This is a genomic window from Phycicoccus elongatus Lp2 (assembly GCF_000367525.1).
Classification (GTDB): domain Bacteria; phylum Actinomycetota; class Actinomycetes; order Actinomycetales; family Dermatophilaceae; genus Phycicoccus_A; species Phycicoccus_A elongatus.
On sequence record NZ_HF570956.1, the window covers coordinates 1,191,684 to 1,248,361 of the forward strand.

At 67.8% G+C, this 56,678-nt stretch carries 42 protein-coding genes and 1 pseudogene; 20 read left to right on the forward strand and 23 right to left on the reverse strand.

Features of this window, described 5'->3' with window-relative positions:
- Positions 1-53 precede the first annotated feature (53 nt).
- The 5 genes and pseudogenes from BN10_RS05720 to treS all read right to left on the reverse strand — a co-directional run bounded on the left by BN10_RS05720 (position 54) and on the right by treS (position 8,495).
- Positions 54-983, reverse strand: coding sequence for a hypothetical protein (locus BN10_RS05720; RefSeq protein WP_010850243.1), 930 nt, complete (start codon positions 981-983; stop codon positions 54-56).
- A gap of 170 nt (positions 984-1,153) precedes the next feature.
- Positions 1,154-2,818: a phosphoglucomutase (alpha-D-glucose-1,6-bisphosphate-dependent) gene (gene pgm, locus BN10_RS05725; RefSeq protein ID WP_010850244.1), complete on the reverse strand. Its 1,665-nt coding sequence runs from the start codon at positions 2,816-2,818 to the stop codon at positions 1,154-1,156.
- A gap of 148 nt (positions 2,819-2,966) precedes the next feature.
- Complete coding sequence (gene glgB, locus BN10_RS05730; protein ID WP_198014015.1) at positions 2,967-5,312, reverse strand: 1,4-alpha-glucan branching protein GlgB; 2,346 nt, start codon at positions 5,310-5,312, stop codon at positions 2,967-2,969.
- Positions 5,313-6,776 carry a maltokinase N-terminal cap-like domain-containing protein gene (locus tag BN10_RS05735; protein WP_051369630.1) on the reverse strand — a complete coding sequence of 488 codons (1,464 nt, stop codon included), beginning with the start codon at positions 6,774-6,776 and terminating at the stop codon, positions 5,313-5,315.
- Positions 6,769-8,495 (reverse strand): annotated as a pseudogene (gene treS, locus BN10_RS05740) (maltose alpha-D-glucosyltransferase). The gene BN10_RS05735 and the pseudogene treS overlap by 8 nt, the downstream one beginning before the upstream one ends.
- A gap of 173 nt (positions 8,496-8,668) precedes the next feature.
- Between treS and BN10_RS05745 the strand changes: the two are divergent.
- Positions 8,669-11,302 (forward strand): glycogen/starch/alpha-glucan phosphorylase, encoded by a 2,634-nt coding sequence (locus tag BN10_RS05745; RefSeq protein ID WP_010850247.1) that lies wholly within the window; start codon positions 8,669-8,671, stop codon positions 11,300-11,302.
- 59 nt (positions 11,303-11,361) lie between these two features.
- On the opposite strand, the gene BN10_RS15610 is transcribed toward BN10_RS05745, so the two are convergent.
- The 3 genes from BN10_RS15610 to glgX form a co-directional block, all read right to left on the reverse strand.
- On the reverse strand, positions 11,362-12,405 hold the full coding sequence (locus BN10_RS15610) for a hypothetical protein (RefSeq protein WP_010850248.1): 1,044 nt from the start codon (positions 12,403-12,405) through the stop codon (positions 11,362-11,364).
- A 149-nt stretch (positions 12,406-12,554) separates the two neighbouring features.
- Positions 12,555-14,591 carry an alpha-1,4-glucan--maltose-1-phosphate maltosyltransferase gene (locus tag BN10_RS05755; protein ID WP_010850249.1) on the reverse strand — a complete coding sequence of 679 codons (2,037 nt, stop codon included), beginning with the start codon at positions 14,589-14,591 and terminating at the stop codon, positions 12,555-12,557.
- A gap of 36 nt (positions 14,592-14,627) precedes the next feature.
- Positions 14,628-16,814, reverse strand: a complete 2,187-nt coding sequence (glgX, locus tag BN10_RS05760; protein WP_010850250.1) for a glycogen debranching protein GlgX — start codon at positions 16,812-16,814, stop codon at positions 14,628-14,630.
- Between the two features lie 35 nt (positions 16,815-16,849).
- Here glgX and BN10_RS05765 point away from each other — a divergent pair, with 35 nt between their 5' ends.
- The 12 genes from BN10_RS05765 to BN10_RS05815 all read left to right on the forward strand — a co-directional run bounded on the left by BN10_RS05765 (position 16,850) and on the right by BN10_RS05815 (position 27,832).
- Positions 16,850-17,323 (forward strand): YbjN domain-containing protein, encoded by a 474-nt coding sequence (locus tag BN10_RS05765; RefSeq protein ID WP_010850251.1) that lies wholly within the window; start codon positions 16,850-16,852, stop codon positions 17,321-17,323.
- Positions 17,320-18,096: an enoyl-CoA hydratase/isomerase family protein gene (locus BN10_RS05770; protein WP_010850252.1), complete on the forward strand. Its 777-nt coding sequence runs from the start codon at positions 17,320-17,322 to the stop codon at positions 18,094-18,096. Before BN10_RS05765 ends, BN10_RS05770 begins: the two co-directional genes overlap by 4 nt.
- Before the next feature lie 161 nt (positions 18,097-18,257).
- Positions 18,258-19,046: an electron transfer flavoprotein subunit beta/FixA family protein gene (locus tag BN10_RS05775; RefSeq protein ID WP_010850253.1), complete on the forward strand. Its 789-nt coding sequence runs from the start codon at positions 18,258-18,260 to the stop codon at positions 19,044-19,046.
- A gap of 35 nt (positions 19,047-19,081) precedes the next feature.
- Positions 19,082-20,038, forward strand: a complete 957-nt coding sequence (locus tag BN10_RS05780; protein WP_010850254.1) for an electron transfer flavoprotein subunit alpha/FixB family protein — start codon at positions 19,082-19,084, stop codon at positions 20,036-20,038.
- A 158-nt stretch (positions 20,039-20,196) separates the two neighbouring features.
- A complete protein-coding gene (locus tag BN10_RS17265; RefSeq protein ID WP_010850255.1) occupies positions 20,197-20,343 on the forward strand; it encodes a hypothetical protein in 147 nt (48 codons plus the stop codon).
- A gap of 94 nt (positions 20,344-20,437) precedes the next feature.
- Positions 20,438-21,742 (forward strand): MFS transporter, encoded by a 1,305-nt coding sequence (locus BN10_RS05785; protein WP_010850256.1) that lies wholly within the window; start codon positions 20,438-20,440, stop codon positions 21,740-21,742.
- Positions 21,739-22,926: a cysteine desulfurase family protein gene (locus tag BN10_RS05790; RefSeq protein WP_010850257.1), complete on the forward strand. Its 1,188-nt coding sequence runs from the start codon at positions 21,739-21,741 to the stop codon at positions 22,924-22,926. The genes BN10_RS05785 and BN10_RS05790 overlap by 4 nt, the downstream gene beginning before the upstream one ends.
- 8 nt (positions 22,927-22,934) lie before the next feature.
- Positions 22,935-24,029, forward strand: coding sequence for a tRNA 2-thiouridine(34) synthase MnmA (mnmA, locus tag BN10_RS05795; protein ID WP_040752647.1), 1,095 nt, complete (start codon positions 22,935-22,937; stop codon positions 24,027-24,029).
- A 146-nt stretch (positions 24,030-24,175) separates the two neighbouring features.
- Complete coding sequence (locus tag BN10_RS05800) at positions 24,176-25,174, forward strand: pirin family protein (RefSeq protein ID WP_010850259.1); 999 nt, start codon at positions 24,176-24,178, stop codon at positions 25,172-25,174.
- 69 nt (positions 25,175-25,243) lie between these two features.
- Positions 25,244-25,879 carry a pyridoxamine 5'-phosphate oxidase family protein gene (locus tag BN10_RS05805; protein ID WP_010850260.1) on the forward strand — a complete coding sequence of 212 codons (636 nt, stop codon included), beginning with the start codon at positions 25,244-25,246 and terminating at the stop codon, positions 25,877-25,879.
- 19 nt (positions 25,880-25,898) lie between these two features.
- Positions 25,899-26,891, forward strand: coding sequence for a uroporphyrinogen decarboxylase/cobalamine-independent methonine synthase family protein (locus BN10_RS05810; RefSeq protein ID WP_010850261.1), 993 nt, complete (start codon positions 25,899-25,901; stop codon positions 26,889-26,891).
- The gene (locus BN10_RS05815; RefSeq protein WP_010850262.1) at positions 26,888-27,832 is read left to right on the forward strand and encodes a DMT family transporter; all 945 of its coding nucleotides are present in this window, start codon (positions 26,888-26,890) and stop codon (positions 27,830-27,832) included. Before BN10_RS05810 ends, BN10_RS05815 begins: the two co-directional genes overlap by 4 nt.
- Here the strand turns inward: BN10_RS05815 and BN10_RS05820 are convergent.
- The 5 genes from BN10_RS05820 to BN10_RS16765 form a co-directional block, all read right to left on the reverse strand.
- On the reverse strand, positions 27,801-28,292 hold the full coding sequence (locus BN10_RS05820) for a hypothetical protein (protein WP_010850263.1): 492 nt from the start codon (positions 28,290-28,292) through the stop codon (positions 27,801-27,803). The genes BN10_RS05815 and BN10_RS05820 overlap by 32 nt on opposite strands.
- 4 nt (positions 28,293-28,296) lie before the next feature.
- Complete coding sequence (locus tag BN10_RS05825) at positions 28,297-29,796, reverse strand: long-chain-fatty-acid--CoA ligase (protein WP_010850264.1); 1,500 nt, start codon at positions 29,794-29,796, stop codon at positions 28,297-28,299.
- Positions 29,797-30,250: 454 nt separating this feature from the next.
- Entirely contained in the window at positions 30,251-32,173 is a 1,923-nt protein-coding gene (locus tag BN10_RS05835; protein WP_010850266.1) for an FtsX-like permease family protein, read from the reverse strand.
- Positions 32,170-33,030: an ABC transporter ATP-binding protein gene (locus BN10_RS05840; protein ID WP_233354272.1), complete on the reverse strand. Its 861-nt coding sequence runs from the start codon at positions 33,028-33,030 to the stop codon at positions 32,170-32,172. The genes BN10_RS05835 and BN10_RS05840 overlap by 4 nt, the downstream gene beginning before the upstream one ends.
- Positions 33,031-33,145: 115 nt before the next feature.
- Positions 33,146-33,334, reverse strand: coding sequence for an SGNH hydrolase domain-containing protein (locus tag BN10_RS16765; RefSeq protein WP_010850268.1), 189 nt, complete (start codon positions 33,332-33,334; stop codon positions 33,146-33,148).
- A 50-nt stretch (positions 33,335-33,384) separates the two neighbouring features.
- On the opposite strand from BN10_RS16765, the gene ligA reads away from it, so the two are divergent.
- Positions 33,385-35,553, forward strand: a complete 2,169-nt coding sequence (gene ligA / locus BN10_RS05845; protein ID WP_010850269.1) for an NAD-dependent DNA ligase LigA — start codon at positions 33,385-33,387, stop codon at positions 35,551-35,553.
- A gap of 10 nt (positions 35,554-35,563) precedes the next feature.
- Here ligA and BN10_RS05850 read toward each other — a convergent pair whose 3' ends face one another.
- The 7 genes from BN10_RS05850 to BN10_RS05880 all read right to left on the reverse strand — a co-directional run bounded on the left by BN10_RS05850 (position 35,564) and on the right by BN10_RS05880 (position 42,504).
- Positions 35,564-36,286, reverse strand: coding sequence for a metallophosphoesterase family protein (locus BN10_RS05850; protein WP_010850270.1), 723 nt, complete (start codon positions 36,284-36,286; stop codon positions 35,564-35,566).
- Between the two features lie 25 nt (positions 36,287-36,311).
- Positions 36,312-37,391, reverse strand: a complete 1,080-nt coding sequence (locus tag BN10_RS05855; RefSeq protein ID WP_010850271.1) for a glycosyltransferase — start codon at positions 37,389-37,391, stop codon at positions 36,312-36,314.
- Positions 37,392-37,400: 9 nt separating this feature from the next.
- Complete coding sequence (locus BN10_RS05860; RefSeq protein WP_010850272.1) at positions 37,401-38,399, reverse strand: phosphodiester glycosidase family protein; 999 nt, start codon at positions 38,397-38,399, stop codon at positions 37,401-37,403.
- 147 nt (positions 38,400-38,546) lie between these two features.
- Entirely contained in the window at positions 38,547-39,977 is a 1,431-nt protein-coding gene (locus tag BN10_RS05865; RefSeq protein ID WP_010850273.1) for a carbohydrate-binding domain-containing protein, read from the reverse strand.
- Positions 39,978-39,994: 17 nt separating this feature from the next.
- Entirely contained in the window at positions 39,995-40,804 is an 810-nt protein-coding gene (locus BN10_RS05870; RefSeq protein WP_010850274.1) for a polyphosphate polymerase domain-containing protein, read from the reverse strand.
- Positions 40,801-41,382 (reverse strand): DUF4956 domain-containing protein, encoded by a 582-nt coding sequence (locus BN10_RS05875; RefSeq protein ID WP_010850275.1) that lies wholly within the window; start codon positions 41,380-41,382, stop codon positions 40,801-40,803. The genes BN10_RS05870 and BN10_RS05875 overlap by 4 nt, the downstream gene beginning before the upstream one ends.
- A 96-nt stretch (positions 41,383-41,478) precedes the next feature.
- The gene (locus tag BN10_RS05880; protein ID WP_010850276.1) at positions 41,479-42,504 is read right to left on the reverse strand and encodes a metallophosphoesterase family protein; all 1,026 of its coding nucleotides are present in this window, start codon (positions 42,502-42,504) and stop codon (positions 41,479-41,481) included.
- A gap of 76 nt (positions 42,505-42,580) precedes the next feature.
- On the opposite strand from BN10_RS05880, the gene BN10_RS15615 reads away from it, so the two are divergent.
- Both BN10_RS15615 and BN10_RS05890 read left to right on the forward strand, forming a co-directional pair.
- A complete protein-coding gene (locus BN10_RS15615; RefSeq protein ID WP_010850277.1) occupies positions 42,581-44,152 on the forward strand; it encodes a class I SAM-dependent methyltransferase in 1,572 nt (523 codons plus the stop codon).
- A 21-nt stretch (positions 44,153-44,173) separates the two neighbouring features.
- Positions 44,174-46,531, forward strand: coding sequence for a glycosyltransferase (locus BN10_RS05890; protein ID WP_010850278.1), 2,358 nt, complete (start codon positions 44,174-44,176; stop codon positions 46,529-46,531).
- Between the two features lie 54 nt (positions 46,532-46,585).
- Here BN10_RS05890 and BN10_RS05895 read toward each other — a convergent pair whose 3' ends face one another.
- Positions 46,586-49,015: a glycosyltransferase gene (locus tag BN10_RS05895; RefSeq protein ID WP_010850279.1), complete on the reverse strand. Its 2,430-nt coding sequence runs from the start codon at positions 49,013-49,015 to the stop codon at positions 46,586-46,588.
- A gap of 125 nt (positions 49,016-49,140) precedes the next feature.
- Positions 49,141-51,825, reverse strand: coding sequence for a CotH kinase family protein (locus BN10_RS05900; RefSeq protein WP_198014016.1), 2,685 nt, complete (start codon positions 51,823-51,825; stop codon positions 49,141-49,143).
- Between the two features lie 246 nt (positions 51,826-52,071).
- Here BN10_RS05900 and gatC point away from each other — a divergent pair, with 246 nt between their 5' ends.
- From gatC to gatB, 3 genes are read left to right on the forward strand one after another with little or no spacing between them, the layout of a single operon-like run.
- Positions 52,072-52,368, forward strand: a complete 297-nt coding sequence (gatC, locus tag BN10_RS05905) for an Asp-tRNA(Asn)/Glu-tRNA(Gln) amidotransferase subunit GatC (RefSeq protein ID WP_010850281.1) — start codon at positions 52,072-52,074, stop codon at positions 52,366-52,368.
- Between the two features lie 14 nt (positions 52,369-52,382).
- Positions 52,383-53,945, forward strand: a complete 1,563-nt coding sequence (gene gatA, locus BN10_RS05910; RefSeq protein ID WP_010850282.1) for an Asp-tRNA(Asn)/Glu-tRNA(Gln) amidotransferase subunit GatA — start codon at positions 52,383-52,385, stop codon at positions 53,943-53,945.
- A gap of 1 nt (position 53,946) precedes the next feature.
- On the forward strand, positions 53,947-55,473 hold the full coding sequence (gatB, locus tag BN10_RS05915) for an Asp-tRNA(Asn)/Glu-tRNA(Gln) amidotransferase subunit GatB (protein ID WP_010850283.1): 1,527 nt from the start codon (positions 53,947-53,949) through the stop codon (positions 55,471-55,473).
- 76 nt (positions 55,474-55,549) lie between these two features.
- Here gatB and BN10_RS05920 read toward each other — a convergent pair whose 3' ends face one another.
- Positions 55,550-56,206, reverse strand: a complete 657-nt coding sequence (locus BN10_RS05920) for a DUF937 domain-containing protein (protein ID WP_010850284.1) — start codon at positions 56,204-56,206, stop codon at positions 55,550-55,552.
- 234 nt (positions 56,207-56,440) lie between these two features.
- On the opposite strand from BN10_RS05920, the gene BN10_RS17270 reads away from it, so the two are divergent.
- Positions 56,441-56,678, forward strand: a 238-nt coding sequence (locus tag BN10_RS17270) for a SixA phosphatase family protein (protein ID WP_198014017.1), incomplete at its 3' end; no start/stop codon positions are given.

Genomic DNA, 56,678 nt, shown 5'->3' on the forward strand with positions numbered 1-56,678 from the left:
CCCGCCATTTGTGACACCAGGTTCGTATGCCGTGGGGCTGGATCAGGGGTTGCCTACGCCGCTGCTCGGCGGACCGGGAAGTGGCGCCGCCAGTCCTGCTTCAGGTGCACGATCACGCCCTTGGACGCGAGTGCCCTGGCGACGCGGGCAAGCGCCAGGTCAGGACGCACGAACAGATCTGGTGAGCGAAGGATGATCAGGCGCCATTCCAACTCATCGAACTCTTCGCGCCGGTCGATATCGTTCTGCCACTGTTCGTCGTTCTCGGCGTGCTGCCGACCGTCGTACTCGACCCCGAGTCGCAGCTTTAGATAGCCCATGTCGATCCGGCGCTTGATGTTGCCCTCCTCGTCGCGGAAGACGATGTTGACCGTCGGCTCTGGAATGCCCGCGAGCACCATGAGCAGCCTCACCTTCGTCTCCTGAGGTGAGTCGACCCGGGATCGGACCAAAGCTGCTGCCTCGCGCGCGAGGCGAGCGCGTTTTCCGCGGAAGGCTGCCGCTGCTGCAACGAGTTTCTGGGGCGTCGTTGCCTTCTTGCACAGCGTGTCGCCTGCGACCACGAGGTCGACGAGTTCAAGTTCGCCGGCCAACTTGAGAAAGGTTGCCTCCGGTGTCGTCACCCGGAGTCCGTAGCGCATGGTCGTCGGTGGAGGCTGCGCAGGACGGTGCATGCGCAGACCCTTGATCAGCGTCCGCTGCTTGCGATTGAGCAGGATCTCGACATCGGCGGAATCGGGAACGATCGCGCCCCACAACCTGGCGGCTGACCGGCCGCAGATCGCTCCCTCCGGCACTGCGAGCAGCGCCGCCTTGCACAGGATGTAGTTGTCGATCGGCACCTCCGAAGAGACATGCACTCCCCAGACCAATTGAGTGAACGCGCGGCTCTTCAGTTCGCGTTCAGTGAACCCGGCGCTGATCGCTCGGTGGCGCAGGAACGGCTTCAGGATGTCGATGTCACGATTCACGTTGTTGGACATGACGTCAGCATCCCGGAACGCGGCAAAGTGACAGGCGCGATATCCACAGGGCCGGGCACACGGCATACGAACCTGGTGTCACAAATGGCGGGTGGGGAGCGCTGCGACGTGCCGGACCCGACGAACCTGGTGTCACAAATGGCGGGCCGGCGCGGCACGGCCGCCTGCGGTCAGGCGCCGAGGGCCGCGGACACCACCTCCTTGGCCTCGGCCTGCACCTGCGCCAGGTGCTCGGGACCCTGGAAGGACTCCGCGTAGATCTTGTAGACATCCTCGGTGCCGCTCGGGCGAGCCGCGAACCACGCGGACTTGGTCACGACCTTGAGGCCGCCGATCGCCGCATCATTGCCGGGTGCCTTCGTCAGTTTGGCCGTGATCGCCTCTCCCGCAAGGGAATCCGCCTTCACGTCGTCCGGTGACAGCGCAGCAAGCTTGGCCTTCTGCTCGCGGTTGGCCGCTGCGTCGATGCGGGCGTATGCCGGGTCGCCGTGCTTGGCGACGAGCGCGGCATAGTGCTGGCTGGGGGACTTCCCGGTGCGCGCCTGGATCTCGGAGGCGAGCAGGGCCAACAGGATGCCGTCCTTGTCGGTGGTCCAGACCGAGCCGTCCGTGCGCAGGAAGGAGGCGCCGGCCGACTCCTCGCCGCCGAAGGGCCCCGACCCGTCGAGCAGGCTCGGCACGAACCACTTGAAGCCGACCGGCACCTCGACGAGCCGCCGTCCGAGGTCGGCCGCAACGCGGTCGATCATCGAGCTGCTCACGAGCGTCTTGCCGATGAAGCCGTCCTCACGCCAGCCCTCGCGCGCCCCGCCGTAGAGGTACTGGATCGCGACGGCGAGGTAGTGGTTGGGGTTCATCAGGCCGGAGTCCGGCGTGACGATGCCGTGCCGGTCGGAGTCGGCGTCGTTGCCGGTCGCGATGTCGTAGTCGTCGCGCTTGTCGATCAGGCTGGCCATCGCGCTGGGGGACGAGCAGTCCATCCGGATCTTGCCGTCCCAGTCCAGCGTCATGAAGCGCCACGTCGGGTCGACCAGCGGGTTGACGACGGTGAGGTCGAGCCTGTGCCGCTCACCGATGGCGCCCCAGTAGTCGACCGCTGCGCCGCCGAGCGGGTCGGCCCCGATCCGCACCCCCGCCTCGCGGATCGCGGCGATGTCGAGGACATTGGGCAGGTCGTCGACGTAGGTCCCCAGGAAGTCGTATGCCGCGCAGGCGGCTCGCGCTCGCGTGAACGGGATCCGCTTGACCCCCTTCAACCCGTCGCGGATGTAGGCGTTGGCGGCAGCCGCGATGACCTTGGTCGCGTCACTGTCGGCCGGACCACCATGCGGGGGGTTGTACTTGAAACCACCGTCGCTCGGCGGGTTGTGGCTGGGCGTGACGACGATGCCGTCGGCCAGTCCGATGCCTGGGCGCATGTCGTCGACGGTCGTGAGCTTGCCGCGGTTGGCGGTGAGGATCGCGTGCGAGACCGCCGGGGTCGGCGTGTAACGGTCCTGGGCGTCGACGAGGACGGTCACGTCATTGGCGACGAGCACCTCGATCGCGCTGGCCCAAGCCGGCTCGGACAACCCGTGCGTGTCGCGTCCGAGGAAGAGCGGCCCGTCGAAGCCCTGGCCCTTGCGGTAGTCGCAGATGGCCTGGGTCGTGGCGACGATGTGGTCCTCGTTGAAGGCGGTGTTGAGGCTGCTGCCGCGGTGTCCCGAGGTCCCGAAGGCGACCTGTTGGTCGATGTCCTCGGGGTCCGGCTTGCCGGTGTAATACGCCGTGATCAGGTGGGCGATGTCGACCAGGTCGGAGGGCTCTGCGAGTTGTCCTGCGCGAGGGCTGTTCATGGCGCCCATCCTTCCATCGGGGACCCGGACGCCGCATCCCTTCTCCGTTCCCTCTCGGCGCAGGCCCCTGGGGCCGATCCACGCCGACAGATCTCGCGCGGGGACGCAGGTATACCTGCGTCCCCGCGCGAGATCTGTTCCTGAGAGGTCAGGCGTTGCCGTCGGTGCCGCCGTCGCGCACCGGCGCTGTCTCCGGCTCTGACTCCGACAGCGGCACTGACTCCGGCGCCGGCTCTGACTCCGGCGCCGGCTCTGACTCCGGCTCCGGTTGGGACTCCGGCGCGGGCAGAGTCTCGGTGTGCGTGACGGGCGCGAGGTAGAGCGTCGAGAGCGCGGCGACCCGCACCGTCACGTGGTGCGGCTGGTTGTTCCAGTGCTCGTCGACCGCGGTGACGACGACGTCGGCCTGCGAGGCGCGTCCGTCGCCCTCGAAACCAGACGTGTCGAGGATGACCTTCCAGTCCCCGCCGCGCGGCACGCCGATCCGCACCCACTCCTTGTCCTGGCCTGAATAGTTGGCGATCACGGCCACGACGTCTTCGCCGCTGCGGTCGTGCTCACCGAACCGCAGGAAGGAGAAGGTGTTGCCGCCCTTGTCGTCGGCATCGATCCACTCGAAGCCGGCCGGCTCGGAGTCGAAGGCCCACAGCGCCTTGTGCTCCCGATAGATCCGGTTGAGCTCCTTGACCAGGTTGTGCACCCGGTAGTGCGCGGGGTCCTCGAGCAGCCACCAGTCGAGGGAGCGCCCGTCGGCCCACTCGCTCTGCTGCGCGAACTCCAAGCCCATGAAGAGCAGCTGCTTGCCCGGCTGGCCCCACATGTGGGCGAGGAAGGCGCGCAGGGTGGCGAGCTTCTCCTGCTTGGACCCGGGGATCTTGCCGGGCAGCGAGCCCTTGCCGTGGACGACCTCGTCGTGGCTGATCGGCAGCAGGTAGTTCTCGCCGAAGGCGTACATGATCGAGAAGGTGATGAGGTTGTGGTGGTACTGGCGGTTGACCGGCGACTCCTTGAGGTAGCGCAGCCAGTCGTTCATCCAGCCCATGTTCCACTTCAGCCCGAATCCGAGACCGCCGCTGTCGGTGGACTTGGTGACGCCGGGCCAGGAGGTGGACTCCTCGGCGATCGTCACGATCCCCGGGACCCGCTTGTATGCCGTGGCGTTGGCTTCCTGGAGCAGCCCGATCGCCTCCAGGTGCTCGCGTCCGCCGTGGATGTTGGGGATCCACTGCCCGTCGGCGCGGGAGTAGTCCAGGTAGAGCATCGAGGCGACCGCGTCGACGCGCAGGCCGTCGGCGTGGAACTCCTCGAGCCAGTAGAGGGCGTTGGCGACGAGGAAGTTGCGCACCTCGCGACGGCCGAAGTCGAAGACGTGCGTGCCCCAGTCGGGCTGGTCGCCGCGACGGGGGTCCGGGTGCTCGTAGAGAGCGAGGCCGTCGAAGCGGGCCAGGGCGAAGGCATCGCGCGGGAAGTGCCCCGGGACCCAGTCGAGGATGACGCCAATACCGTTCTGGTGCAGGACATCCACGAGGTACTTGAAGTCGTCCGGGTCGCCGAAGCGGGCGGTCGGTGCGTAGTAGCCGGTCACCTGGTAGCCCCATGAGGGGCCGTAGGGGTGCTCCATGACCGGGAGGAACTCGACGTGCGTGAAGCCGAGGTCCTTGACGTAGTTGACCAGGTGCTCGGCCAGGTCGCGGTAGGACGAGCCCTGTCGCCACGACCCGAGGTGCACCTCGTAGACGCTCATCGGACCGTTGTGCGGGTTCGATTCCTGCCGCCGGTCCATCCAGTCGTCGTCGCCCCACTGATGGTGCGAGTCCTCGACCACCGAGCCGGTGTTGGGCGGGCACTCGGTGCGCCGAGCCATCGGGTCCGCCTTCGCGCGCACGACGTCGTCGGCCCCACGGATCTCGAACTTGTAGATGGACCCCGCGCCGACACCCGGGATGAAGAGTTCCCAGACTCCGGACCGGCCGATCAGGCGCATCGGGTGGATCCGACCGTCCCAGCCGTTGAAATCGCCGATGACACGCACGGCCTTGGCCCGCGGGGCCCAGACGGCGAAGGAGGTGCCGGTGACATTGCCCATCGGGCCGGGGTAGGTCTGCACCCGCGCGCCCAAGACGGTCCACAACTGCTCGTGCCGGCCCTCATTGACCAGGTGCAGGTCCATCTCGCCCAGGGTCGGGGCGAAGCGATACGGGTCATCACTCTCGTGCTCGACCCCATCTCCCCAGGTGGTGAGGACGCGGTAGTCCATGGTGGTGTCCACGTCCGGACGGACCGCGCTGAAGACGCCCTCCGCTTCGTGCGCGAGCGACAACTCCTCACCGTCCTCGAAGCGGACGCGGACCTGGCCGGCCATCGGCTTGAGGACCCTGATCCGCAGCCCTCCGTCCTCGAGGTGTTGGCCCAGCAGGTCGTGCGGTTGCTGGTGTCGACCCTGGACGAGGGCAGCGATCGCGCCGGACACCTCGTGACGGGGAGTGGGAGTCACCTATGTCTCCTTCAGGGTTTCGTCGTGACCGGCGGTGAGCCGGTCGATGGCCTGGAGTGGGATGCTGACCCAGTCTGGCCGGTTCCGGGCCTCGTACACCACTTCGTACATCGCCTTGTCCAGTTCGAAGGCGGTGAGAAGTGCGGAGTGGGCACGCGGATCGACGCCGGAGACCGCGGCATACCCATCGAGGAAGGCCCGCTGGGTGGCGGTCACCCACGGCCTGGCCGACCCCGGATTGTCCTGCTCCCACGATCCGCCGCAGTAGTCGAAACTGCGCAGCATGCCGGCGACGTCGCGAATCCACTGATCGGGCAGGACGCGCTCGGCGAGCGGTCGAATGGGCTCGCCCTCGAAGTCCAGCAGGATCCACCCACGAGTGGGGGAATGGAGCACCTGACCCAGGTGATAGTCACCGTGGATGCGCTGCATCGGTGGCCACGCCACGTCCGCTGCCTCCGCGAGGATCCGGTCCACCAGCGGGGCGAAGCGGGCGAGTTCGTCGACCTCCGCGACCGCCGCCTCGAAGCGTCCGCGCATCTCGTCGACGATCGCCGAGCCGGTGTCGTGGGTGGTCGGCGTGGTGCCCAGGGCCTCGGCGAGGATGCCGTGCACCCGCGCCGTCGCCTCGCCGAGCAGTCGTGCCGGCCCCGTGAAGTCGGTGCCCTCGTCGACGGCGACCGAGGCCACCCGCCACGCGTCCTGCACGCCGGGCAGGAACTCCTGGGCGAAGGCCAGGTGGACGGTCTGCGGCGTGCCGATCGAGTCCCCATTGCCGGGGGCGTATGCCGTCAGGTCCCACTCTCCGCGCACCGAGCCGACCACGGCCGGCACCCGCTCGCAGCCGGCTTCGCGCAGCGTGGTCTGCAGGACGACGTCGGGGTTATCGCCCGGGGAGAGCATCCGGAAGACCTTGATGATCACCGGGCGGGCGGACCCGTCGCTGGTCACCGTGTCGACGATGATCGACGTGTTCGACTGTTCGCCGGCCAGGACCCGCGACGAACCGAAGGAGAGGTCCTCGGTCCACGTGGTGGCGGGCACCCCGACGTAGCGGTCATCGACCGTGTCCGACTCCGTCGAACTCTCGGCGTGGACCCGGCCTCGCACGAACTCGAGGAGTTGCTCGGCATAGACAGGGTCGTGGGTGCCGTCGTAGACCCACCGTTGGCCGAGGACGCCGTGCTCCGTCGTGCCGACCAGAGCGTGCTCGAGCTCCTCGACGGGAGCGCTGCGATAGGTCAGCGGCACCTGATAGGCCACCGGACCCGTGCCCGCGTCGTCCCAGACGATCAGGGTCTCGATGCCCACCTCACCAGCGGGATCACCGAGTCGCCAGGCGTCGATCCGAGTCAACTGCGGCTCGTACCCCTTGGCGGCATACCACCGTTGCGCACCCATCCACGCCGTGAGCAACTCGAGTTTCGAGGGGCGGACGTAGGTGCCGGTGTGGATCTCAGCCACGGTCCTCGTCCGTCTCCAGAGCCAGCCAGAACCAGCCGCGGTCGCCGAGGGTGACCGGGACGCGGCCGTCGTCGCCGACGACGTTGAAGACCGCGCCGCCGATGACATCGCGAACCCGCGCCCCGGCATACTCCTCGCCCAACTGCACCGACGCACCCTGGGCGGTCGACGACAGGTTGTTGACGCAGAGCACCGTGCGGGCGGACCGGTCCTCCGGCGTGCGGTTGCGCTTGTCCGTGCGCAGGAAGGCCAGGACGCGCTCGTTGCCGGACTCGACGACGGTGAAGTCACCGACCCCGAAGACTGGGTGCTCCTTGCGTGCTGCCAGCACCTTGCGCAACCAGTGCAGGAACGAACTCGGCTGTGCCATGGCGGATTCGACGTTGATCGCCCCGCGGTTGAAGGCGAGGGAGTCGACAACGGGGAGGTAGAGCTTGCCCGGGTCGGCGCTGGAGAAACCGGCGTTGCGGTCCGGGGTCCACTGCATCGGCGTGCGGCTCGCGTCGCGGTCCTCGAGCCAGATGTTGTCGCCCATGCCGATCTCGTCGCCGTAGTAGAGACAGGGTGAGCCGGGCAGGGAGAGCACGAGGGCGTGGATGAGCTCGACCTCGGCGCGGCTGTGTTGCCGAGCAGCGGCCAGAGGCGGCGGCGGATGCCGACGTTGGCGCGCATCCGCGGGTCCGGGGCATACCAGCCGTACATCGCGGCGCGCTGCTCCGGCGTGACCATCTCGAGGGTGAGCTCGTCGTGGTTGCGCAAGAAGGTGCCCCACTGGCCGCCGGCCGGGATGGGCGGGGTGTCGGCGAGGACGTCGATGATCGGGGCCGCGCGCTCGTCACGCAGGGCGTAGTAGAGCATCGGCATGACGGGGAAGTGGAAGCACATCTGGCACTCCGGCTCCTCGTCGCTGCCGAAGTAGTCGACGACCTCAGCCGGCGGTTGGTTGGCCTCGGCGAGCAGGATCCGACCGGGATACTCCTCGTCGACCATCGCTCGGATCTCGCGGACGATCTCGTGAGTGCGCGGGTGGTTCTCGCCGTTGTGTCCTTCCTCCTCGATGAGGTAGGGGATGGCGTCGAGGCGGAAGCCGTCGATGCCCATGTCCATCCAGAAACGGACGACGTCCTTCATGGCGTCGATGACGGCCGGGTTCTCGTAATTCAGGTCCGGCTGGTGGGAGAAGAAGCGGTGCCAGAAAAACTGCCGCCGGACCGGGTCGAAGGTCCAGTTGGACTCCTCGGTGTCCACGAAGATGATCCGGACACCGGCGTACTTCTCGTCGGTGTCGGACCACACGTAGAAGTCGCCATACGGCCCCTCGGGGTCACTGCGCGAGGCCTGGAACCACGGGTGTTGGTCGCTGGTGTGGTTCATCACGAAGTCGGTGATGATGCGTATGCCGCGGGCGTGCGCCTCGCCGACGAGCTGGCGGAAGTCCTCGATGGTGCCGAATTCCGGCAGCACGGCGGTGTAGTCGGCGATGTCGTAGCCGCCGTCACGCAGGGGAGAGGCATAGAAGGGCGGCAGCCAGATGCAGTCGACACCGAGCCACTGGATGTAGTCGAGCTTGGAGATCACCCCCTGGAAGTCGCCGGTCCCCGAGCCGGTCGTATCCGAGAAGGCCCGGGCGAGCAGTTCGTAGAAGACGGCCGTCTTGAACCACTCCGGGTCACGCCGGAGGCCGGGGACAGGGCTCGCGCCGGTGGGGAAGCCAGACACCTTTGTTCGCTCCTACACGTCAGGGGACAGGACGTCCAGACCATCATTCACCATCGCACGGTAAGCGGTTACGCGAACCGTGAGAGCGTTTTCGCGCCTGATCCTCTACCGTTGAGCGGAAGTCTCGACGACGCGACCGGCATACCTTCCCCCCAGCACCCTCAGGAGTGCGCGTGACCGACGCCCCCACCCCCCTCGACCTCGTTGCCGAGGACCCCGAGAACGACCGCACCGACGGCGCACCGGTGAGCCTCTCCGAGAGCACCACCGGTGGCGCTTCCGAGAGCACCGACGGCCACGCCTGGCGCCACGAGACCGGGCCGCGGCATACCCCCACCTCCACGCTGGCCAACGGTCCGGTCATCTCCCCGCCCCACACCGTGGACGCCTTCGTCAAGGCCTTCCTCCACGAGTTGAACTTCGGTCAGGGTGTGCCCCTGTCGCGGTCCTCGGTCAACGACCAGTACCTCGCGCTCGCGCGCACGGTGCGCTCCTACCTCATGGCGCGCTGGCTGGAGACGGCCCGCCGGCGCCGCACCGACAAGCCGGCCAAGATGGTCGGCTACCTGTCCGCCGAGTACCTCCTGGGCCGACAGCTCGACAACGCCCTGCTGGCGACCGAACTCACCGACATCGCCACCGAGGCGATGGTGGCCTGCGGCATCGAGATCGACGACCTGCGCCAGCAGGAGGTCGAGCCCGGGCTGGGCAACGGTGGCCTGGGCCGCCTGGCCGCCTGTTTCATCGACAGCATGGCCACCCTCGGCGCGTCGAGCATCGCCTACGGCATTCGTTACGAGTACGGCATCTTCCAGCAGACCTTCGTCGACAACCGACAGGTCGAGAAGCCGGACGCCTGGCTGTCCATGGGCGGGCCCTGGGGTGTCGTGCACCCGGAGATGGAGGTGCCCGTGAACTTCGGCGGGCACGTCGAGACCTACGTCGGCGAGGACGGCCGTGAGCGTCGGCGCTGGACGCCGGCCTGGGGCGTCATGGCGCTGCGCTACAACTACATGGTCCCCGGTTACCAGAACGGCGTCGTCAACACGCTGCGCCTCTGGCGGGCCCGCGCAACCGAGTCCTTCGACCTGCACATCTTCAACGCCGGCGACTATGCCGAGGCGGTGCGCGCACAGACCTTCGCCGAGAACATCTCCAAGGTGCTCTACCCCGAGGACTCCACGCCGCAGGGCAAGGAGTTGCGGCTGCAGCAGCAGTACTTCTTCGTCGCCGCGTCGATCAAGGACTTCATCCAGCACACGATGCCCAAGGACTTCGACGTCCGGGACCTGCCCGAGCGGATCATCTTCCAGCTCAACGACACTCACCCGGTCATCGGCATTCCCGAGCTGATGCGCATCCTCCTCGACGAGCACGACCTCGAATGGGAGGAGGCGTGGGCGATCACCAAGCAGTGCTTCGCCTACACCTGCCACACCCTGCTGCCCGAAGCGCTCGAGGTCTGGCCGGTGTCCCTCATGGAGCGGCTCCTGCCGCGCCACATGGAGATCATCTACCGGATCAACGAAGACTTCGTCGCCGAGCTGCGTGAGACCTACCCGGGCGACGAACTGCGCGTGCGGCGGATGTCGATCATCGCGGACCACCCCGAGCGCTCGGTGCGCATGGCCCACTTGGCCACGGTCGCGTCGGTCAAGGTCAACGGCGTGGCCGCCCTGCACAGCGAGTTGCTCAAGGAGAAGGTGCTGAACGACTTCTCCGAGCTGTGGCCGGAGCGCTTCACCAATGTCACCAACGGCGTGACGCCGCGCCGCTTCATCAAGCTCTCCAACCCCGAGCAGTCCAAGCTCATCTCCGACACCATCGGCAAGGGCTGGGTCGCCAACCTCGACCGGCTCGAGGAACTCGTGGGTTATGCCGACGACGCGGACTTCCGGGAGAAGTTCCGCGCGGTCAAGGCGCACAACAAGACGCGCATCCGCAACGTCCTGGTCTCCCGGGACGGCATCGCCCTCCCCGAGGGTCACCTACTCGATGTCATGGTCAAGCGCCTGCACGAGTACAAGCGGCAGTCGCTCAAGCTCCTCCACATCGTCACGCTCTACGACCGGCTCATCTCCGGTGAGGTCGAGCCGTCGACGGTCACGCCGCGCACGGTGGTCTTCGGCGCCAAGGCGGCCCCCGGGTACGCGATGGCCAAGGAGACGATCTTCCTCATCAACTCGGTGGCGCAGACGGTCAACAATGACCCGCGCGTCGACGGTCGCCTCTTCGTCGCCTTCCCACCGAACTACAACGTGACTCTGGCCGAGAAGCTCATCCCGGCTGCGGACCTCTCCGAGCAGATCTCGCTCGCCGGCAAGGAGGCCTCGGGCACGGGCAACATGAAGTTCGCGCTCAACGGCGCACTGACGATCGGCACCGACGACGGTGCCAATGTCGAGATCCGGCAGCTCGTCGGCGATGAGAACTTCTTCCTCTTCGGGATGACCGAGCCCGAGGTGGCCGAGCTCCAGGCCAAGGGTTACCGGCCGGGTGAGTACTACGAGCGCGACCCACAGTTGCGCCGCGCGATCGATCTCATCGCGAGTGGTCACTTCACGAAGGGCAGCCGTGACGCAGTCAGCTCCTTCGTCGGCGACCTGCTCTACAACGACCGCTTCCTCGCCCTGGCCGACTACGCGGCCTACATCGAGGCGCAGGACAAGGTCGAGGCCGCCTACGGCGACCAGGACAACTGGTCACGGATGGCCATCCTCAACGTCGCTCGGACCGGGTTCTTCTCCTCGGACCGCTCGATCCGCGACTACATCGACCGGATCTGGCACGTCAAGACTGGCGTCTGACCGCGGCATACCGGGACACGGCTGGCCTTGGGTGTCGGGTTGAGGGGGTCAGGACCCCCTCAACCCGACACCCAAGCGGCAGTCGCGGCCAACTCGGTCGCGCATCCGGGCCGGCCGCAGGTCATCGGTCGACCGGTCCAGCCCCTGGCGCGCAGGAGCGCACCGACCTCCGCCGCCGTCGCGCAGACGGTGACGGCGACGTCCGGCCAGAACACGCGGTTGGTGAAGCGGCCGGCGCCGCCGAGCCGTCGATCCCGACGACCGTCCTTGATCCGGCTGGCCCACTCCTCGTGGCCCAACCTCCCATCCACCTCGATGACGACCCCGAAATCGGCATAGTCGTTGTCATGCACTGATCCACCGTTCACCCTGCTGGCAGACTGCCGGATCGCGGTGGGCAGGCGATGTGCTCGCTCGACGTCGCGCACGTAGCGGACCTCGGCCGCCGAGTGGGCGCCCGACGTGACATCGGCCATCGCCTCGCGCATGAGGGCGCCGTGCCGGAGGCGGGTGCGCTTGGCCAACTCCGCCTCCAGCGTCTCCACGGGGACGAGGCGCTTCTGGACAGCTAGCGCCAACCAGGCCAGTGCGCCATCGGGCTCGCTTCCGGCGGCGCAGTCGATGATCGTCGACGCCTTCGTCGTGCGCCACGGGAAGGTGAGGGGATCAACGCGCTCGTCCCACCGGCCGATGCGCCGTAGGGCAGCGCCCTTGACCGGTGTGATCGTCCGGGGGGCGGAGATCGCCAGTTGGATCGGGGCGCGGGCGACTCCGGGCATCTCCCAGGCCCGGGCGGCTGCAGTCCCGAAGAGGGCTACAGGTGGGCTCTGCAGGCTGCCCTTGTCGGACCTGAGATCGGTCGGTCCCCGGCCGGTCACGGCGAGAAGCGCAGCCGCTGCATCGACCTCCCACCCGCTCTTGCCGGGGGCGGTCTGGTAGACGCCAGAGGCGACGCGCACCCAACGGCGAGTGCGCAGGCAGTGCCGAATCTGTTCGACGGACATCCCAGCCCTCAGGCACTGGCCTCGGGTGACCAACTCGAACTGGAAGCGCGCTGCCAGCAGCAGGGGCGGCCAGTCGACGGTCCGGGTTGAGTGCGGCATACCCTCCAGCGTGCCGGGCCGAAGTGACGCGGCGGGCGCTGTCCACAGGGCGCGGGACCCTGACGTCGGCAGAGCCACACAGGTGTCGGGTTGAGGGGGTCAGGACCCCCTCAACCCAACACCCAGGCCTCGACGGCCTCTGAGGGTGATCAGAAGTAGCGGCGGACGTGGATGATGTGCACCGGCTCGCTGCTCGGGCCGAGTATGACGGTGTTGTCCTGGTACCACGGCCATTCCTGGCCGGTGATCTCGTCGTGGGCGATGAAGCCTTCGTGGGACTCATAGCCCAGCGCCGGCATGTCGAGGTGGATCATCGTCGTCGCAGTGCAGTGCGGGTCGGTGTTCGCGACGACCAGGATCACGTCGTCCCACGTGCTCCCGTCCGGCTGCACGACCTGTCGACGCTTGCTGAAGACGAGCACGCGGGAGTCGTCGGCGCGATGGAAGGTGATGTTGCGCAGCCACAGCAGGGACGGGTGCCAGCGCCGGATCTCGTTGAGCCGAGTCAGGTACGGGGCGAGCGTACGCCCGGCGCGCGAACCGCCGGGCTCGTAGTCCGCCCAGTTGCGGTCCTTGTACTCGTACTTCTCGTTGTCGATCTGCTCCTCGGCGCCCGGGCGCGCCACGTGCTCCATCAACTCGTAGCCGGTGTAGATCCCATAGGTCGGCACGAGGGTCGCCGCAAGCGCCGCGCGCAACTTCCATGCCGCCGGCCCGCCGAACTGCATGTAGGGCGTAAGGATGTCGTGGGTCGTCGGCCAGAACGACGGCCGCATGTATGCCGCGGCGTCACCCGCGAGCTCCTCGACGTACTCCTGGAGTTCCTGCGCGGAGTTGCGCCACGCGTAGTAGGTGTAGCTCTGTTGGAAGCCGACCTTGCCGAGCGTGTGCATCATCGCCGGCTTGGTGAACGCCTCGGCCAGCCAGATGACGTCCGGGTGGTCCTTGGCGACGTCGTCGATCAGCCACTGCCAGAACTCCACCGGCTTGGTGTGCGGGTTGTCGACGCGGAAGATCTTCACGCCGCAGTCGATCCAGACCTGCATCACGCGACGGACCTCGGCATAGGCCGCGGCAGGATCGTTGTCGAAGTTGAGCGGATAGATGTCCTGGTACTTCTTCGGTGGGTTCTCGGCATACGCGATGGTGCCGTCCGCGCGGGTGGTGAAGAAGGACGGGTGCGACTGCACCCACGGGTGGTCGGGGGAGGCCTGCAGGGCGATGTCCATCGCCACCTCGAGGCCGTTGCGCTCGGCCTCGGCGACGAAGAAGGCGAAGTCGTCCCAGTCCCCGAGGTCGGGGTGCAGCGCGTCGTGACCGCCGTCGGGGGAGCCGATCGCATAGGGCGATCCGGGGTCGTCCGGTCCCGCGTTGAGGGTGTTGTTGGGGCCCTTCTTGGCCGCCGACCCGATCGGGTGGATCGGGGTCAGGTAGACGACGTCGAAGCCCATCGCCGCAATCGCCGGAAGGCGCTTGGCCGCGGTGCGGAAGGTCCCCGAGGTCCACTTGTGCTCGGTCACGTCGTAGGTCGCGCCCTCGCTCCGAGGGAAGATCTCGTACCACGCACCGGCCAGGGCACGCTCCCGCTCGACGAGCAGCGGCAGGTCGGCAGATGGTGAGAGGTGGTCCCGCAGCGGACGCTCGGCCATCTCGGACCGGATCTTGGGATGGGTGCCCGCCCCGAGCCGGTCGAAGGGCTCCTTGGTGTCGTCGCGCAGGATGTCGATCGCCTCGTCGATCAGCGCCTTGGCCTTCTTGGGTCGCTTGACCTCGTCCCGCGCGCGCTCGAGGACCAAGGCGCCCTCCGCCAACATCAACTCGACGTCGACCCCTGCGGCCACCTTGATCTCGGCGTCGTGGACCCACGTGCCGTATGGGTCGGACCAGCCCTCGACGCGGTAGCTCCACCAGCCCTCACGGTCGGCGACCAACGGGGCAGCCCAGTGGTTGAGTCCCGGGTTGAGGCAGGTCATGAGCTGGGCCCGCTCCTGGCCATCGGGGTCGGTGACGACGAGCGTCGCGTTCACCGCATCGTGACCTTCACGGAAAACCGTTGCGGTGACGTCGAACTCCTCGCCGACGACCGACTTCGCAGGTCGGGTGCCGTGGTCGACGCACGGCCGCACGTTCTGGACCGGGATGCGACCGATGGGGGACTGGGGGGCCGAGGTCTGCGGTGCCTTCACCCCCGGAACGCTACCGCCCAGCGGTGCCGCACGCACTCATGTGGGGTCGCTCGCGGCATACGCCCGGATGCTCATGGCGTCGACGCTCACGGCACCGGGCTCGACATCGGAGTCGACCTCCTGTGGCCGCTCCCACGCGCTGTCCCACAGCAGTCGGTAAGCCGTGAGCCCGGGCACCGTGGGAAGCGTCACCTCGACGTCGTCGAGAGAGCCGTTGACGAGCACGAGGACCGAGCGCTGGCCGACGTAGGCACCGTTGACGAGCATCTGGAGGATGCGTGTCGCCGGGTCGTGCCAGGCACCGTCCATCGGCGACCCGGACGCGTCGAACCACGCCATGTCCATCGAGCCGTCCTCGTTGACCTGGCGTCCCAGGGCCCAGGTGCGTTGGCGCAGCGCCGGGTGCTCGCGCCGGAGCCTGAGCAGGTGTGTCGTCGTGGCGAGGAGGTCCTCCTGCCAGGGCTCGAGGTCCCAGTGGAACCACGAGATCGGGTTGTCCTGGCAATAGGGGTTGTTGTTGCCGCCCTGGCTGCGCCCGAACTCGTCGCCGGCGTTGATCATCGGGATCCCGGCCGACAGCAGCATGCTGCCCATCAGGTTGCGGATCGAGCGGCGGCGGGCGGCGAGGATCACCGGGTCGTCGGTCGGGCCCTCGATGCCGTGATTGAAGGAACGATTGCCGTCACTGCCGTCACGGTTGTCCTCACCGTTGGCCAGATTGTGTTTTACGTCGTATGCCGTGGTGTCGGCGAGCGTGAAGCCGTCGTGCGCCGCGAGGTAGTTGATCGAGGCCGTGGGCCCACGGTCGTGCGTCCCGAAGAGATCGCGTGATCCCGCGAGCCGGGTGCCGAGTTCCTGCACGCCATGTCCGAGCTCGCCGTGGAGCTGGGCCCTGGAGTCGGCCAGCCAGAAGGTCCGCAGGCCGTCACGGTAGCGGTCGTTCCATTCCGAGAAGGGCGGCGGGAACTGTCCGGTGCGCCAGCCGTGCATGCCGACGTCCCACGGCTCGGCGATCAATTTGACCCGCGAGAGGACGGGGTCGGTGCGGGCCGCCACGAGGAACGGATGGTCCGGGTCGTACTCGTCGCCACGCCCGCGACCCAAGGCGACGGCCAGGTCGAAGCGGAAGCCGTCGACGTGGCACTCGGTCACCCAGTACCGCAGGGAGTCCAGCGCCATTCGGCACACGATGGGGTGCCGCAGGTCGAGGGTGTTGCCGCAGCCGGTCACGTCGATGTCCTGGCCGCGCTCGTCGAGCCGGTAGTAGGCGCGGTTGTCCAGGCCACGGAAAGAGAGGGTCGCACCCTCCCGGCTCTGCTCGGCGGTGTGGTTGTAGACGACGTCGAGGATGACCTCGATGCCTTCCCGGTGCAGCAGCTTGACCATGCCCTTGAACTCGTCGAGGGCGCCTTGCGGGTCCCGCGCCGCGGCATACCTGGCGTGGGGAGCGAAGAAGCCGACCGTGTTGTAGCCCCAATGATTGGTCAGCCCGCGTTGGAGCAGATGTGGCTCACTGGTGAAGGAGTGGACCGGCAACAACTCAACGGCGCTCACCCCCAGCCCCTTGAGGTGGGCGATGGTGTCCGGGTGGGCCAGCCCGGCATAGGTGCCGCGCAGGTGCTCGGGCACGCCCGGACGTTCCTTGGTGAGGTTGACGACGTGGGTCTCGTAGATCACCGAGTCACTACGGCTGACCAGAGGTGGAGCGTCGTCCTCCCAGTCGAAGTCGTCATGGACGACGACACAGCGAGGCATGGCGGCGGCGCTGTCGAGGGTGCTCCGCACATCAGGGTCACCGGCCCATTCGTCGTCCACCTCGTGGCCATAGACCTGCGGACCCCACGCGATGGAGCCCTCGATCGCCTTGGCGTAGGGGTCGAGAAGGAGCTTGTCGACGTTGTGCCGCAAGCCGTTCGCGGGATCCCAGGGCCCGTCGACCCGATAGGCGTAGCGCTGCCCGTCGCCCATCCCCGGCACGAATCCGAACCACCAGCCGAACGCGCGCTCCTCGAGCGGGATCCTCCGCTCGGTCGCGCCCGAGTCGTCGCCCCTCTCGAAGAGGCACAGCCACACGGCCTCCGCGTGACCGGCATACACGCAGACGTCGGCACCGCCCCGGACCAGGGTGACCCCGGGGTTCGGAGGGAGGTCCCGACCCAGCGGGAGGGGCGCGGTCGTGAAGGCCTGCGAGGCCGGTGTCGCGGCGTGCGAGCGGGTCGACATGGTGACCAAGCGTAAGGAGTGGTTACCGTGGCACCATGACCGATCCCGCTTCGCTGCCCAACTTCCCCCCGCCGGCCGACGAGCACCCGCTGCGTGGCCGGGTCCTCGACGTCCTCCAGGACCTCGAGGTCCAGCCCGACATCGATGCCGATGGCGACGTGACCTTCACGGTCAACGACCAGAACCTCTTCATCCGCTGTCACGAGGGTGAGCTGCAGATCATGCGGATCTTCGGCCAGTGGCAGTTGCCCGAGCAGCTCATCGGCCAGGAGACCAAGGCGCTCGAGACCTGCAACGAGTTGAACCTCACCCTCAACTGCGTCAAGACCGGCATCGGCAATGGCACCCTCGCCGTCGCCTGCGACCACCTGATGACCGCTGGTGTCGACCTCGATGCCGCCGTACAGATCGGGATCCAGCTCGTGCTCTCGACGGTGTCCTTCTGGCATCAGCGGGCGCTCGGCCTGGACGAGAACGGCAACCCGGTCGACGGCGGAGGCCCGGCATGACCGAGCTGGTGCGGCTCGAGGTCGAGGACGGCATCGGCACGATCCGGCTCGACCGCCCCCCGATGAACGCGCTGTGCGCGCAACTCGGTCGCGAACTCGGCGCCCTGTTGCCCGAGATCACCGAACGCTCCGACATCAGCGCGGTCATCGTCCACGGCGGTGAGAAGGTCTTCGCGGCCGGAGCGGACATCAAGGAGATGGCCGACCTCGACCTGGCCGGCATGACGACCTACGGCCGGCTCCTCCAGGACTTCACCAACGGCCTGGCGGCCCTGCCCAAGCCGACGATCGCCGCCATCACCGGGTATGCGCTCGGGGGCGGCTTCGAGTTGGCCCTGTGCTGCGACTTCCGGATCGCGGGTGCCACCGCCAAGGTCGGCTTCCCGGAGATCACGCTCGGTGTGATCCCCGGCATGGGCGGAACCCAGCGTGCCGCGCGGCTCATCGGGCCGTCTCGGGCCAAGGAGATCGTCTTCAGCGGCCGGTTCATCGGAGCCGAAGAGGCACTGGCGATGGGCCTGGTCAACCAGGTCGTGCCCGAGGATGAGGACGTGTATGCCGCGGCCCGGGCCTGGGCTCAGCGTTATGTCGGCGGCCCGGCGATGGCGTATGCCGCGGCCAAGCAGGTCATCGACCGCGGCGTCGAGGTCGACCTGGCCACCGGGCTCGAGATCGAGCGGATGGCCTTCGCCTCGCTCTTCGCCACCGATGACCAGAAGATCGGCATGGCCGCCTTCGTCGCCAAGGAGAAGCCGACCTTCACCGGCCGCTGAGTCCGCGGCATACCCGTCCGGCGAGGGTCGTGGTTCGGAGAGGGATGCCCGCCGGGCATGGTGGTGATCGTCACGCCCCGGAGCGGCGGGTTCGGGCCGGCTGACCTGAGAGGATGGGCGGGATCGTTTGCCCCCCACATCAGGAGAAGGACGAGGCACGCATGAATATCGTCGTGTGCGTCAAGCACGTCCCGGACGCACAGGCGGACCGGGGTTTCAACGAGAGCGACAACACCGTCGACCGCGCCGGCGTCGACGGCCTGTTGTCCGAGCTCGACGAGTATGCCGTCGAGGAGGCTCTCAAGCTCGCCGAGGCCAGCGGTGGCGAGGTCACGGTCGTCACGATCGGCCCGGACCAAGCCGCTGATGCGGTCAAGAAGGCCCTGCAGATGGGCGCCGACAAGGGGGTCCACGTCAATGACGAGGCCATCCACGGGTCCGACGCCCCGGCGACCTCACTGATCCTCGCCGAGGCGATCAAGAAGGCGACCGATGGCAACCCGGAGCTCGTCATCACCGGCATGGCCAGCACGGACGGCACGATGGGTGTCGTCCCGGCAATGCTCGCCGAGCGACTGGGCCTGCCTCAGGTGACCTACGCCTCCGAGCTCACCCTTGGGGACGGCAAGGTCACGATCCGTCGCGACAACGACGCCAACACCGAGACGATCGAGGCCAGCCTCCCCGCCTTGGTCTCGGTGACCGACCAGATCAACGAGCCGCGCTACCCGTCCTTCAAGGGGATCATGGCGGCCAAGAAGAAGCCGGTCGAGTCATGGACCCTCGCCGACCTCGGCATCGACGCCGGTCAGGTGGGCCTGGCGAACGCGTGGACCAAGGTCGTCGAGATCGCCAAGCGCCCGCCGCGTGAGCAGGGCGAGATCGTCAAGGACGAGGGCGACGGCGGCACCAAGCTCGCCGAGTTCCTCGCCGCCCGCAAGTTCCTCTGAAGACGTCGACCGACAAGAGAGCAGGTAGAAACCCCATGGGTGAAGTCCTCATCCTCGTCGACCACGTCGACGGCAAGTTGCGCAAGACCACCGCGGAGCTCCTCACCATCGCCCGTCGCCTGGGCGAGCCCTCGGCCGTGCACATCGGCCCGGGTGCCGAGACCGCGCAGGTCACCCTCGCCAAGTACGGCGCGAGCAAGGTCTACGTCTTCGACGACGAGGCCGCGTTGAAGAACCTCGTCGCCCCCCAGGCGGAGGTGCTCGCCGCGGTCGCCGCCAAGACCTCGCCGGTGGCCGTGCTCATCCCGAGCAACACTGCCGGCAAGGAGATCGCGGCCCGACTGGCGGTCAAGACCGAGTCCGGCCTCATCACCGACGCCGTCGACGTCCAGGCCGGTGAGGGTGGCCCGGTGGCGAACCAGTCGGTCTTCGCCGGCTCCTACACCGTGAAGTCGCAGGTCACCAAGGGTGCGGCGATCATCGCCGTCAAGCCGAACTCCACGGCCATCGAGGCAGCGCCGGCCGCCGGCGCGGTCGAGAAGGTCGAGGTCACGCTCTCCGACCTGGCGACCGCGGCACCGATCACCGACCGTCAGCCCAAGGCCAAGTCCGGCCGTCCCGAGCTCACCGAGGCCCAGATCGTCGTCTCCGGCGGGCGCGGCACCGGTGGCGACTTCAGCCCGGTCGAGGCCTTCGCCGACAGCCTGGGCGCGGCCGTCGGCGCCAGCCGCGCCGCCGTCGACGCCGGGTGGTACCCGCACTCCAACCAGGTCGGCCAGACCGGCAAGCAGGTGTCCCCGCAGCTCTATGTGGCGGCGGGCATCTCCGGTGCCATCCAGCACCGGGCCGGCATGCAGACGTCCAAGACGATCATCGCGATCAACAAGGACGAGGAGGCGCCGATCTTCGAGCTCGTCGACTTCGGTGTCGTGGGCGACCTCTTCAACGTCCTCCCGCAGGCGACCGACGAGGTCAAGAAGCGCAAGGGCTGACCCGCGCGTTCGACGACGAAGGGGCCCACCAGTGCGGTGGGCCCCTTCGCCGTTCCTCTTTGCCGTACCCGAAAGCCCCCAGACGTTGAAGGTTTGTCTAATCTCGAAGAGAAGCGGTCCGCCCGGACCGCCGACCCTGCCAGGAAAAGGAGCGCGTCATGGTCGTTCTGGGACTCATCCTCTTGCTGCTCGGCCTGTTCATCAGTGGTGCGGGCATCTTGAAGACGATCGGGATCATCCTCATCGTCGTCGGCCTCATCCTCAACTTCGTGCCGATCGGCGGGAGCAGTCGCCGGGTCTGGTGACCTCGGGCCTCAAGGGCCCACCTGCAGTGAGTGCGCGGCATACCTCTGGGTGTGCCGCGCACTCACGTTGTGACGGGTGCGAAGATGGCCCCTCGTGAGCGGGCCGGGAGTGTTGCGTGGGCTGCGAGTCGATCTCAGCCCTGCCCGCGAGTCACGCGACTTCCGCCTCATGGTTCTGGCCGGCACCGTCTTCACACTCGGGCAGGCGATCTCCTATGTGGCGATCCCGTGGCAGATCTACACACTGACCGGCTCGAACACGATGGTCGGCCTGATCGGCGTCGTCGAACTCGTGCCGCTGCTCGTCGCCGGCCTGTGGGGAGGCGCGCTCGCCGACCATGTGGACCGCAAGAAGATGTTGGTCGGCACCGGTGCGGCCCAGGTGGTGCTCACAGCCCTGCTGGCGCTCAACGCCTTTCGCGACGAGCCGCACATCTGGGTGCTCTTCGTCGTGGCGCCCTTCCTCGTGTCGGCCGGGGCACTGCAGCGGCCGAGCAAGGAGGCGCTGTTGCCCCGCACGGTCCGTCACGACCAACTACCCGCAGCCAACGCACTCAACGCCCTGGGCTGGCAGACCGGCAGCCTGCTCGGCCCGACCATCGGTGGCCTCATCGTCGCCTCGGCCGGGGCGGGTTGGTGCTTCGCGGTCGACGTCGTGGGCATCACGGTCGCCGTGCTCCTCTACGCACGGATGTCGGCCTTCCCGCATCGGGAGCAGACGACACCACCGTCGCTGCGAGGGATCGCCGAGGGCGTGCGCTATGCCATCTCCCGCAAGGACCTGCTCGGTACCTACTTCGTCGACGTCGCGGTCATGTTCCTCGCGATGCCGATCGTGCTGTTCCCCGCGCTGGCCGAGACGATCTTCGCGCGGCCACATCTGCTCGGCCTGCTCTACACCTCGGAGACGGTTGGTGCCCTGGTCGCCTCGGCCCTGTCCGGCTGGCATCGCCGGATCCACTCCTATGGGCGAGTCATCGTCATCGCCGCCTGCGGTTACGGAGTGTTCATCGCCGTCGCCGGGCAGGCCCCGAGCTTCTGGCTCTGCTGCCTGGCACTGGCCCTCGCCGGGGCCGCGGACATGACGAGCGCGGTCTTCCGGATGACCCTGTGGAACCAGTCGATCCCCGAGAGCCTGCGCGGTCGGTTGGCCGGTATCGAGATGCTGTCCTACTCGGTCGGGCCGCTGGGTGCCCAGATCCGGGCGGGCTACACCGCCGACACCTGGGGCGTCCGTCGAGCCATTTCCTTCGGGGGTGTGGCGAGCGTCGTGGGGGTCGTCCTCGCGGCCGCGGCGCTGCAGGACTTCTGGCGCTACGACGCCCGCACCGACGAGCACCTGCTCGCCGAACGAGCCCGTCGAGCGTCCCACGGCGAGAACCTAGACTTGGAGGGATGAGCACCTACCTCGACCACGCGGCGACCACGCCGATGGCCCCGGCTGCCCTCGAGGCGTATGCCGCGGCGCTCGCCGAGGTGGGCAACCCCAGTTCGCTGCACACCTCCGGGCGACGAGCCCGTGCCCTCGTCGAGGAGGCCCGAGAGCGGATCGGCTCCGCCCTCGATGCCCGGCCCTCGGAGGTCATCTTCACCAGCGGCGGCACGGAAGCGGACAACCTGGCCGTCAAGGGGACCTTCCGGGCGAGAGTCGCGGCAGACCACTCGCGCCGCATGGTGATCGCCAGTGGCATCGAACACCATGCAGTCCTGGACCCGATCGAGTACCTCGTGGCTGCCGAAGGCGCCGCGCCGTCGTGGCTGGAACCCGACCGGTGCGGCCACGTCAGCGTCGATGACCTCACCGCCACCCTTGCCCGGTCGGCCGCGCAGGCAGCGCTGATCACCGTCATGTGGGCCAACAACGAGGTCGGCACGGTGCAGCCGATCGCCGAACTCGCCGAGGTGGCCCGTGCGCACGGGGTGCCCTTCCACACCGACGCGGTGCAGGCCGTCGGCCACCTCCCGGTGTCCTTCGCAGACAGTGGCGTCGACCTGATGACGGTGACTGCCCACAAACTCGGGGGCCCGGTGGGAGTGGGCGCACTGCTCGCCCGCCGCGACGCCACCTTGGTGCCGCTGTCGCACGGTGGCGGCCAGGAGCGACAGGTGCGCAGTGGCACCCTCGACGCTGCGGGCGTCCACGCCTTCGCGGTGGCGCTCGACGACGCGGTGCGGGTACGTGACGTCGAGGCCAAGCGGCTCGGCGCCCTGCGGGACCGGCTCATCGAGGGCGCGATCGGACTCGACCTCGGGATCACGGTCAGCGGCTGCTGGACGCCCGGTGACATCGAAGGACGGCTGCCGGGCAACGCTCACCTGCTCGTGCCCGACGCCGAGGGTGACTCCCTGCTCTACCTCCTCGATGCCGCCGGCGTCGAGGTCAGCACCGGCTCGGCCTGCCAGGCCGGCGTGCCACGCCCCAGCCACGTGCTCCTCGCCATGGGCTACACCGAGCGGGAGGCCCGCGGCGCGATCCGGGTCAGCCTGGGGTGGTCGTCGAGCGACGCCGACGTCGACGCCTTCCTCGGTGCCCTGCCCGGGGTGGTGGAGCGCGCCCGGCGGGCCAGTCAGCGGGCCCGATGACCGCCCGGTTGCGCGTCGTCGCCGCGATGAGCGGGGGCGTGGACTCCGCCGTCGCCGCCTCTCGCATGGTCGAGGCCGGTCACGAGGTCGTCGGCGTCCATCTCGCCCTCTCGCAGTCCGCCGCGACCCTGCGCGAATCCGCCCGAGGCTGCTGCACGATCGAGGACGCCGGCGATGCCCGCCGAGTCGCCGATCGCCTCGGCATCCCGTTCTACGTGTGGGACATGGCCGAGCGGTTCCGCGAGGACGTCATGGAGGACTTCGTAGCGGAGTATGCCGCGGGCCGCACCCCCAACCCCTGTCTGCGCTGCAACGAGAAGATCAAGTTCGCCGCCCTGCTCGACAAGGCCCTCGGTCTGGGCTTCGACGCGGTCGCGACTGGTCACTATGCACAGATCGTGCAGGCCGCCGACGGGCGGCGTGAACTGCACCGTGCCGTCGATGCTGCCAAGGACCAGTCCTACGTGCTCGGTGTCCTCGACGAGGACCAACTGGTCCACGCCTTCTTCCCGCTCGGCGACACGACCAAACCGGCGATCCGTGAGGAGGCGGCCGCCCGCGGCTTCTCGGTGGCCAAGAAGCCGGACAGCCACGACATCTGCTTCATCCCCGACGGCGACACCCGCGGATTCCTCGCGGGCCGCCTCGGCGAGCAGCCGGGGGAGCTGGTCACGACCGATGGCGAGGTGGTCGGGACGCACGCCGGTGCCTTCGGTTTCACCGTCGGGCAGCGGCGCGGTCTCGGCATCGACCGCAGTCGTCTCGACGGCGAGCCGCGCTACGTCGTCGACGTCGATGCCCCGACCAACCGGGTCGTCATCGGCACTGCGGAGCTACTCGGCGTCCGGCAGATCACCGGCGAACACGCCCGTTGGTGTGGTCCTGTGCCGATCGGGACGATCCGGGCGGGTGCGCAGGTGCGCGCCCACGGCGAGGAGGTGGGTTGCGCGGCATACCAAGGCCCGGCAGGGGAACTCGAGGTGACCCTCGACGCGCCGATCAGGGGAGTGGCGCCCGGCCAGTCCGTCGTCCTCTACGACGGGACCCGCGTCATCGGCTCGGCGACCATCAGCTCGACCCGCGCCCACCCCCAGTCGAGATAGACCAAAACGCGCGTAGCCGGCCGCCGTACCCGCGTGTTGCTCCCTCTCGACCGGAGATGGGGGCGAGGGGTTGCGGAATAATTTCAGTTTCAACTACCGTTGAGAGCGGTGAGTTGCCCACCCAGTCATCGAGAGGATTGACCGCCATGCCAGCCGTCACCGTCGACAGCATTCTCGACCTCCCGCGCGTCCAGAGCCCTGCCCTGGATCAGCTCCCGCGTCCGGTGCGTTCGGTGACGACTGCGCCGAGCGGTTTCGAGGGGGAGGGTTTCCCCGTGCGACGTGCCTTCGCCGGCGTCGACCTGGCCGACCTCGACCCCTTCATCCACATGGACCAGATGGGCGAGGTCGAGTACGCACCGGGTGAGCCCAAGGGCACTCCGTGGCACCCGCACCGTGGCTTCGAGACGGTCACCTACATCCTTGACGGCACCTTCGTGCACCAGGACAGCCACGGTGGGGGCGGTGTCATCAAGGACGGTGACACCCAGTGGATGACAGCGGGCTCCGGCCTGCTCCACATCGAGGCTCCCCCGGAGGAGCTCGTCGTCAGCGGCGGCCTCTTCCACGGGGTCCAGCTCTGGGTCAACCTGCCCTCCCACCTCAAGATGGCCCAGCCGCGTTACCAGGACATCCGAGGTGGCGAGGTGGGGCTGCTCGCCTCGCACGACGGTGGGGCACTGATCCGCGTCATCGCGGGTGAGGTCGCTGGCCATGCCGGCCCCGGCACCACCCACACACCGATCGCCCTCGCCCACGCCACTGTGGCCCCGGGTGCTCGGCTCTCGCTGCCGTGGCGGAAGGACTTCAACGCGTTGGTTTACGTCCTCGCAGGCTCTGGTCATGTCGGCGCCGACCGTCGACCGATCCGGATGGGTCAACTCGTGACGCTCGGGGCGGGCGATCTCATCGAGGTCACGGCCGCGGAGTCGCAGGAGAGCCGCTCGCCGAGTCTGGAGCTCTTCATCCTCGGTGGAGCGCCGATCCGCGAGCCGGTCGCGGCCTACGGCCCGTTCGTCATGAACACGCGGGCCGAGCTCGTCAAGGCCTTCGAGGACTTCCAGGCCGGGCGCCTGGGCGTGATGCCGGAGAACCCGCACACCTTCCTGCCCCGCGACAACCAACCGGGCCACCAGGTCCTCTGACCGAACACGCCCCTGGCCCGACCTGAAACGGTCGGGCCAGTCGGGTCGGTCGTGCCTGATCATGGACCCATGCGGCCCGACCTCACCACCCTGACTCGCAAGCCCGATCGAGGCTCCTCGTCGCGCGATCGCCTCGACACGCTCCTCGACGACGAGCTCGTCGGCACCCTCGCCACGGTCGTCGACGGCGACCCGTGGGCCGTGCCGCTGCTCTTCGCGCGCGACGACGACCGCCTGCTGCTCCACGGCTCGACCGGCGCGGGCGCGCTGCGTCATGTCACTGCCGGTGCGCCGATTGCCTTCTGTGTCATCGCGATCGACGGAGTCGTCGTTGCCGAGTCGACCTTCGAGTCCTCGGCCAACTACCGCTCCGCCGTCCTGCGCGGGCACGTCCGCAACCTGCGTGATGACGAGCGTGCCCGTGCGCTCGATCGGCTCTCGGAGCGCATCCTTCCCGGACGGACGACCGAGGTGCGCCCCTCGACCCCCAAGGAGTGGGCCGCCACGCTGGCCATGGAGTTGCCGATCACCGACGGGTCCTGGCTCTACAAGGAGCGGACCGGGGGGCCGGGGGAGCCGGCCGAGGAGCACCAGGCCTGGTGCGGCGTCGTGCCGATGACCCGCACCTTCGGTGAGCCCGAGCCGGCACCCTGGTCGGTGGGTCTCGTGCCCGCGTCGGTGCACGCCCTGCGGAATCGCCGGTGACCTGCGGCAGGATGGCCCGGTGACGCGCGCAACGGGGATCGGGTCGATGCCGGGGACGAGTTCCCGCGAGGCCATCGTCGCCGTGCGCGACCTCCTCCTCGACGCCGACCGGCTCGGCATCCCCTACCTGCCGGAGACACCGGGGCGGGGCCCGGGTGCTGACATGATCGGTCGTGCCGCGAGCCTGCTCGTCGAGCTTCCCGTGGACCTGCAGCCCAGCGGCTGGCGGTTCACCGATCGCCCGGGCCGCGACGCTCGTCGCGCCGCGTCGCTGTGGACCGAGGACCTCGACGAGCTCGCCGCCGCCTATGACGGGTATGCCGGGCCCCTCAAGGTCCAGGTCGCCGGCCCGTGGACGCTTGCGGCCTCGATCGAGTTGCACCGGGGCGAGCGTGCGGTCACCGACGAGGGAGCCGCCCGCGAGATCGTCGAATCGCTCGCCGAGGGCCTCCGCCGCCATGTCAGCGACGTGCGCCGGCTCGTGCCCGGCGCCGACGTGATCCTCCAGGTCGACGAGCCGTCGCTGACTGCCGTCCTCGAGGGCACCCTGCCGACGGCCTCCGGCTTCGGGAAGGTGCGTGCCGTCGACCGTCAGGTCGTCGCCGCCGGGCTGCGCACCGTGCTCGCCACGCACGACGGGCCCACGGTGGTGCACTCGTGCCATCCTCGGGCGCCGATTCAGCTGTTGCGCAACGTTTCTCCCGGCGCGATCGCGGTGGATCTCACCGAGGCAACGGCCGCTCGGTGGGAGTCGCTCGCCGCCACCCTGGAGGCCGGCGTGGCCCTGTATGCCGGGTGCCTGCCCACCACCGGGGCCGCGGCTTCCGCGCGGGGTGCGGCCCGCGGCATACGGGAGGGGATGGAGCGAGCCGGTCTCGGCCCGCAGTGGCTCGACCACATCACCGTCACTCCCTCGTGCGGACTGGCCGGACTCACACAGCGGGGGGCCCAGGACGCTCATCGAGTGGCGGTCGACACCGCCCACGAACTCAGCGAGGAAGGGCACGCGTGACGCGCTCGTCGACAATCCCCTGGCAGGCGAAGTACTTGGCGCTCGCGGTCATCTGGGGCTCGAGTTTCCTGCTTATGAAGGTCGCCCTGTCGGCCTTGGCGCCACTGCAGATCTCGGCCTTCCGGATCTACTCGGGCGCCCTGGTGCTCCTGATCCTGCTCAAGGTCACGCACGCCAAGCTGCCTCGAGATGCCCGCACATGGGGCCACCTGGCCTTCAGTAGCGCCTTCCTCACCGTCCTGCCCTTCATCGGGTTCGTCGTTGGCGAGACGCGGGTGTCGTCGGCGCTGGCGGGCATCGGCAATGCCTTCACGCCGATCTCGGCGGTGATCTTCGGGCTTCTGCTGTTGCCCCAGGACCGGCTGACCGGCCGCCGACTGCTCGCCGTCATGGCCGGGTTCGTCGGTGTGGTCGTGATCGCCGAGCCCTGGAGTTCGACATCCGGCCCCGACCTCGTCGGCTTCGGCATCGTGCTCGCGGCCGCCGCCTGCTATGGCATCGGCTGGAGTTGGCAGCGCCGCTTCCTCCACCACGCCGACCTCGGTGGCCTGGCCCAGCCGACCGCAGTCCTGCTGGCCGGCTCGGTGCTCATGACCCCGGTGCTCCTCACCTGGTGGTGGCTCCACCATGACGTGGCCGCGACACCGTGGTCACTGACGCCGGGCGTGCACGGGGAGCATCCGGCCTGGCTGGCTGTCGTCTGCGTGCTGGTGCTCGGCATCGTCGGGACCGGCTTGGCCTACATGCTCCAGTTCGACGTCGTGCGTGCGGCCGGCGTCGTCGTCAGCACGACGGTGACCTATCTGATCCCCGTGGTGTCGGTCCTCCTCGGCGTGCTCGTCCTGGGCGAGCACCTCGGGACCTTCCAGATCCTCGGTTTCGCGGTCGTCCTGGTGGCCGCCTGGGTCATCAACGCCAAACCGCGGGCTGCGGTGGACTGAGGGCACGCTGACCGCGCAGGCCGCTGAGCACCATGCCCAGCCCGACGGCCAGGCCGACGAGGCCGGGGACGAGCAGCACTGACGTACTTCCCAGGCTCGGCGGTGTGACGCCGGGGGTTCCCGTACCCATGGCGTCGGAGGTCAGAAGGGCCATGGTCATCCCCGCCACGACCAGTTCGCCGGCGGCTGCTGCTGTCGTGATGCAGCCCAGGACGATGGCTGTCGTCCACCCACGTCGCCGCCCGCGCATGACCTCGAGGGCAGCCCAGAGGGCGAATCCGGCCATCACCGCCGCCACGACGAGCACCGGGACCATGAAGAGCCGGACGTATCCATGAGGATCCGTCGACGGGCTGGGATCGGTGATGATCCGGGCATACATCACGCCGAGCCACGCCACGGCCAGGACCAGGAGGCCAAGGCAGCCCAGCACGATCGGACGCCAGGGCCCGCGCGACATCGGATCAGCTATCCGCGGGCGCGTGCACCTCGCGACGCAGGATCTTGCCGGTCGGCCCCTTGGGCAACTCGTTGACGATCCAGACCCGGCGCGGGTACTTGTAGGCCGCGATCCGCTCCTTGGACCACTCGACAATCTCCTCGGGCGTCACCGTGGCGCCAGGGCGCAGGGCGACGGCCGCCCCGACCTGCTCGCCCAGGAGTTCATCGGGCATCCCGACGACCGCGGCCTCGAGGACGTCGGGGTGGGTGTAGAGGAGCTCCTCGACCTCACGGGGATACACGTTCATACCGCCGCGCAGGATCATGTCCTTCTTGCGGTCCACGATGGTGAAGTAGCCCTCGTCGTCCATCGTCGCCAGGTCGCCGGTGCGGAACCAGCCGTCCGGGATCGCCTCGGCCGTGGCCTCCGGCTTGTTCCAATAGCCCTTCATGACGTTGTCGCCCCGGATGGCGATCTCGCCGACCTCGCCAACGGGCACCTCCCTGCCCTCGAGGTCCACACAACGCATCTCGCAGCCCGGGATCGCCACGCCGATCGTCCCCGGCTTGCGCTCACGGTCGGGCATGTTGAAGGACGCGACCGGGCTGGTCTCGGAGAGGCCATAGCCCTCGAGCACCATGCACCCGAACTTCTCCTCGAAACCGCGCATGACCTCCAAGGGCATCGCGGAGCCACCGCTGGCGCAGGCGCGAAGGGAGGTCGCGTCCATGGCGTCGGCCTCGGGGTGGTTGAGAATCGCGGCATACATGGTGGGCACGCCCTGAAAGATCGTGACCTTCTCGTTGGAGATGACCTTGATCGCCTCGCCCGGGTCGAAGCGGGGGATGAGGGCCAGGCTCGCACCGACGTTGGTTGCTGCCACGAGACCGACGACGAGGCCGAAGACGTGGAAGAGCGGAAGGCAGCCCATGACGACGTCGTCGGGCCGGACCTCGAGGATCACCCCGCTGGACCGCTCCGCGTTGAGGCGCACATTGCGGTGCGTGAGCTCGGCACCCTTGGGGCGTCCGGTCGTGCCGGAGGTGTAGAGGATGATCGCCGTGTCCTCGTCGTCGCGCTCGATGGCCTCGGCGATCGGCTCACCGCCCTCGAGGGTGCCGTCGGCCGGGCCCATCGGACCGCACGGGATGATCCGCGTGCCCGCGTTGGCGGCGCCCTTGGTGGCCTCGTCGACGAAGTCCGGCCAGACGAAGGCGACCTTGGCGCCGCTGTCCGAGAAGAAGTAGTCGATCTCGCCGGCCTTGAGCAGCGGGTTCATCGGCACGACGGTGCCCCCGGCGAGCAGGATCCCCCAGAAGACCACCGGGAAGGCCGGCACGTTGGGGAGGATGATCGCGACGCGGTCACCGGGCTGGATGCCGTTCTCCCGCAAGGCTCCTGCGACCTTGGCGGCCATTCCCGCGAGCGGGCCGTAGCCGATGTCATGCCCCATGAACTTCAGGGCGGGTGCATCGGGTCGTGCCTGCGCGGTGTTGGTCAGGACTGTCGCCAGGTTGGTCACAATCGGCCTCCTTGCCGGGGGGGTTTCCCCCATCCAACCCGTATGCCGCGGGCTTGGCTAGCGTTGCGTGGTGATCACGACCGATGAGTTCCTCACGTAAGGCGACACCGCCTGGGACGGGTATGCCGCGATCGCACAAGAGTTGGGTGAGGACCTGATCAACGCCCGGCCGGACGTGGTGGGTGCCAACACGGCATACGGCGTGATCGCGCACGTCGTGGGCCTGGCGGGGCGGTGGGCCCGCACGGTCAACCTCGGCACCGTCGTCTCGCGCGACCGGGATTCGCGGCACTGTCATCCAACCCGCCTCGGGACCGGGCGGCCCAGTCCTGTGGTGCTGTCCTCCTGCACGTCTACGAGGAGTTGGCCCAGCACCTGGGCCAACTCGAGGTCATCCGTGACGTGCTGCTCGCGCGTCCGGCACGTCCTTGATCAGCGCGGCCCCAGGCCCACATCACTCGTCGCGCATGTCCTTGATCGGGTTGCGGCGGATGTTGCGCAGCAGCGGGGGAGTGATGGCGATCAGCGACATGACGACGATTCCGCCGAGGATCAACCAGAGCACCGGGTTGCGGAAGCCGAGGAAACTGAAGGTGGGCTCCGGGGTGAACACGGCATACGCGAGTTGTGCCGTCTTGGTCGCGCGATCTGCGAAGAGGACGTGCACCGTCCCGGCGATGATCAGGCCCAGCGCGGCCGCAAAGATCACGATCCGCACGGCCACCCAGACCGAATAGGTGACGTAGACCGCGGCGATGTCCGACCGCTTGGCACCGATCGCCCTGAAAACGGCCGTCTCTCGCCGCGAGTCGGCCATGACCCGCCCCATCATCGCCCAGATGATGATCGTCGCAATCGTGAAGGCGATGATCAGCAGGGTGAGGATGACCGGGCGCAACTGCCGCACGATGTCGTCGACGGTGAGGTAGTTGGTGCCATAGGCGCCGAGGCTGAACGGCATGCTCTCGCACGCAGGAGTCCAGTTCATCTGGCACGAGTTGCTCGCGACCGCGGTGCGGGCCTTCTCGACGGACGGGAAGGACGCAATGAACATGTCCTGGCTCATCGGTCCCATCCACGGGTCGTTGTTGACCGGAGCCGGGATCGCGAAGAGGGAATCGTGGCGGAGGGTGTCGGGGAGGGAGGCCAGGGAGTCGCTGGGGATCACCGCCCCGAAGCCGTAGTTCGTCCCGACCAGAATGCTGAGGACGGCGTCGATTCCCGAATTGGCCTGTCCCGGTGACGGGAGCAGTCCGACGACCTGGAAGGTGACGAGTTCGGCGCGCGGTGCGGGTGTCGGGTTGAACTCCTGCTCGAAGGCCTTCTGGTTGTCCTGCACCTTCTTGAGTTCCGCGGTCCTGGTGTCCTTGGTGACCGTGACCTGGCCGCACGGCGTCGTGGGGAGAGCGAGTAGGAGGTCCGGCTGGACGTAGTCACGATTGCCGCGGTTCGCAGCGATCTCCTGAGCCTGGGCGCGAGCTTCCTCGATCTTGGCGCGCTCGGCATCATTGCGGTAACAGCTGACGAAGGTGGCGCCGTTGACGGCGTCCCGCACCCCCTTGAACCAACGGACCTGGGCAGCCTGGTCCTTGGGTCGCTTGGGCAGGTCCACGGTCTTCTGGAAGACCGTGGCCGCGTCATCGGCGCTCAGGAGGACAGGCACGCCCTGAGCGGGCTCCCGGGCGTTGTTCGCGGGGGCGATGAAGGGGGCCACGAGCTCGTTCGGAACCACCGTGTACTGGCCCTGCCCGATGGCGGTCTGCATCTCCTTGGACGGCTCACCGGTCGACGTGGTCGTCAGGTCCTCGGTGCCGGCCGGGAGGAGGGTGAGCGACAGGTGACCGAGGTTCTTCGGCTCGTAGACCGTGGTTGCCCCGAGTGGGTCGACGAGGGCGCGGAAGGCCTTGGCGTCCTTCGGGGTGGCGCTGCTCGGGTGGTCCTTGCTGTAGCGCTGCCAGGCCACCGACTGGACGTTGATCTGCTTGCGGAACTCCGCGGGCACATTGGGGTTGGTGTCCTCGGTGACCGGCTGGATTTCGCTGCGCTCGTCGTATTCGATGCCGTATCGCTTGGCGGCTGCCTTGCGTTCCGCGAGGTATGCCGCGTGATACTTCCGCACCTCGGCGATCAGGGTTGCATCGCTCGGGTTGAAGTCCACCGGGCCGTAGTAGTTCGGGGTCCCGGAGACCAGGAAGCGGCCGTCGAGGTTCTGGCGGGCGAATTCGGTCAGGCTCTTGCTCATCCCGTCGACGAGGATCGTCGCCCCGGCCATCACCCCAAAGACCAGTCCCGACACGATCGTCGTGATGATCAGCCGCAGTCGCTTGGAGCGAATCTTGGTGTGCGCCAGGGTGAGGGCATCGCGCATCCCGATCATGCCGGCACCTCCTGCGGCACGATGAGTCCGTCCCTGAGGCGGATCGTCCGGTCCGCGCGCGCGGCCATCTCCTCGTCGTGGGTCACCATGACGACGGTCGTGCCGGACTCGTCGCGGATCTGCTCGAAGAGATCCATGATCGTCGCGCCGGTCACGCTGTCGAGGTTTCCGGTGGGCTCGTCGGCCAGGAGCAACTTGGGCCGGTTGAGCAGGGCACGGGCGATCGCGGCGCGCTGCATCTGACCGCCGGACATCTCGCGGGGACGGTGCTTGGCCCGTTCCGTCAGCCCCACCTCGTCGATGAGTGAGAGGGCGTGCTCACGTCGGGGCCCGCGCTTGGTGCCGGCGAACATGCCGGGCACTTCGGTGTTGGTGACCAGCTGGAGGAAGGGCTGGAGGTAGAAGAACTGGAAGACGAAGCCGATCGTGGAGTTGCGGAAGGTCGAGAGCTTGGCATCGCGCATCCTGCCGATGTCCGCCCCGTCGACGACGATGCGGCCGGCCGAGGGCTTGTCCAGGCCGCCGATCAGCTGAAGGAGGGTCGACTTGCCCGAGCCGCTCGCCCCGACCAGGGCCACGAACTCGCCCTCGTCGATGGTCAGGCTCACGCCGTCAAGAGCCTGGATCTTCTGTCGTCCCACCGTGTAGGTCTTGCGGAGGTCGGTGACATCGATCAAGGCCCGGCCCGAGCGAGGTCGAGCCGGTCGGCGGGGTGTGGGGATCGGGGCCGTGGTTGCGGGTGTCCCGGTCCCAGCCGCCGCCCGCAGTGCGGCGATCGCCGCCTCGAGATCCCCGTCGAAACGGGCGAGGAAGTCGGCTGCGCCCGCACTCGACGGTGCTCGTCCCGGTTCTGTCACGTCCACGTGTCCCCCACGTCTCTCCCACATCGGTCAAACCTCGCACGCTGCTGTGGCTCGCACACTATTGCACAATGCGTAATAGTTGGAGATTCGATCCGGAGAGTCTCGCCAATCAATGGGTGCGGTCGCTGTCCAGTGCCGCGATCGCGCGCGTCAAGGGTTCGACGAGGTGCTGGGTTGCCCGTACGGTCAGATGGTCGGAGTCTCGATAGATGACGACCCCGTCGCGCACAGCCGTGCACGTGTCGTCGGGGCAGATGGCCGCGTTGAGGTCCACGAGCCCAGCCCCCGTGTTCGGCACGAGCCGTATTCTGCCCCCTCGGTGTCGGCGTGGTGCGGCAGGATTGCCACGTGAGTGCCAAGGACACGCCGGGCCAGGGGTCCGCCAACCCAACCGACATCCCGGACGCCGATCGACAGGAGTGGCAACGCCTCGCCGAGGAGGCGACGGCGGCGCAGTTTGCCTATCACGTCAAGGACGCACCCACCCTCAGCGATGGGGAGTACGACCGGATCATCCGACGGTTGTCGGCGCTCGAGGAGGCCAACCCGACCCTCCGCACACCGGAGAGCCCCACCCAGGTCGTGGGCGGGGCGATCTTCTCGACCGAGTTCACGGCCGTCGACCACCGCGAGCGGATGCTCAGCCTCGACAACGCCTTCGATGCCGACGACATGAGGGCGTGGGCGGGGCGCGTCGAGCGTGAGGCCGGCGGCGCCGAATGCCACTACTTGTGTGAACTCAAGATCGATGGCCTCGCGGTCAACTTGCTCTACGAGAAGGGACGACTCACCCGTGCCCTCACCCGTGGAGACGGTCGCACGGGAGAGGACGTCACCCTCAACGCGCGCACCATCGCGGGTGTCCCGACCCGGCTCACCGGTGACGAGGTGCCGGACCTGATCGAGATCCGGGGCGAGGTCTTCTTCCCGATCGAGGCCTTTGCCGACCTCAACGCTGCACAGGTCGAGGCGGGCAAGCCGCCCTACGCCAATCCGCGCAATGCCGCGGCAGGATCGTTGCGGCAGAAGGATCCGCGCATCACGGCGAGCCGCCCGTTGCGCATGCTCGTGCACGGGATCGGGGCACGGGAGGGCTTCGAGCTGACCCGCCAGAGCCAGGGCTATGACCTCATGCGTGAGTGGGGGCTGCCGGTGTCCACCCACTCGGTGGTCGTCGACGACATCGAGGCGGTGCTCTCCTTCATCGAAGCGACCGGCGAGCACCGTCACGACGTGGAGCATGAGATCGATGGTGTCGTCGTCAAGGTCGACGAGGTCGCCGTGCAGCGCCAACTCGGCGCGACCAGTCGTGCCCCGCGATGGGCCATCGCCTACAAGTACCCACCGGAGGAGGTGAACACCAAGCTCCTCGACATCCAGGTGGGTGTGGGACGCACGGGTCGGGTCACCCCCTTCGCCGTGATGGAACCGGTGCTGGTCGCCGGATCGACGGTCGAGCGAGCCACCTTGCACAACGCCGATGAGGTGCGGCGCAAGGGCGTTCTGATCGGCGACACCGTCGTCCTGCGCAAGGCCGGCGACGTCATCCCCGAGATCCTCGGGCCGGTCGTCGCCCTTCGGGACGGCACCGAGCGAGAGTTCGTGATGCCCACCGCCTGCCCCTCCTGCGGCACCCCTCTCAAACCCGAGAAGGAGGGCGACAAGGACATCCGCTGCCCCAACTCACGGTCGTGCCCGCAACAACTGCGGGAACGGTTGGCCGGGCTGGCCGGCCGCGGCGCCTTCGACATCGAGGCCCTGGGTTGGGAGGGCGCCGGCGCTCTGCTCGACGCGCAGGTGATCACCGATGAAGGTGGCCTGTTCGCCTTGCAGGACAGCGACATCGCCAAGGTGCCGCTGTTCACGCGAGCAGCCAAGAAGACGGACTCGGCCGAGTCAGTGGTCGACGGGCGGGTCCTGTCGGCCATCGGGGCCAAGCTCGTCGCCAACCTGGAGTCGGCAAAGTCGCAGCCCTTGTGGAGAGTGCTCGTCGCCCTCTCGATCCGTCACGTGGGGCCGACCGCCGCGCGTGCCCTGGCGCAGCACTTCGGCTCGATGGAGGCGATCCGCCTGGCCTCGGTGGAGGAACTCTCGGCCGTCGATGGAGTCGGGGGCGTCATCGCCGAGGCCGTGCGGTCATGGTTCGACGCCGAGGATGCCGACTGGCATCGCGCGATCGTGGACGACTGGGCCGCCGCCGGGGTGCGGATGGTCGACGACCGCGACGACTCGATCGAGCAGACCCTCGCTGGCAGGACGGTCGTCGTCACCGGGTCGTTGGAAGGGTTCACCCGTGACGGTGCCAAGGAAGCCATCCTGGCCCGCGGTGGCAAGGCGGCCGGCTCCGTGTCGAAGAACACTGATTTCGTCGTTGTCGGCCCGGGTGCCGGCTCGAAGGAGACCAAGGCCCGCGAACTGGGCCTGGTGATCCTCGACGAGGCCGGTTTCGTGTCCCTACTGGCATCGGGCCAGGTGGGCCCACCGACGGACTCCGCCCAGGACGCGCCCTCGGCATAGGCCTGAGGTCTCAGGCCTCGACGACGGTGACCGACTCGACCCTCTCCGGGCCCAGATCGATCACCTGGAAGCCGGTCCCCGTGCCGGCGGGGGCGAAGTCCCATGCCTCCCCGGCGTGCTCGATCGCGTAGTAACTCGCGGGGCCGCCGAGGTGGTGGACGTGTCCCTCGACGAGTTCGAAGGCCTGGTGAGTATGTCCGCTCAGCAGGACGACCGGACCGATCTGGGTGTCCAGTCGGGCGGCCAGCGCGTCCTCGTCGCGGAGCACGAACCACTCGTGGCGGCTGCGGGACCGTAGCGGGTGGTGCTGGAGAACCAGCAAGGGCGTCGGGTCGGCCGGATCGATCTCATCGAGCGCCGCGACCGTCGCCGCGGCCTCGCCCTCGATCTGGTCCCGCACGTTGGTGGCGACCGCGACGACCCTCCACCCCCTGAACATGCCGGAGGGGTCGGGGAAGACCTCACGCACCGATTCGGTGAGGTCGTGGTTGCCGGGGACGACGAGCAAGGGCACGCCGGGGTATGCCGCGGTCAGACGCTCGTGGACCGCCAGGGCCCCGACGACGGAGTAGTCATCGGTGACATCGCCGGTCAGCACGATCGCATCGAAGGGTCCGTGCTCGCGCGTCGCCGCGAGGACGGCGTCCAGACGCGCCGCCGAGTCGATCTCAGGGTGGTAGGTCGACCACTGCGGGTCGTGCAGATGGGTATCGGACAGGTGCAGCAACCGCATGGGGCGAAACTAGTCGCGACCGGTGTCACTGCGTCGATGGTGTGAGTGTCGTCTCGGCCACGTTGACGCAGGCCCTGCCGGGTGATCCACGGTGGGGCCCGAAGATGGCCGTCCGTTGGACGACGTAACTACCCATGAAGAGGGAGAGCTCGGTGGCCACCTTGGCGATGACGAGCGAGCCGGTCACGATGACCAAACCCTCCATGAGCAGGGTGTTGGCGAGGAGGATGACCGCCGCCAGCGCGGCATACCGACATGCGGCGGCGCCCAACGGGAGTGCGCGTCCCCCGGCGAAGACGAATCGTCGGTTGAGCGCGAAGTTGATCGACCCGCTCGCCAGGCGGGCGCCGACCACGGCGACCAACACACTGCCGGTGAGGGCATGGAGGAGCGCGAGGAGGGCGACGTCGACGGCGAACCCGACGAGCGAGGACGCGGTGAAGGCGAGCAGTTGGCCCCACACGGCCAGGGAGTCCCATAGGGGGCGGAAGTGGCTCGAGGCATTGCCCTCGAGGTAGATCGTCTCGATCTCGATCTCGTCGAGGCGCAGCCCCTCGCGGGCAGTGGCCAGCAGGACGCGCAGTTCGTACTCGAAGCGGTCGCCGTCGATCGAGGTGAGCCAGGCCAGGGTGGCAGCGCGGTGACCGCGCAGGCCGGTCTGGGTGTCGTGGATGCGGGACCCGGTGGCGAGCGTGAAGGCGTGCCGGGTGAGGGCATTGCCGATGCGACTGCGCGCCGGGACGCGTCCGGTGAATCGGCGTCCGCCCAGCACCATGTCGATGTCACCGAGGGCGAGTCGGTCGGCCACTCGCACGATGTCGGCAACAGCGTGCTGGCCATCACTGTCGGCGCAGACGACATCGGCGCCGGGATGGGTGGCGGCGATGTGGGCGAACCCGGTCTTGAGGGCGGCACCCTTCCCCCGGTTGACGCGATGGGTGAGGACGGTGGCCCCGGCCATGGCGACCTTGGCAAAGAGGTCGGCGTATGCCGCGCCGCTCCCGTCGTCCACGACGACCACCGGGTCGTCGGTCGCTGCGACGAGTGCGTCGACGAGCACCAGGAGGCGGGTGTCGGGCTCGTAGGACGGGACGAGGATGACCATGGCCGAGCCTCAGCCTGCGATGTAGATGATGTCGGAGGTCCCGCGTTCCTGGCCCTTGCCCAGCGGGTTGTTGACCAGGGTGCCGTCCAGGACCATCGTCGTCGAGCCGCCGCCGTCGAGGTTGTAGGCGGTCTGGGCCCCGAGGCCGGCGAAGATCTGGGCGAACTCGGTCATCGTCACGCCCTTGCTGTAGCCGCTGCTGCGGCCGTCGACGGCGACGAAGACGAGGTGGTTCTCAGCGATGACGCCGATGCCGGTGCGGGGCTGGTTGCCCTGGATCGAGTGGTTGCCGACGTTGGTGTCGACCTCGACGGAGTCGATGCCCGAGACGACCTTGCCACCATCGACGATGCCGGGCCCGAATGACCAGGTCTGCCAGACACCCGCGTCGAGGAGGGCTTGGGCGGTTGTCGTCGTCTCGTCGTAGAGCTTCAGGGAGCCGTCGCTGTAGAAGGCCAGCCCTTGGCGTGCGCCCTTGTCGCGGAAAGCCACGCCGTTGCGGATGACGATTCCGGTGTCACGGAAGCCGTAGTAGTCGCCGTTGATGGCGAACTTGGCACCGACCTGCGCGGCAATGACCGACGGATTGGCGACGATGTTCTCGCCGAACTGGTCGTTGGCGAAGGCGGACCGCAGGATCGTCGCGTCACTGATGGTGACATCGGCGACGTAATAGGTCACGGTGCTGGTCCCGCTGCCGGTGACCACCTTGTCGATGGTGATCGTCGCGGTGTCCGAGGTGTAACCGTTGCTGGTCGTCGTTCCGGTCGTGCTGGCCGCCGCCTGCCGGACGGTGGAGGAGGACATCGAGCTGGTGTTGCTCACCTCGACGTGGTCGATGACGTAGCGGTTGAGGGCCCAACCGGTCCCCCCGCTGACCACGAAGAGGCCGGCCAGGCCGCCGCCGAGAAGTGCGCGGCGGGTCATCGGGCGCTTGGGGGTGGCGCTCTGCTCGAGACCGGTGGTCGTCTGCTGTTGGGGTGCTTGGGGCGGTGTGATCGTCGTCATGGATAGAGTCAAGGAGGCCGCATTGTGCTCTCCCTGTGCGTGATCCGTGACTGCGACATGGACTGTGACATGGACTGTGACAGCACGCGAACATGCCGTGGGGCCGGCTGGTGGCCGGCCCCACGGCATACGGGAATGGAGGTGTCTCTAGCCGCGTGGACCCCCGCCCATGCCGCCGCCGGTGGCCTGGCCCGCTGTCACCGTCGCGGTCGTCGAGCCGTTCACCGTGACGGTGTAGGACTGCCCCGAGACGATGTGGTCGCTCGCGACAACGACGTTGGCGACCGCCTTGACGGTCGTGTAGGTCGCGATGACGGTGTCACCGCTGCGCACCTCGATGGTCGCGCCCGCCGGGGCCGACACATTGGCCTGGACGTAGTTGCCGGAATCCGGGGCCTCGGCCATCCCGGCGCTGCCGGCCGCGATCAGCGTGCCGCCGGTGTAGGTGATGCCCGCGTTGGAATCCAACGATCCGTTGCCATTTCCGGTGGGCCCGGCGACGGTCGTGGTGCCGCCGCTGATCGTGATGGAGCCATTGCTGTCCAGGCCGTCGCCGCCCGCGTTGACGGTGAGGGTGCCGCCGCTGATGAGCAGCGACGAGCCGTCGTCCGCCATGCCGCCACCCCCACCACCACCACTGGTGGAGCCGGTGCCCGACGAGGCGTTGACACCGTCGTCGCTGCTCGTGACCGAGGTGCTCCCACCGGCGATCGTGATCGTGTGCCCCTCCAGACCCTCGCTGGATTTGGCGATCGTGACCGTGCCGCCGGTGATGGCCAGGTCACCTTCGGCGTGGGCGCCGTCGTCGCCGGCATTGACCGTGACGGTGCCGCCGGAGATGACGATGTCGCCGTACTGCGCGTCGGTCTCATTGGTGGACTTGAGGCCATCCTGGGCCGAGGTGACGTCGAGCGTGCCGTCCTGGATCACCAGGTAGTCCTTGCCCCGGATGCCGTCGTCGGCGGCCTTGACCGTGATGGTCCCGCCGAGGATGACCAGTCCGTCCTTGGAGGCGATCCCGTCGGCGGTGTTGCCGGTGACGATGAGCGAGCCGGTGCCGCCGATGGTGAGGTCGGCCATCGAGAAGAGGGCAGCATCCGCTGCGTCCTCGCCGCTGGTGTCGTAGCCGGACCCGTCGGTCAACGAGTTGCTCGTCCCCTCGGCGAGCACGACGACGACCTCGTCGGCGGCACGCACGTCGATCGCCGCGCCGGACGAGTTCGTGATGGAGGCGTTCGACAGGACGATCCGCACCTTGCCCTCTGCGGAGCAGTTGACGATGACCTGGCCGTTGCTCAGTGTCCCGGTGAGGATGTAGGTGCCCGGCTCGGTGATCTCGACGTTGCCCGATCCGAGCGCGATGGCCTTGGCGGTCGACGCGTCGTAGTCGACGTCATCGGCCTGGGCATGGATCGTGTAGCTGCCGTCGGTGGCGGTCGTCGCGACCGCACTCGACGTCGTGCCGGAGGAGGTCGTCGCTCCGACGTCGGCGATCGAACCCAGGCTGGTGCCGCAGGCGGCGAGGGCCAGGGCTGCGGACAGGGCCACCAGGCCCTTGGCGATGCGGTTGGTCTTCATGGTGTCGTCCTTTGGGGTCAGCTCGCGTGGGCGAGCAGCGGGTTGGTGAGGGTGCGGTGCCACTTCAGGTGGGGGAGGTCGGCGTGGGTGGTGACCATCCCGGCTCCGTACTTGCTGATCTGCATCGGTCGATGCCCCAGTCGCCAGAGCGCGCGGTCGACCGCCGTCGGGGTGGAGCCGGCTTTCGTCTCGACGACCGCGACCTTCTCGACGAAGGCGCGGATGCCGTCCTGGGCGGTCCAGCGCACATCGGTGTCGACGGTGGTCCGGTGACCGGCGGAGAGGAAGGCCAGGGTGCTGCGTCGATAGGTCACCTCGAGGGTGGGATGCAGGTCGCGCGGGTCCAGGTCGGGTATGCCGTGCGCCGCCAAGGTGGTGGCGACGAACTTCTGCCCGGCCGGGTCGAGGCCGCCGTGGACGGGGTGGGGGAGGGACTGCCTCTCCTTGACCGTGGTCCCTCGGGCGCCACGTGTCTTGACCTCGAGGAAGTGCAGGTCGCTGTCGAGATAACTCCTCGCGCGCACCTTGAAGCGGCGTCGACGACGTCGACCCCCGTCATGGAAGGAGCGCAGGTCAGGAGTGTCGAAGTAGATCGAGGAGTAGCCGAAGGTGCGGCGACCGTCGATATCGAGGGCGACCGCCTCGTGTGCGGTCGAGCTGAACACGGCGTCGAGATCGTCAGCCGGGATGACGTACTTGCGGTCGATCCGGGTCATCCGGCCCGCCTGCGCGGCCAAGGTCTCGAGACTGACCGACGACAACTCGGCCAGCGCCGCGGCATACGAAGGGGTCGTGGGGTGCAGCGGCGGCACCAGGGTCAGGCTCATGATCCGACTCGCGCCGTCTGGGCGATGGTCGCGCGAGTGGCGGCGTCGGCGCGGCTGGTGACTGTCACCAAGGTGGTGTCGTTGACCAGGTCCGTCCGGCGCACGGTCACGTCGGTGACCTCGTGGCCGAGGAGGAGTTCCACGTGCGCTCGCAGTGTGGCCCGGTCGACGATCGCGCGGTCGACGAGCAGGTCCTGCCGGACCGTCCGGCGCGAGACCATCGGGTGGTCACCGACGTACACGGCAACCAGGACCAGTGCCATGAGAGCCATGGCGAGGGCCGGCATTCCCACGCCGATGCCGCCGATGAGGCCCAGGGCGAGGGCCGCGAAGTAGTGCGCCACCTCGGTCTGGTTCAGTTCCTCGGACCGCAGCCGGATGATCGACAGGACGCCGAACAGGCCCAGTCCCAACCCGACGGAGGCCGTCATCGTCGACAAGGCCGCCGCAACGGCGAGGACGCCGACGTTGACGCCGAGGTAGGCGACCACGAGGTCGCGGCGGTGGTGGCGCGAGAGGAACAGGGCGATGAGGACGGCGATCGCGGCCAGGTCGGCGGCGATGAGAACGAGGGACATGAGGTGCTCCTGGAGGTCAGTTCGTGGATGACCTCCATTGAGCCGGTGACTCTTGTCCGGCGTCCTTGATGTCCCTGTGGGCCTCCTGTGCGGTGCTCAGCGAACGACGTAGGAGTCGATCAGGGCACCCGAGACGTCGATGAAGTCGAAGGTGATCGAGTCCTGCGTCGCCCGGACCCGCTGGGCACCCCAGTTGTCGGCGAATCGCACCTTGCTGCCGTCCACGGGCTGGGCACCGAAGCTGTAGAGATGGGCGCCCCCGAGCCCGTTGACGAAGTAGGTGATCCCGTCCCGCTGAATGCGTTCGTAGGTGTGCGCATGGCCGGACATCACCACGTCGACACCCCATCGGGCGAAGGGCCACTGCAGGACGACCGTGGGACCGTGCGAATTGTCCGAAGAGTACGGCGGATGGTGGTCGACGACGACGTTCCAGCGTGACGTCGAGGCTGCGACCTGGGAACGCAGCCATGTGGCCTGGCGAGAATCGGCAGTGATGCCGTCCGGCTCGTCGTCGTTCGAATTGAGCACAAAGAAGTGGACTGGTCCCTCGACGAAGTCGTAGTAGCGCTCGTTGCCCGACGTGTTGGTGAACCCGTTGCCGGGAAGGTCGAAGTAGTCGAGGTAACTCTCGGGGGACGGCTCGGCATCACTGATGTCGTGGTTGCCGATCGTGGTGAAGAAGGCATTCTTCGAGGCTCCGCCCTGCGGGCAAGCGCTCCCGGTCGTGCTCACGTCCTTGAGCCAGCGACAGTAGTAGCGCCCCACCGCGCGGTCATATCGCTCAGAGCCGCTGCCTCCGGCCTCGGAGTAATAGACGTCACCGAGGCCGACGATGAAGGCCGGGTCCCACGAGGCGACCAAGCGGGCCACGTCGGCTTCGTGCTGGTCCCCGCTCCCGAAGTCACCGATGACGGCGAAGGACACGTCGGCGACGTTGGGTGTGGGCGTGCTGGCGCTGGGGGCGCTGGTGGTCGGGAGCGTGCTTGCGGTCGGGGCCGACTTGTCGGCAGCGCTCCAGTTCAGGCGTGAGCCGAAGAGTGCCAATCCCGTGACGACCAGGACGATGGTGGCCGCGATCAGCGCGATGGTGAGTCGGGAAAGACCGGGGGCACGGTGCACCCGGCCATGATATGGGTTGTGGTCGTGGGCCCGCTGGCGGAGTAGAGCCGCTGGCCGGACCTCTAGACTTTTGCCCATGTCTGCCAGCACCGTTGGTCAGTTCCTGAGTCCGATGTCCTTTCAGGATCCGCCGGTCATCACGCCCTCGGGATGGATCGAGCACGGGCCGTTCGCCGCGTGGTTGGTCGAGGCGACGTCTCCCGATCTTCTGGTGGAACTGGGAACGCACTGGGGTTACAGCTTCTTCGCCTTTTGCGAGGCGGTGAGAACGTTGGGCCTGAACACCCGGTGCGTGGCCATCGACACCTGGGAGGGTGACGAGCACGCCGGGTTCTACTCCGACGAGGTCCACGATTACGTCGCGTCGGTGGCCAAGGGGTATGGAAGCACGGCCGCGATGATGCGCATGCGCTTTGACCAGGCTGTCGGTTCGTTCGAGGACGGCTCGATCGACGTGCTCCACATCGACGGACGCCACCTCTATGAGGATGCGGTCGAGGACTTCGACACCTACCTCCCGAAAATGTCCGACCGTGGGGTGGTCGTGATGCACGACATCATGGAGCGTGGGCATGGTTTCGGGGTGTGGCGGCATTGGGTCGAACTGAAAGACCGATACCCCACCTTCGAGTTCAGGCACGAACACGGGCTCGGGGTCGTGGCCGTGGGGCAAGACGCACCCGAGGCCATCGGTCGGTTGACCAGCCTCGGTGAGGACTCCGCCGAGGCTGAGCAGGTGCGCCGCATGTACTCCCAACTCGGCAGGGCCATCAGCGGGGCGGAAGGAATGCGTCGCGCGGAGGAACTCCAGAGAGCGCTCGCTGCGGCCAACGAACGCCTCCAACACACCACCGATGCCATCGCCCGACAGGCCGCAGGACGGGAGCTGACTCTGCTGCGAACGGTCAGAGACCTCGAACGCGACGTGCGCGAAGCACGCCATCTAACCCCCAACCTGTTCAAGGGTCTGCTTCGTGAACGGCTGCGGGCAGAGGGCGTCCGACTCCTCGACTCCCAGGGTCCGGACCAGACCATGCGGGATCAACTGGCAGCCCTGTTCGATGCCGATTACTACGCCTCACAGCACCCCGAGCTCGCGCCCGAGGAGGCGACCTTCGAGCACTACGTGGAGAACGGATGGCCCGCTCACGAGAGCCCCACACCGCTCATCGACCCCGTGTGGTACCTCGCGGTCAACCCGGATGTGGCCGCCGCGGGCATTCCGGCTGTCGATCATTACCTGGTCTTCGGTGAGAGTGAAGGGCGCGACCCCAACGCTGTCTTCGACAGCTCGTGGTACCGCCGGCAGCACGCTCAGGACTTGGCGCCGGGTGAGCTGGCCCTCACCCGATTCGCCACCGTCGGTCACCAGGAGGGGCATGACCCCAGCCCGGCCTTCCACACCACGTGGTACCTCGATCGCTATCCCGAGGTGGCCGACTCCGGGCGCATTGCCCTGTCCGATTACCTGCGCGACGGAGCCCTCAAGGGCCGCGATCCTCATCCGGACTTCGACACATCGTGGTACATCGCGGCCAATGCTGACCTCTGCCGGGACGGCACGAATCCGCTGGTCCACTACCTCACCTTCGGTCTCGAGGAGAACCGTGCCACCAATGCGTCCGGCGCGCACCTGTGTCGAAGCTGACCCGACGACCGAGGCGATCTGATGAACACACGAGATGACGACTTGGCTCGATGGCAGGCTGAAGCCGCCGCCATGCCCGCCGATGTCCTTACTCATCGCCATGCGAAGAAGCTCGAGACCATGGCGCAACTGCGAGAGCAGGCCCGCGCTGCCCGAGCTGCCCTGGCCGACGCACCCGTCGTCCTCCCGGCGGGTCCTGTCCGTGAATGGAATGCCCGCCGCGTCCTCGGCCTGATCACCAACCCGATGCGCTTGGGCCGTGCGGTCGAGCGTCACACCAGAACAGGGCGGCACACTGTGGCGTCCATCCCGCAGATCGTCCGCCGGGAGGGCGGAGCGCGACCCGCGGCCCGCAAGGCCCTGGGGTTGGCCCTTCGTGACGGTCCAGGTGGTGTCAGAGTCTTGGTGCCACCTCCCGTTCTTCGCGCACCGGCCCCGCAACCGACCCCGGCTCCGATCACCCCTGCGTGGTACGACGACCAAGCCCCCGAGGTCTCGGTCGTCGTCCTCAACTGGAACCGTAGCGACGTGACCTTGGAGTGCCTTCACTCGCTGTGGGAGCACACTGCAGGGCACAGGTACGAGATCGTCCTGGTCGACAACGGGAGTCGGGACAGCGATCGGGCCCGCTTCGCGTCCCTCCCGGGGCCGTGCCGAACGGTCCTTCTCGACATCAATCGGTATTTCGGCGAGGGCAACAACATCGGGGTCGACCGGGCCAAGGCGCCCTTGGTCGTCTTGATGAACAATGACGTGACGGTCACCCCCGGGTGGCTCGAACCACTGGTGAGTACTCTCCAGGACTCCCCTGGCTGCGGTCTCGTCGGCCCCAAATTCATCTACCCCAACGGCCTGCTCCAGGAGGCGGGTGGCCTCCTGGACGAGAATGCTCACTCGGTCCAGGTGGGCAAGTATCAGGACCCCACCTTGCCGGAGTTCAACCAATCCGGCCCGGTCGACTACGTGTCGGCCGCTTGCTGCCTGTTCCGCAAGGAGGACTTCGAGCGCGTCCTCGGATTCGACATGCGCTATGAGCCGGCCTACTACGAGGACGCCGACCTCTGCCTGAAACTCAACCAACTGGGCCTGAGCGTGGTCTATGTCTCGGAGTCGACGGTGGTCCACCACGAGAGCGTGACCACGTCAGACACCTCCCACGGCTTGGAACTCAACAACATTTCCGAACTGAACCGGATGAAGTTCTTGGGGCGATGGGGCGACTACCTGCGGACCGGTCGCCACGAATCGGCGCCGGCTCGCAGCCCACTGATCCAGTGTTCGATTCAGGACGATCGGCCAACGGTCGGCCTCTACACCCCCTTCGAACTCACGCCCGGTGGCGGGGAGCGCTACTTGTTGACCGTGGCGATGGAAGCGTTGGCCCACGGGCGACAGGTGCACCTCGTGACACCGGCGCCGTACTCTCGCGTCCGCCTGACCGCGCTGGCCGCAATGTTCGGCCTGGACCTCGACGGACTCTGCCTGACGCCGCTGGACGAAGCGGAGCGACGGGGGCCGTTCGACGAGTGGATTGCCCTCAGCAACCAGCTCGTGCCCCCGGTCCGCTCCATGGGGCTGCGCAACACTCTGCTGTGCCAGTTCCCGTTCCGGTCGGGTGTCGAGCAATGGCGGGCACGCCTGCACTGGTTGGCCGAGTACCAGCAGATTGCCGTCTACTCCCCGTTCACCGCAGATGCGGTTCGTGCCCGCTTGGCGGAAGCCAACGTTGCGCCATTGCCGATCACGGTTCTCACACCGCCGGTTGACCTCGCCGCCGACCCGATTCGCCCCGGTAAGGCCGGCATTGTGTCCGTCGGGAGATTCTTCAGTGGAGATCACTCGAAGCGTCAGGATCTCCAGATCGAAGCCTTCCGGCACCTTGTCGAGTCGGGTCGAGCGGACGGAGTCACTCTCCACCTCGTCGGGTCGTCGGCGACCCGTCCCATCCATCGCCAATTCCTCATCGATTGCATCGATGCGGCCAAAGGCCTGGCTGTGCAGTTCCATGTGGATGCGCCACTGTCCGAGGTCACGGACTTGTATGCCGCCAGCTCCATCTACTGGCACTCCAGTGGACTCGGCGTCGACCCCACCGTCGAACCCGAGCGGTGCGAGCACTTCGGGATTGCCCCCATCGAAGCCATGGCCCATGGGACCATTCCGGTTGTCGTCAACAACGGCGGACCGGCCGCCACGGTCCGCGACGGCATCGATGGTTACCACTATGACTCGGTCGAGGGGCTGGCGGCCCGAACCGCCGAGTTGCTCTCGCGCACCGAGGACGAACTCCGGCCGATGCGTGAGATGGCAAGAAGTCGGGCGCAGCAGTTCAGTCGGGAGGCCTTCGGTGAGGCCCTGGCGTCGACCTTTGACTGGTGATCCGAGGAGCTGAGCTCGGATCACCAAGAATCCACTCCCTCGACACCTCGTGCCTCAACCCGGTGTGGCGCGCCGGATCCTGGCCGTCGCCCGCTCCCTGAAGGACTTGGGCGGGGGAGGGGGAGGTGGTGGCTCCGGTGGTGGTGGCGTCGTGATGTCGGTGACCCGACCAGCGATGAAGTGAGCGGCGCGGTCCAGCGAGAATCGCTCCAACACGTCGGCCTGTCCTCGGGCGCCCAACTCTGCTGCGAAGGCGCGGTCCGCAGCCAATCGCCGCAAGGCTTCGGCAGCCCCGGCCTCGTCCGGATCGGCCCAATGGCCAAGACCTCGGTAGTAGCCGCCGGACTCCGTCACGGGAATCTGGGTGGCCTCGATGAGGATGGAGTTGTCCCGGCTCATGAACTCGAGGTTCCCGGAGTAGCCCGTGGCGACGACTGGGGTCCCGGCAGCCATTGCCTCCATCAGTCCGAGGCCGAAACCCTCGCTGCGGTGCAGCGAGACGAAGGCGATGGCGTGCTGGATGAGGGACTGGACCTCCTCGGCGGGCAGGTTCTGCTCCAGGAGTCGGATGCGACGACTGGAGGCTGCCGCTCGTCGCACGCTTTCCCGTTCCGCCCGACGTTGGTCACCGTTGATCGACTTGAGGACAAGATCCGGACCCTCGTCATCGGGAAAGGCCTTCAGGAAGGCGCGAATGAGCCCCACGGGGTTCTTGCGTTCCACCTCCGACAGGTAGTCGAAGACGAACACGAAATAACCACGTTCCTCCGTGGTCTCGGCGAAGTCGGGCCACGGCTGTCGGTGTTGCGCGACGGCGGGGATTGGGAAGACGTGCACCGGGAGGTCGGTGGCTCGTCGAAATGCGCTGGCGTTGAACTCGCTGGGCGTCCAGATCTCGTCGACATGACCGAACGACCCACGCATCCTCTGCGGCAGTTCGGCCAGTTCCCAGGCCCAGAGGCCGATTGTGTGGGCACCCGGGGCGAACTGCGTCCCCCAGCGCTCAACCCACAGCGGGAAGGTGTCAGCGTTCATCGCCACCAGGTTGACGGGATAACGCACGTCGGGCCGCTCGGTGTCGAAGTCCCTCGTCACGGGACCGGGCGCGACAGTGGAGGTGTGGATGCTGACCGGAAGACCGGCACGTTCGGCCGCCCGCACGACGTGACGAGCGGTCACGCCCACCCCGAGCACGGAGGCGAAGTAACCGAAGACATTGAGGCCGGCTTCGTCGACGACAGGACGGGAATCGACCGACCTCGGAAGGATCGCCGACGCCCACTGCGCGGTCACATACCCTTCGGCGACTCCGCAGGTGTCGAGCCAGTCGGCGAAGGCCTGTCGACTGGCACCCTGAGGCTCGGGAAAGGTGCCCTGCAGATCGATGCGCGAGGCCCAGATCCCATAGGCGAGCCGGCTCATCCCGGGCATCCGGTCGCTTGCCTCCCGCAGCCAGTCGGCAATGTTGGCAAACCCGTTCTCGAGGTCGGGAATGGGGGGTGGAACGGTGGGGCGACCAGGCGCGTGACGGGTCGCCGCACGAAGGTCGTTGCGATAGAGGCGGCGGATGCCGGGGGTGACCGGGGTGCCGTCCGCAAAGGTGTCGAACCGGTACTCGGGTGCGTCAGGATCCGTGGGGGTTGCCTTGGCCAGCAGTTCTGCGTACTCGTCGACCAACTTCTCGAGGGCGGGGTGCTCGGACAGGACGACGCGTGGTGCGTCAACTCCCGCGGTCGTCAAGAGCCAGGGACGGTCGGGGTCAAACTGGGTGAAATGGAAGGTGCGCAGCGGCATCCCGTCGGCCATCCATCGACCGTCGCTGACGTCGATCGGGCGCTCATCGACATTCCAGTAGCCGACACACAGGCCGGGGTCGACGATCTGCCCGCCTGGAAAGAGAGCGGGCACCGTGTCGATCCACTGTTGGTCCGAGAACTCCTCGAGTGCTTGACGGCCACCTGGTGCATCGACAACGCGACGTTGCCATTGGTCCAGCCAGTTCCGGCCTCGATCACTGACGGCAATGAGTCCTGGACACTGGACACCCAAGGTGCTGAAGTCGTAGGTGTCGGGACGAAGGCCGTCCTCCGGGACCGGAGTGTGCCGTCGAGGGGCGACCACCACTCCAGCTGCGACCGCCGCGTCGCTCACCTCTTGCAATGAGTCGTAGACGGCTGCGTCGGCGTCGAGGTGGATGGCCACATCGGCGCCGTCTCGCAGCGCCCAGGCCAACGCCCACGGGCGAAGCGCCAGTGCCAGTTCTTTGTGGTCGTACATGAAGGACATGCGAGCAAAGTCGTCCTCGGGCAAGGCCAATGCCGAGGGCGCAACGACGTGGAACGACTCGCCCGACAGGTCGTCGTCGCTCGCGAGGTCGGTGATCACGGCGGCGAAGGAGCCGGTCTCGTGCCACGTCGCGACGCTGCGTGCCAGGACACGCACGCGGGGGAGAGCGAGACGCGAGGCGATCGTGATCACCTTCATCGAAAGCCTTTCTGAGGGTCGCCCAAAGGCTAGTCCACGGCACGGCGGAGACACGCCAACCAGAACAAAGCACTGGTGGTGCCGCCCGAGTCGGGCGGCACCACCAGTTTGTGATGACGTTTCGGCTACTTGATGTAGTAGCCCGCCACGTCGGAGACGAGGTTGGTCTGACCTGCGTTCATGTTGTACAGGTTGACCGACCCGCCGGTTCCGAGCTTCACCGTGACGAGGTTCGGGATGTCTTGCCACTGGGTGAAGTTGATGCTGGAGACCTGCGGGCGCACCGTTCCGGTCGGGAAGACCGTGAGGTAGCCCACCTGAGTCGGGTTGGCGATCGTCATGTTCATGACAACGGCCCCAGCGGTGGTGGCGTTGACGCCGCCGGCGCCGGCCACCTTGAGCGGAACGACCTCGAAGTTGTTGAGCATCCGAGGCGTCCCCGCCGAGAAGTCGCCCTTCGGCATACCCACGCCAGTCCTGGAGTCCAGGATCCGGGCCGGCGCCAGCGGGACGAACATTCCGGACTGCGTCGCGGTGCCGCCCAGGAAGTAGCCGTTGACGTCGACCTTCAGGTCAACAGCACCGGTTCCACCGTTCTCCAGGGTGACCTTGCCGTCGGTCCCCAACTTGACGGTGACCGCGTTGGCGACGGTCTGACCGTTCTTGAAGTTGGCGTTGGAGACGATCGGGTTCGGTCGGGCACCGGTCGGGTAGACCGAGATGTGACCGTCGGAGGCCGGGTTGACGGCCGTGACGTTCAGGTCCACCGAACCGGCCGTGGCCGGGACGCCGCTGGCGGCACTCACGACCGGGAGGTCGATGGTGCCATTGCCGGGAACCCGGACAAAGGTGCTGCCGGCCTTGGTGGTGTCGAGGATCCGGACGGGAGCCATGGCCTGGAAGGCACCAGCCTCGGTGGTGGCCCCATCCACGTAGAAGCCCGCCACATCGGCGATCACATGGACGCTGCCGCCTGCCGAATTCTTCAACTTGACCACACCGCCGTCACCGACCTTGACGGTGACCTGGTTGGCCACGACCTGGTTCGCCACGAAGCTGAGGTTCGTGGTCTCACCCGGGTTCGCGCCGGCGGGGTAGGCCGAGATGGTGCCCGTGCCGGTCGGGTTGGCGACCGTCACGTTGAGCAGGACCGCCGAGACACCCGTGGCCGGGATGCCGCCACGTCCTGTCACCTTGAGCGACACCTCACCGTTGGCGGCGACGGCACCGCTGGGCGCGCCGTTGCCAGTGCGGGTGTCGAGCATGCGGCACGGGTCCAGCGGGTTGAACGCGCCCGCTGCCGGGATCGCCGCGGTCGCAGCGACCGTCTTGCAATCCGAGGCCGTGGCCGAGATGCCCGGGGCGTAGGTCGCATTGAGCAGGCTGATCCGACGCTGCATGAACGATGTGACCTTGTTGACCTCGCCCTGCCACGTGCTGCTGTAGCTGTTCTGGAACGGCGGGAACAACGTCCGCCCACCCAGGATCCGCCACCTCTGGAAGTTCTTGTTCGCCGATGCACTCATGAGGGCCGTGTAGCGACCCACCTTGACCACGGACTCCTCCGTCGGGAGCTTGAGCTGCGTCTGGTAGAGGGTGGTGGCCGCCGCGGTGTACTGCGACATCTTGAAGAGGTCCTGGTACCACATCAGGCCCGAGCGGTAGGTCCCGATGTTGCGGACGTAGAGGACGCTGGCGTTTCCGCCGTAGGTCGGGTCCGTGTACGTGCCCAGGGAGGAGTCGAAGTCCCAGGTCGGCCCGGCGTTGAGCTTGGAGTTCACACTGGCATCCATCCAGAAGTAGATGCTCGAGCGGGAGATCTCCGGGTTCTCGGTGAACTCGTAGATGAAGTAGTACTTGACGAAGGAGTCGACGTCGATCAGGGATTGGACCGTGTTCCAGTCCTTGGCGTTGAGGGCCGCCTCGAAGGCGGTCACCTTGGCCTTGAAGGCATCCCAGCCGGCCTGCACGTGAGCGGGCAGGGTGATGCTGCCACCGGACACCGTCGGGTCGGGGATGTCACCGTTGTTGGCGTCGCTGAGCACGAAGCAGTTCCCCGACGGAGAACGCCACCGCAGGGCAGACGGCTCGGTGTCGCAGTAGTTGTTGTCCATCTCCACCAAGACGGCGCCCGGGTCCTTCAGCGGGACGCGTCGCCCACCCTCATGGACCTTCTCGGTGAGCAGGTAGTTGCCCAGGTACTCGCCGTTGACGACGAGGTCGACGAATCGCGACTGTGGGGTGTAGGGCAGGCCGTACTCAGCGGCCAGGTCCTGGGCCACCTTGTTCCTGATGAGCGAAGCGTCACCATGGTTGGCCAGAAGGATCCAGGTCTTTCCCGAGCCCATGCCCAGGACGTCGCGGCCGGCCGACAGCTTGAGCTGGTAGGGACGCTTGCTCACGGCCGATGAGCTGAAGGTCACCCCGCCCTGGGACTGGGTCCACGCAGAGAAGGTGTGGAGGAGGGGCAAGGTCTTCCACGTGTAGTTGCCCCGCCCGCGGATCTCGCCCTGACCGGAGTCGACGAAGTTGTTCAGGGGGTTCAGGGGGTCAACGACCTCGGTCGTGGTGAAGGCACCGATGGTGTGACTGCCACTTCCGTTGACCGCTGACCACGCGGCGCTCCCCGAACTTGGGGTGACGGGGGCGCCGGCGTAGTTGGTGCGGTAGTAGCCGCCAGTGGTGTCCACGTACACCGTCGGGACGTTTGCCGTCTGTGCCGCACGGGCCGCTTGGGCAGTCGGCGCCACCAGGAGCAGGCCGGTGACGGCCAAGGCTGTGGTGGCGAGAAGGACGACTGCCCTTCGCATGGTCTGGATCATGGGGACCTTTCAAGGTTTGGTCAAAACGCCGTGCGGCACCGAGCCCGAGGTGTCGGCCGGTGCATCCGTTGCCCCCTCGGGAGCACGAAACGTTCGCAGAATACTCGTGGAAAGCCCACAGGTGGAACCCGTTCTGATATGTCGAGACGGTGAACAGAAGGGGTCGCGTGGTCTCTCAGCGCCCCGCCAAGCACCCGCGTCGGCGTCAGTCACGGGCAAACTAGACTCCGGTTCATGGCTGAACTCACCCGCGACGCCGTCGAACACCTGGCTCGACTGGCCCGCATCGACCTTGATGAATCCGAGCTCAACCGGATGGTCGGCGAACTCGGCGTCATCCTCGAATCGGTCGCCACGGTGCAGCAGGCGCCCACCGAGGCCGTCACCCCGATGTCGCACCCGATGCCACTGGTCAATGTGACGCGACCTGACCAGATCAGGCCATCGCTGACGCCACAGGAAGCGCTCGCCGGCGCCCCTGAGTCCGACGCGCAGCGGTTCAGCGTGCCCCGAATCCTCGACGAAGACTGAGAGCCACTCCCGAGATGACCGACCTGACCCGGGCCAGCGCTGCTGAACTGGCCGATCTGATGGCGCGCGGCGAGACGACCTCCCGTGAGATCACCACTGCCCTTCTCGAGCGGACCGAGGCCGTCGACGGAGCCGTCCACTCCTACCTCCACGTCGACCGCGACGGCGCTCTCGCGACGGCCGATGCCGTCGACCGCCGACGAGCTGCCGGAGAGACACTCCACGCGCTCGCGGGTGTCCCCATCGCGGTCAAGGACGTCATGACGACGACCGGTCTGCCGACGACGTGCGGGTCCCGAATTCTCCAGGGGTGGGTGCCACCCTATGACGCGACGGTCGTCGCGCGGATCAAGGCCGCCGGACTGCCGATCCTCGGCAAGACGAACATGGACGAGTTCGCCATGGGCTCCTCCACCGAGCACAGCGCCTATGGGCCCAGCCACAACCCGTGGGACCTCGACCGCATCCCCGGTGGCTCCGGTGGCGGTTCCAGCTCGGTGCTCGCCTCTTTCCAGGCCCCGCTCGCGACCGGCACCGACACCGGCGGCTCGATCCGCCAGCCGGCCGCGGTGACCGGCACGGTCGGCACCAAGCCGACCTACGGCGGGGTCTCGCGCTACGGCCTGATTGCCCTCGCCTCCTCGCTCGACCAGGCCGGCCCGTGCGCGCGCACGGTCCTGGACACGGCGATGTTGCACGAGTTGATGGCCGGCCACGACCCGTTGGACTCGACCTCGATCGATGCTCCGGTGCCGCCGATCGTCGAGGCCGCGCGTCGCGCCGACGTCAGGGGCATGCGCATCGGCATCGTCCGAGAGCTGACCGGCGAGGGATTCCAGGCCGGCGTGCAGCAGCGCTTCGACGAGGCCGTGCAGCACTTGGTCGACGCAGGCGCGGAGGTGGTCGAGGTCTCGTGTCCGTCGTTCACCTACGCGCTCGCGACCTACTACCTCATCCTCCCGAGCGAGGCGAGCAGCAACCTGGCGAAGTTCGACGCCATGCGTTACGGCCTGCGCGTGGCGCCGCGCGATGTCGACGACCCGAGTGCTGAGCAGGTCATGGCAGCCACCCGTGACGCCGGCTTCGGCGACGAGGTCAAGCGCCGCATCATCCTGGGCACCTATGCCCTCTCGAGCGGCTACTACGACGCCTACTACGGCTCCGCCCAGAAGGTTCGCCGACTCATCGCCGACGACTTCGCATCCGCCTTCGAGCGCGCCGACGTGCTGGTCTCGCCCACGGCGCCGACGACCGCCTTCCGTCTGGGTGCCAAGATCGACGACCCGCTGGCGATGTACCTCAACGACATCGCGACGATCCCGGCGAACCTGGCGGGCATTCCCGGGATGTCGGTGCCCAGCGGGCTCGCGGACGAGGACGGCCTCCCGGCCGGCTTCCAGATCCTCGCCCCGGCGATGGCCGACGACCGTCTGTATGCCGTGGGCGCGGCCCTTGAGCAGCGCCTCCACGCGGTGTGGGGCGGGCCGCTGCTCGATCGCATCCCGGACCTGCTTGCGTCCGCGCCAACGACACCTATGGCGACGCCGCACGCGGACGCCACGACGAAGGGGGCCTGAGATGAGCGCTGGCGACACCGAGGCCCTGATGGGCTACGACGACGTCCTCGCGGCATACGACCCGGCCTTGGGCCTGGAGGTGCACGTCGAACTCGGGACCAACACCAAGATGTTCTGCGGTTGCGCGACCACCTTCGGCGCCGAGCCGAACACCCAGGTCTGCCCGGTCTGCCTCGGCCTGCCCGGGGCGCTCCCCGTCGTCAATGCCATCGGCGTCGAATCGGCGATCCGCATCGGTTTGGCCCTCAACTGCGAGATTGCGACGTGGTCCCGCTTCGCGCGCAAGAACTACTTCTATCCGGACATGCCGAAGAACTTCCAGACCTCGCAGTACGACGAGCCGATCGCCTTCGGTGGTCACCTCGACGTCGACCTCGAGGATGGCACCGTGTTCCGCGTCGAGATCGAGCGAGCCCACATGGAGGAGGACACCGGCAAGTCACTCCACGTCGGAGGAGCGACCGGGCGGATCCACGGCGCGACCCACTCGCTCGTGGACTACAACCGGGCGGGCATCCCGCTCATCGAGATCGTCACCAAGCCGATCGTCGGCGCGGGGGAGCGCGCGCCGGACGTGGCGCGCGCCTATGTCGCCACGCTGCGCGACCTGCTCAAGGCCCTGGGCGTCTCGGACGTGAAGATGGAGCAGGGCTCCATGCGCTGCGACGTCAACCTTTCGTTGTCCCCCAAGGGGTCTGGCGTCCTGGGCACACGCACCGAGACCAAGAACGTCAACTCGCTACGGTCGGTCGAACGCGCCGTGCGCTACGAGATGTGTCGGCATGGCGCGATCCTTGCGAGCGGTGGCTCGATCCTGCAGGAGACCCGCCACTGGCACGAGGACACCGGCATCACGACGAGCGGTCGCGAGAAGTCCGACGCCGAGGACTATCGCTACTTCCCCGAGCCCGACCTGGTGCCGATCGCGCCTGCGCGGGACTGGGTCGAGGAGTTGCGTGCCACCCTGCCCGAGCCGCCGGCCCAGCGGCGCAAGCGACTGCAGGCGGCGTACTCCTACTCGGACCTGGAGATGCGCGACGTCCTCAACGCCGGTCTGCTCGACCTCATCGAGGAGACGGTCACCGCCGGTGGCTCGCCGGCGGCGGCGCGCAAGTGGTGGTCCGGTGAGGTGGCCCGTCGAGCCAATGCCGACGGCCAGGACGTCCCCTCGTATGCAGCGGGCCTTGGTGTCGGCCCGGCCCAGGTCGTGGAGTTGGAGACTCTGGTGACCAGTGGCCGCCTCAACGATGCGATGGCTCGTCAGGCGTGGGAGGGTGTCCTCGACGGCGAAGGGTCGCCGACCGCCGTGGCTGATGCCCGTGGGCTGCAGCTGAATCAGGACAGTGGGGCTCTCGAGACCGCCGTCGACGCGGTCATTGCCGCCAATCCCGAGGTCGCGGAGAAGATCCGCGATGGCAAGGTGCAGGCAGTCGGGGCTCTCATCGGCCAGGTGATGAAGGAGATGCGGGGCCAGGGTGATGCTGCCGCCGCGCGCGCTCTCATCCTGTCGCGACTGGGTCAGGCCTGACCTGATCCGCCGGCGAGAAGCCGGACCTGCCGCGGGGCCGGGTTCCGATCGGACCCCGGCCCCACGGCATACCAAATCAGCGGCGGCCGCCGCCGAGCAGGCCACCGAGGATGTCGGTGATGATGCTGCCGCCCGAGGGGACGCTTTGTTGCTGCGGCGCCTGCGTGGTGCTGCCGCCGCCGACGGCCGACCCGAGCACGTCCTTGAGCAGGTCGTCGAGCGAACCGGGGCCGGCGCTCTGGCCCTGCGACTGGGTCTGCGTGGGCAGGCTGGGGGCGGTGCTCTGGGTGGAGCTGCCGCCGGACTGGCCCATCTTTCCGAAGACCTGGTTGGCGATGTAGGACAGGACGATCGGCGCGAGGATCGGGATGAGCTTCTTGATGAGAGCCGAGCCGATCCCGCTGCCCGCTCCGGCTGCGCCGCCCCCGAGACCACCGAGCTGATTGGCGACAGCATCCTGCTGGTCGCCGAAGATGTGACCCGCGATCGCCGCCCCATCCTGGGTGTCGATCTGGGAGAGGTCGATTCCCCCGCTGAGGAGGTCGTTGTTGTGTTGGCCGAGCGCGCTCAGGATCGAAGAGGCTCCGCCGTCGCCCGCGTTGGCCTGCAGGCCCCCGAGCAGCGCGGGGAGAACGGCGGCGCTGGCAGCCTGGACCTGCTGGGGGTCGGCGCCGAGTTGGTCGGCCAGTTGGTCGATGGGGAGCTGACCGAGGATGTCGTCAATGGCTGACATGGGGGACCTTCCGTGACGTTGTGCGTGGGCCAGTGCCCACGTCAGATCTGAACCTAACCCGGATGCCGCCCCTTCGGGAGCGGTGGGATTGGCCGGGCGCTGTGGGTTCAGCGTCGGCTCAGGAGGCGACGTGGTGGGCGGGTGCTGCGCGGGCGCGAATCGGGGACGTGATCCATGAGGCATCTGCGCCGTGGTGGGCTGACAACCGCCGCTGCTCGGAGCAAGATCGTTGGTATGACCACTGCTGCCGAAGACCGCGTCCTCGTCCTCGTCCGTCATGCGGAGGCCGGTGGAGCGAATCCGGGATCGAGCGACATCGAACGTGAACTCACAGAGGGCGGCGTGCAGGACGCCGAGGCTGCGGGGAGATGGCTGCACGATTTGGGCATGGGCATTGACGAGGTGTTGTGCTCGGCGAGCACGCGGACCCAGCAGACCGCCGAGGCGATGTGGAGTGGTGGGGGGGGGGGGG

What these genes read in the sequence shown, in the direction of transcription:
- BN10_RS05775 (WP_010850253.1), top strand. Translation starts at nt 18,258, where the DNA reads ATGAATATCGTCGTGTGCGTCAAGCACGTCCCGGACGCACAGGCGGAC.
- BN10_RS05720 (WP_010850243.1), bottom strand. Translation starts at nt 983, where the DNA reads ATGTCCAACAACGTGAATCGTGACATCGACATCCTGAAGCCGTTCCTG.
- BN10_RS05835 (WP_010850266.1), bottom strand. Translation starts at nt 32,173, where the DNA reads ATGATCGGGATGCGCGATGCCCTCACCCTGGCGCACACCAAGATTCGC.
- BN10_RS17265 (WP_010850255.1), top strand. Translation starts at nt 20,197, where the DNA reads ATGGTCGTTCTGGGACTCATCCTCTTGCTGCTCGGCCTGTTCATCAGT.
- BN10_RS05860 (WP_010850272.1), bottom strand. Translation starts at nt 38,399, where the DNA reads ATGACGACGATCACACCGCCCCAAGCACCCCAACAGCAGACGACCACC.
- BN10_RS05770 (WP_010850252.1), top strand. Translation starts at nt 17,320, where the DNA reads ATGACCGAGCTGGTGCGGCTCGAGGTCGAGGACGGCATCGGCACGATC.
- BN10_RS05890 (WP_010850278.1), top strand. Translation starts at nt 44,174, where the DNA reads ATGAACACACGAGATGACGACTTGGCTCGATGGCAGGCTGAAGCCGCC.
- BN10_RS05805 (WP_010850260.1), top strand. Translation starts at nt 25,244, where the DNA reads ATGCGGCCCGACCTCACCACCCTGACTCGCAAGCCCGATCGAGGCTCC.
- BN10_RS05870 (WP_010850274.1), bottom strand. Translation starts at nt 40,804, where the DNA reads ATGAGCCTGACCCTGGTGCCGCCGCTGCACCCCACGACCCCTTCGTAT.
- BN10_RS05895 (WP_010850279.1), bottom strand. Translation starts at nt 49,015, where the DNA reads ATGAAGGTGATCACGATCGCCTCGCGTCTCGCTCTCCCCCGCGTGCGT.
- BN10_RS05790 (WP_010850257.1), top strand. Translation starts at nt 21,739, where the DNA reads ATGAGCACCTACCTCGACCACGCGGCGACCACGCCGATGGCCCCGGCT.
- BN10_RS05820 (WP_010850263.1), bottom strand. Translation starts at nt 28,292, where the DNA reads ATGTCGCGCGGGCCCTGGCGTCCGATCGTGCTGGGCTGCCTTGGCCTC.
- BN10_RS15615 (WP_010850277.1), top strand. Translation starts at nt 42,581, where the DNA reads ATGTCTGCCAGCACCGTTGGTCAGTTCCTGAGTCCGATGTCCTTTCAG.
- BN10_RS05800 (WP_010850259.1), top strand. Translation starts at nt 24,176, where the DNA reads ATGCCAGCCGTCACCGTCGACAGCATTCTCGACCTCCCGCGCGTCCAG.
- BN10_RS05920 (WP_010850284.1), bottom strand. Translation starts at nt 56,206, where the DNA reads ATGTCAGCCATTGACGACATCCTCGGTCAGCTCCCCATCGACCAACTG.
- gatB (WP_010850283.1), top strand. Translation starts at nt 53,947, where the DNA reads ATGAGCGCTGGCGACACCGAGGCCCTGATGGGCTACGACGACGTCCTC.
- BN10_RS05850 (WP_010850270.1), bottom strand. Translation starts at nt 36,286, where the DNA reads ATGCGGTTGCTGCACCTGTCCGATACCCATCTGCACGACCCGCAGTGG.
- pgm (WP_010850244.1), bottom strand. Translation starts at nt 2,818, where the DNA reads ATGAACAGCCCTCGCGCAGGACAACTCGCAGAGCCCTCCGACCTGGTC.
- BN10_RS05875 (WP_010850275.1), bottom strand. Translation starts at nt 41,382, where the DNA reads ATGTCCCTCGTTCTCATCGCCGCCGACCTGGCCGCGATCGCCGTCCTC.
- gatA (WP_010850282.1), top strand. Translation starts at nt 52,383, where the DNA reads ATGACCGACCTGACCCGGGCCAGCGCTGCTGAACTGGCCGATCTGATG.
- BN10_RS05855 (WP_010850271.1), bottom strand. Translation starts at nt 37,391, where the DNA reads ATGGTCATCCTCGTCCCGTCCTACGAGCCCGACACCCGCCTCCTGGTG.
- BN10_RS05900 (WP_198014016.1), bottom strand. Translation starts at nt 51,825, where the DNA reads ATGCGAAGGGCAGTCGTCCTTCTCGCCACCACAGCCTTGGCCGTCACC.
- gatC (WP_010850281.1), top strand. Translation starts at nt 52,072, where the DNA reads ATGGCTGAACTCACCCGCGACGCCGTCGAACACCTGGCTCGACTGGCC.
- BN10_RS05765 (WP_010850251.1), top strand. Translation starts at nt 16,850, where the DNA reads ATGACCGATCCCGCTTCGCTGCCCAACTTCCCCCCGCCGGCCGACGAG.
- BN10_RS15610 (WP_010850248.1), bottom strand. Translation starts at nt 12,405, where the DNA reads ATGCCGCACTCAACCCGGACCGTCGACTGGCCGCCCCTGCTGCTGGCA.
- BN10_RS05865 (WP_010850273.1), bottom strand. Translation starts at nt 39,977, where the DNA reads ATGAAGACCAACCGCATCGCCAAGGGCCTGGTGGCCCTGTCCGCAGCC.
- BN10_RS05780 (WP_010850254.1), top strand. Translation starts at nt 19,082, where the DNA reads ATGGGTGAAGTCCTCATCCTCGTCGACCACGTCGACGGCAAGTTGCGC.
- glgX (WP_010850250.1), bottom strand. Translation starts at nt 16,814, where the DNA reads ATGTCGACCCGCTCGCACGCCGCGACACCGGCCTCGCAGGCCTTCACG.